Here is a 55,117-nt window from a genome sequence, read left to right as displayed (position 1 = left end):
GCGGTGTAGTTCGCGAACGATTCGACGTCGACCCAATCGGCGAGTTCGGCTTCGAAGGTCGCCTCATCGGCCGAGTCGAGCCATTCCAGGAAGTCGATGATCGGCTGCACGTCCGCCGATCCCTCCATGGTGACCAGCTTGAAGTCGTCCTCGTACTCGCTGGGATCCTGGCCCTGGTAAGCGAACTGACCACCGGCCCGGCCCTTGTAGAGCACCCCTTCGCTCGCGCCGTACTCTTCGTCGGCCCAGGTCACATCCATGGCGTCCACGACTCGGCGCGTCACCGTCTCCGAGCCGTTCACCGAGACCTTCGAGTAGGTCCAGTCGTAGCTCGGCTCGCCACTGGCCTCGACCAGCTCCAGCGAAACGGCCTCGGTCAGGGTCGAGCCGCCCATGCCCGAGTCGACTCGCAGCGTGATCTGCTGATTGCCCTGGTAGACCTGGCCATCGACGAATTTGGAGAAGTCGACCAGCCACGGGAGCGTCTCCGGTTCGTCGAAGGTCAGCGAACTGCCCATGCCGCCCATCCCGCCCTCGCCTCCGCCGGGCATTTCCATCCCCTCGGGCATCTCCATGCCTTCAGGCATTTCCATCCCCTCGGGCATCTCCATGTTCTCAGGCATCTCCTGGCCGCCCACGTTGATGTTTCCCCCGAGGCTCGCCAGGGTCGAGTTGCCCTTGAGACGGATGCCGACGTCGGTGATGGTCACGCCGTCGATGGTGATGTCGGCCTTGACCCATTCCTTCTCGCCGGAGTCCTGGAACGTCTCGATCATCTTCTGGTAGTCGTCCTCGTTGTACTCGAGGCTGATCTCGTGCGCCACGGTCGTGTCGAACAGGTCCACGGTGCCTTCGACGTCATTGGTGATGACGAACCCCTCGTTCGCATCCGAGGTCACGACCGCACTGACGCGGATCGTGCCGACCGCCAGCACCAGGACCGCGATCAGGCCGATCGACCCGACGATGAGCTTCCAGTAGTGCCGGACGCTCACCGGAATCCGGTGTCGCAGTGCTTTGGCGCTCATGGCTACAGGTCCGTCTGGTCGTAACCGGTCAGCACCGTCACCTGCTGCCCCTGCGTGATGTCGCGCAGATCGCCGAGCAGGCCGGACGGGTTCTTGCCCTTCTTGAGGCGGACGGTGTACGTCATCTCCGTCAAGGCACCGCCTCTGATCGTCTCGATGCTCACCTGTTCGTACTCGTCGGTGTGGCGGATGAGGACGTCGTCGATGTCGCCGGCCATGTCCTCATGGGCGGGGACTTGGACCTTGACGACTTGGCGTTGGACGTTGTGGGCGAACCAGTTGAAGCGGTGCATGATGAGCAGGACCAGGCAGATGACGGCGGTGGCGATGACGGCCAGGAGATAGAACCGGGTGCCGCAGGCCATGCCCACGCCCATCACCAGGAAGATGTACCCGACGTCGCGGGTCTCCTTGAGCGCGTTGCGGAACCGGATGATCGACAGGGCGCCGACGAGCGCGAACGCCCGCGCCACGTTCGAGCCGACGATCAGCATGATCATCGCGATGATCATGCCCATGATGATGAGCGTCTGCACGTACGACTGGCTGTACGAGACGTTGCGGTGGGTCCGGCGGTACACCAGGGAGATCACGCAGCTGAGCACGAACGAGAGCGTCAGCGAGATCGCGATGTCGGCGACGCTGAACTCTCCGGAGAGATCGGTGAAATCGGTCAGGAAATCCATCTAGACGACTGCTTTCCGCAGATAGTGGGCGAAGCCCGGTCGGTTACTTGACAACGGAGGGCACCGACGTCGAGGTGCCCTCCCGCTTGGAGTGGACGGAGAAGTCCTCTTCGACGGGAACGTGGAACACCGAGCGCGGCGCCTGCCCGAAGGCCTCGATGCTCTGGCAGTACTTCGAGACCCGGACGACGTTCATGCCCAGACGGGCCGCCATGTCGGTGACCCAGTACGGGACCCGCTCGTTGGCCTTCACCTCCACGATCGCTTTGGCCGGCGGGATGATGAGGCGGTTCTCGACCTCGGCGCCGAGGTGGAAGTCGCGGTCGCGGCCGCGCACCCGGTGGTCGATGGTCACCCGCAGGCCGAGGTCGGCGTCCGAGCCGAGGTAGGCCTCCCGGTTGTAGGCGGTGATCGCGGTCGGACGCAGTCCGTGGCCTTCGATGAGGCCCAGGACTTCCTCCAGGAACGGCCGCTGCTCTGGTTCGTGGTCGATGAGCACGGCCTCGTCGCACAGCTTGCGGGCCAGCAGGTACGGCACCTTGATGCGTCGTTTCTGCGTGACCCGGTTGACCCGCTGCTTGATCTCGATGTAGACCGGGGTCTCATCGGTCAGCTCATGCCGCTCACCGTAATTGCGGATGCGCAGCTTGCGCCGGAAGTGCAGCCCCTCGATCTTCTCCCAGTAGTAGCGCAGGGACTTCGAGTCGTAGTACAGGCTGCACACCGGATACCCGCCCTGGATGGTGAACGGGTCCGCGGTCATTCGCGACCGCAGTTCATCACGCAGGACGGGCACCTGGTCGTACGAGAGGAGGTACTTGATCTCGAACCGGTTGAACGAGTGCAGCGCGCTGGCGGTGCGGCGCAGGTGCGCGGCATCTCCTCCGCTGAGTTGGCTCATCAACGCTCCTTGAATTGTTGGGAACGTCGATAAGTCAAGCCGGTGAACTTACTCGTGAACTCAGGGTGAACTCAAAGTTGCCTCAAAGAAACACCCATATAGGAATAACCGTATGGAAGGGGTGACCTTACGTGCGTAAAGGACCCGCTAGTCGACGATCTCGGTCACGCCCTCCGCGGCGACCGTGCCCTCTTCCTCTGCCTGACCGGTGACGGTGACCTGGTCGCCCTCGGCGAGATCGGACAGGTCCGCGGCCGAGGCCGTGCGCACCTCCGTGTCCTCGGTGGTCTCCACGATGACGGTGGCGCCGTCCTCCGTTTCGATGTAGACGGTCGTGTCGTCGACCATGACGACCGTCCCACTCGTCTCCTCGGCGGCGACCGCACCGGCTTCGTCGGGGAGCTGGGCCCCGTCCGGAAGCGCGCCGAAGCCGCCGCCCGGCTCGAATCCGGTCTCGACGACGCCCCACTGCTGCTGGGCCGCAATGCCACCGACGAATCCTCCGGAGATGAGGACGGCGGCGAGGAGCCATTTGGTGGCCTTGTTGGTGCGGGGACGGCGCTGCACCGCGAGCGCCTCGTGCAGGTCGTCGGCCATCGGCGGCAGGTCCGCGAGGACCAGCTCTTCCTTGGTGACCATGGTGGACTCCTTGACTACTCGTAACGAAGGGCGTCGATGGGGCGCAGTTTCGCCGCGCGGGAGGCGGGATAGCCGCCGAAGAACAGGCCGATGGCCATGGAGACGCCGAGTGCGAGCGCGACGGTGCCCGGCACGATCACGGTCTCGTAGCCTGCGATGGTGAACGCCGAGCAGGCGTAGGCGACGGCGACGCCTAGGCCGCCTCCGAGCAAGCTCAGCGCGGTGGCTTCGGCGAGGAACTGGGTCAGGATCACGCGCCGCGGCGCGCCGAGGGCCTTGCGGATGCCGATCTCGCGGGTCCGCTCGGTCACCGAGACCATCATGATGTTGGTGATGCCGATGCCGCCCACCAGGAGGCTGATGGCGGCGACCGCACCGAGCAGGACCGTGAAGGTCTCGGCGGTGTCGGCCTGCGTCTCCAGCAGTTCGGCGGCGTTGGTGATCTGGAACGGCGCGCTCTGGCCGGCTTCGACGTGCAGCAGGCCGTCCAGAACCGCGCTCACCTCCGATTCGGCGGCGTCGACGGTGTCGGAACTCGTGGACTGGACGAGGATCTGGGAGAGCGCCCCGTAGCCGGTGAGGGTCCGCTGCACCGCGGTCAGCGGCGCCACCGCGATGTCGTTGGCGTCGGTGAACCCCGTCGAGGAGCTCTGTTCTTCGAGGACGCCGACGACGGTGTACATCGAGCCGCCGAGACTGATCTGCTCGCCGATCGGGTCGGCGCCGCCGAACAGCTCCTCGGCCACGGTGGAGCCGATGACGACGACGCGGCTGCCCGCTTCGACGTCCGCCGCGGCCAGTCCGGTGCCCTCGGCGAGGGTGTGGTTGGCGGCGGTCAGGTAGTCCTCGTCGGAGCCGACGACCGAGCCGATGTCGTACTCGCTGCCGTCCCACACGGCGGTGGCCGTCGTGCCGGCGACCGGAGAGACGCCGGCGACGTTCGGGATGAGCTCGGAGTCCTCCAGGTCCGCGGCGATCGCGGCGGTGAGGTCGGTGAACCGAGTCCGGGTGCCCTGGCCGAACGACGCCGAGACGGTGAGCGTGTTGGTGCCCAGCGACTCGATGCTCTCCTCGACCTCCTGCTGGGAGCTGGTTCCCACGCCGACGAGGAGGATCACGGACGCCACGCCGATCAGGACGCCGAGGACGGTCAGCGAGGACCGCAGCCGGTTGGCGACCACGCCTCGGACGGCGAAGCGCAGGATCTCGACCAGGTTCATGCCCCCACCCCTTCCACGAATCGGCCCTTGAGGACGGTGTCCTCGACGATGTCGCCGTCGCGCAGGCGGATCAGCCGCCCGGCGCGGGCGGCCACCTCGTCCTCGTGGGTGATGAGGACGATCGTCCGGCCCGCCGCGTGCAGCAGGTCGAGCAGGTCGAGGACGTCGGCGGTGGAGCGGCTGTCGAGGTTGCCGGTCGGCTCGTCGGCCAGCAGCAGCGACGGCGAGGTGACGAGCGCCCGCGCCACCGCGACGCGCTGCTGCTGGCCGCCGGAGAGCTGGTTGGGCTGGTGGTCGGCCCGGTCCTCCAACCCGACTTGGGCCAGCGCCAAGGCGACGCGCCTGCGCCGTTCGGCCTTCGGGATCTTGGCGTACACCAAGGGGAGCTCGACATTGGCCGCGGCGGTGGTGCGCGGGATGAGGTTGAACGACTGGAAGACGAATCCGATGCGGCGGTTGCGCACCAGCGACTGCGAGTCCTCGTCGAGCGTGCCGGCGTCGACGCCGTCGAGGAGGTAGGAGCCGGAGGTGGGCGAGTCGAGCAGTCCCAGGATGTTCATCAGGGTCGACTTGCCCGAGCCGGAGGCGCCCATGACGGCGACGTACTCGCCCCGTTCGACGTTGAGCGTGACGCCCCGCAGGGCGTGGACCAGGGTTTCGCCGTGGCCGTAGCGCTTGGTCACCTGGTCGAGGGCGATGACCGCGCTCATGAGCCGCCGCCGGGCATGCCGCCTGCGCCGCCGCCGGGGAAGCCGCCCCCGCCGCCACCGGGGAAGCCGCCGCCGGGTATCTCGAATCCGCCCTCTTCGGCTCCGGAGGAGTCGGCGCTCATCACGACCGTGTCGCCTTCGGACAGTCCGGAGGCGATCTCGATGGAGGTGTCGCCTTCGAGTCCGAAGGTCACGGTCGTCTCGGTCTGGGTGCCGTCTTCGCCGACGAGGGTGACGGTGCCCTGGTCGCCTTGGCGTTCGACGGCCGCGGTCGGCAGGTAGAGGGCTTCGGCGGCCTCTTCGACCACGATGCTGACGGACACCGTCTGGCCGAGCCGGACCTGCTCGGGCAGTTCGACGAGGGTGAGCGTCGCGTCGTAGGTGGCGACGTTCTCCGAGGATTCGGCGGTCGGTGCGATGGCGGCGAGTTCGGCTTCGGCGCTCGCGTCGATGGCGTTCCAGGTGACCGTCGCGCTCTGTCCGACGAGGACCGATGCGGCGTCGCCCTCGGCGACTGCCGCGGTGACCTGCAGGTTGCCGAGGTCGGCGATCTGGATGAACCCTGTCGTGGACGAGGAGTCGGTCCCGGTCGATTCCTGGCTCTGGCCGCCGGTACCGCCGGACGACTGGCCGATGGTGCCGTTGACGGCGATCACGGTGCCGGCGGCCGGGGCGGTCAGGACCGTGTCGGCCACGGCGTCCTCGGCTTCCTCTACCGCGGCTTCGGCTTCGTCCACGGCGTCTTCGGCCGTCTCGGTCTCGGCGTCGGTCTCGGCCCGGTCGAGGCTGTCCTCGGCGGCGTCGAGATTGTCCTCGGCCAGGTCGAGTTCGCGCCGGGCGTCGGTGGCGTCGACAGTGGCCAGTTGCTGGCCCTTCTCGACCAGGTCGCCGACGGCGACGTCGATCTTGGTGACGGTGCCGGATGCGGCGAAGTCGGCGGTCACCGTGGAGGCCGCGGTGACCGTGCCGTCCGCCGAGACGGTGCGGGTGACGGTGCCGGTCTGGACAGTGGCGGTGGCGGTCGCGTCGGCGGCGGCCTCGGAGGGCTCGCCGCCTCGGATGAGCAGGTACGCGCCGCCTGCGCCGGCGGCCAGCAGCAGCGCGAGGCCGCTGTTGACCAGTAGAGAGGGTGATGGCTTTCGCATGGACCGGATGCTGTCGGTCGCAACTCGACACCGCTCCCGAGTCGGCTCAAAGACGGCTTGGAGAAGGGTTAACTTCTCGGGCAGCAGGACCCGGAAGGTCGCGCCGCCGCCGGGGGTGGCGCACAGGCGCACGCAACCGCCGTGGTTGGCGACGATGGCGGCGACGATCGACAGGCCCAGGCCGGTGCCGCCCTCATCGGCGGCAGCGGTGCGGGCGCGGCTCGGATCGAGGCGGAAGAGCCGTTCGAAGACCGATTCGGCGTGTTCGGCGCCGATGCCGGGGCCGGTGTCGGCGACCTCGACCACTGCGTACGGCGGAGCCGGCACCTCCCCCACCTGCGCGAGGCACGGCGGTCCGACGGTGCGGCTCCAACCGAGGCGGACGGCGATTCGGGCGTCGGGCGGGGTGTGCCGCAACGCGTTCGCGACGAGGTTGGTGACCACCTGGCGCAGGCGCGGCTCGTCGCCGACGATGCCGACGTCGTCCAAGAGTCCTTCGGAGACGCCGCTGAGCGGCTCCAGGGAGACGAAGCGGTGCCGCTCGCGCAGATGCGCGTCGCCGATGACGTCGGCGCAGATGCCCAGGAGGTCGACCGGGCCGCGTTGGGAGGGGCGCTGTTCGTCGATGGCGGCCAGGAGCATGAGGTCGTCGAGCAGGAGCCGCATCCGCTGGGACTCGCCTTCGATGCGGCCGATGGCCTCGTCGAGGACCGGTCCGGGCGGGGCGCCGCCGCGCCGGTAGAGCTGGGCGAAGCCGGTGATGGAGGTGAGCGGGGTGCGCAGCTCGTGGGAGGCGTCGGCGAGGAACCGGCGCAGGCGCTCCTCGGAGGCGGCGCTGTCGTCAAGGGCCGCTTGGATACGCGTGAGCATCGTGTTCAGTGCCCGGCCGAGGCGACCGGTCTCGGTGTGCGGGTCGGTGTCGGTGACGCGTTCGTCGAGGCGGCGTTCGGCGATCCGCGCGGCGGTGGCCTCCATGCGGTCGAGCGGGCGCAGGCCGATGCCGACCACCCACAGGGCGCTCAGCGCGAGCAGCGCGAGCACGCTGAGGCTGACGGCACCGCCGATGAGGCGCAGGCTCTCGGTGGCCGCCGCGACGTGCTCGGCCGACAGGGCCAGGACGGTGTAGTCGCCGTCGTCGCCGGCTTGGACCAGGACGCGCCAGGAGTTCCCGTCGGTGTCCTCGACGGTGTAGGGCGTCGCTCCGGCGGCGCGCGCCGCGAGGTCGCCGAGGCCGGTCAGCGCGGGGAGGTCGGCTTCCTCGTCGCCGACGACGCTGACGAGTTCGCCGTCGGCGCTGTAGACGTAGAGGCGCGGCACTTCCGGCATGCCGGCGTTCGGGTCGCGGTCCCTCGCGTCATCGGGCAGGTCGCTGGAGGGGACGCGCTGCCCGGCGGCCTCGGCGGCGCCGTGCAGCTGGTCGTCGATGCGGTCGGTCAAGACGTCTTCCAGCAGCGCCGTCGCCGACACGATCGCGATGCACAGCGCCAGCGCGCACAAGGCGACGGCGGTGACGGCCATGCGGGTGCGCACGGTCCAGTGCCGCCATCGGCGCATCGCCGGCTTCACTGTCCGGCCTCGGGGGGCCGGAGCGCTGGTGCGGTCGTGGGGATCACCGGCCGATCACGACCGTGTCCCCCTCGGCGAGTCCGGAGAGAATCTCCACGCCGGAGTCCCCGTACAGGCCGGTGGTGACCGTCTCGGTCCGCGTCGTGCCGTCGGCGGCGAGGACGGTCACCTGTGCGGTGTCGCCGTCGGCCGATTCCAGTGCCGAGACCGGCACGGAGAGGGCGTCGTCGACGCTGGCGAGCACGATGTCGACGGTGGCACTCGAACCGGACCGCACGGATTCGGGCGGGTCGGCCACGCCGATCGAGACGGCGTAGGTGACGAAGTCCTCGGTGGCGGTGCCGGTCAAGGCGATGGAGCCGATCTCGGCGTCGATCGCGTCCTCGGAGTCGGCGAGGGCGACGGTGACCGCCTGGCCGACGCTGAGCGCGGCCGTGTCCGCTTCGGGGAAGTCGGCCACGACGGAGACCGCCGACAGGCTGCCCAGTTCGATGAGGACGGTCCCGGCCGACAGCGAGGTGCCCTCGCCGGCCGAGACCGACAGGACGGTGGCGTCGGCGGGGGCGGTCAGGACGGTGGCGTCGAGGGTGTCCTGTGCCGCGGCGAGGTCGGCCTCGGCCTGGTTGACCCGTTGCTGTGCGGTGAGGATCGCGTCGGTGCCGGTGCTCTGGCATCCGGTCTGGGCCGGCTGGGTCGCGCCGCCCTGCCCGGCGGTGCCGGTTCCCGCGGTCGGGGTCGACGCCGACTCGCATTCGTCGGCGTCGTCTTCTGCGCCGGCCAGATCGTCTTCGGCCTCTTCGAGTGCCGTCTCGGCTTCGTCGACCAGTTCGGCGGCGTCGGCGTCGTCGGCCTTGGCGAGTATGTCGCCCTTGGCGACCTGGTCTCCCGCGGCGACGTTGACGGCGGTGATCTCGGCGTCGGTCGTGAAGCCGAGCGACCACTGCCGGGAGGGCGTGACGGTGCCGGTGGCCGAGGCGGTCAGCGACACCGTGCCGCGTTCGACCACTGCGGTCTCCGGTCCGGTGCCGTCCGAGTCCTGTCGGGTGAGGAGGTGGTAGGAGGTCGCGCCGACCGCGGCGATCGTTACGACGGCGAGGGTGCTGAGGACCAGTCTGGTACGTGAGGGCCGTGCTGAGGACAATCCCATGTTCGGCATCGTCGGTCCCGTTACTCGGCACGGGATCAAACGGGCCTCAAAGTGGACTCGGAATCCGCCTCCGAGCCGATCTTGAGCGGGCTTCGAGCCGGCCCCGAGGTCGATGGCGAAGGGTTCGGCCCTATGCGCACCATTCCCTCCTGGCCGCGGCATCTGCTGCGCGCGGCCGTACTCGCGGCCGCCGGCCTCGCCCTGACCGCCTGCGGCTCCGGCTCCGGCTCCGGCTCCGGCGACGACTCCGAATCGAATCCCGACGAGAGCGCCTCGTCCGGCGCCGACATGCTCAGCGGCTACGTCTCCTGTATCGAGGAGCAGGGCATCGAGCTGCCCGAGGACTGGGCGCAGGGCTTCGGCGGCGGGATGCCGGGCGAGATGCCCTCGGACATGTCCGGTGGGATGCCGAGCGAGATGCCGACGGACATGCCCACGGACATGCCGACCGGCATGCCTTCGGGCGGGTTCGGCGGTGGGTTCGAGACCCCGGAGGGCGTCAGCGACGAGGACTGGCAGGCCGCGCAGGAGGCCTGTTCGAGCGAGCTGCCGATGGGCGGCGGCGCCCCCGGCGGGGAGGCCCCGGGCTCGGACGGGTCCGACGATCTCGCCGCCTACCGCGACTGCCTCGCCGAGCGCGACGTGGTGCTGGGCGACGACGTGTCGCAGCTCGACGAGAGCGACCCCGACGTCGCGGCCGCGATGGAGGAGTGCGCGGCCCTCGCACCCGAAGCCGGCACCGAATCCTGATCCCTCCCATGACGGGCGGGCCTGCGCGCGCAGGCCCGCCCGTCTTCCCGTCGCCACTCGACCCGCAGGCCGTCGCCGGTGCCGAAGGCGCACCGGTAGTCGGCGGGCAGGGCCTCGAAACGCCTTGGGGCGGTGCTGCAGATGCAGCACCGCCCCAAGGCGTTCGGTCGAAGGGTCGGCTCATTCGTGCTCTTCGCCAGGAGCGTGGGTGTGGTCCTCCGTCGGTTCGGTCGCTTCTGTTTCGGGATCGGCGGTCGACTCCGAGTCGGCCGGGGACTCCATGTCCATGTTCTCGTCGGAGCCGTGCTCGTGGTCGTGGCCGTCGTCTTCTTCCCCGGTCGACTCGGCATCATGGGAGTGGCTGTGCTCCAGCGCGGCTGATGCTCCAGGAACGGCCAGCGCGCCGAGCGCGACGAAGGCGAGCACGACGACCGCTCGATACCCTCCGGCAGATAGCACGCCGTGGCGCTCGCGCGGGAGCAGCGACCAGGCCAGTCCGACGACGACGGCGACTTCCATCGCGGCGGCGATCAAGTCCGCCGCTCCGAACGATTCGGGAACGCCGGCATGGGGGCCGAACGGCACGCCCCACACGCGGCTGACCGCCCACACCCCGAGGAATCCGACGTTGGCCAGCAGCCCGGTCACCCGGATGAGGGCGTTCCCCAACGGGAGGGCCAGCAGTCCCCAGAGCAGTTGGAAGGCCGCCGTGGCAGCGAAGAAGGCTCCGGCCAGAAGCCACTCCTCCCAGTGTGTCGGGGTGGCGAAGACATGCACGACACCGGCGGCCAGGCTGGCGATCGCGGCCACTTGGCGCGCGAGCTTGGCCTCGGTCCGCAGGCGTGCGTTGTCGCGCGGGTCTCCGGAATCCGGGGCCTCGTCGAGGAAGGACGTTCGGGAGGAGGGCGGAATCCGGTCAGCGCGGCCGTCGGAGCCGGCGGCGGCACGGTTGGGGAGCAGCGAGAAGACCTGCGTGTCCCAGTCGTCGTCCGATCCGCGCCCGTCCGACTTGCGGTCGGCCGTGGCGGTGTTGCCGCGCCGTTGGTCCGGGTAGGGGTCGGTCCAGGCCCCGGCCGGGTTTCCGCGCGGCCGCTCGTCCGCGATCACGCTCGCGGCGTGGCCTGCGCGCGGCAGGGGCCGCTGGGGCGTCGCGGCCGAGTAGTAGCCGGCGGTCGGGGCGCTGTCCGATGCCGAGGCGGGGCGGCCGGATCCCGATCGGCGTTCGACTCCTTCACTGTTGAAGCGCTGGGAATGGCGCCGAGAAGGGTAGGGGTCGTCGGGCCCAGGGGACGGTTCGGGTCGGTGGGGGCGTGCGGTCTGCGCGCGCCGGTTCGACGGCGCCTGGGGACGGCCGTCTTGGGGATAGGTCATTGATGGTCCCTCGCTTCAGGTCAGTCGGCAGTGCACGGCACTGCCGGAGGGTCGGAGGAGATGCGGGTCGCCCGGCGAGGGCGTCCGCTCCTAGACCCTGTTGACCTGGAGTTCGGATACGGGATCGGTGGGAGATCGATCCCTGACGTCGACCGCGTCGGTGGCCGCTGCGGCCGAATCCGCGCAATCGGGAAGCGCGGCTTCGGTTTCGGCGGCGGTCGGGAAGTCAGCGCTGGCGTCGGGGAGCATAGCGAGCCCGCATGCGTGCGCGCCGTGATCGTGTGATGGCGTGTCCGCGTGGTCCTGCTCGACGTCATGGTCGTGCGAGGAGATCGCAAGCAGATCACTTTGCGGGCCGAGCAGGTGACTCAACGTGAGTATTGCGGCGATTCCCACCAGCCAAACCGCGAATCGCTTGCGGTCCAACACTGAGTGGACACCTCGCATTGCCGACGGGAACCGGCCGCGAAGGCAAGCAGCGCTCGCAGCCTCCGCGACTGTAACACGGGCCACTGCGACGTCCCCGGCTCGAGGATTCGGGGCGAGGGAGCTACGACTGCTCCGGGAGCGCCGCGGTCTCACGAGACCAGATCCCTATGGGCCGGATGGATTCCAGTGTCATGCGGAGCTTGTGCCCGTCGAGCGGACCGCGGCTGAACAGCACTCCGTCGACGAGGAGACCGGGCGCGGACACGATGGCGTGTTCGATCGCGAGTTCGCGGCCCTCGTCGCCGGCGAGGTCGATCTCGGTGACGCTGAGCGTGAACTCGGCCGAGAGGCGGTGCAGGATTTCCTTGGCCCGATCGCAATGGCCGCAATGCGGTTCGGTGAGCAGGATTATCTCGGTCACCGGTCGTTCCGCCCCGGTGCCGTCGTCGACCCGCACTTGAACATCGCACCCCTATCCGGCAGAACCTCAATTACTATGAAGGATAGTAGATGGGTTCGGAGGATGCCAGTCCGTCGCGCGGACGTCCCGGAACTAGCAGCAGGCCATGCCGACTGCGGTGAGAACGGGGAGGGCCACGACCAGGATCGGGGCCGCCACCGCCGCGGCGTTGCCGCCGAGGATCGTGCCCACCCCCGCGGGACCGGGTGCGGGAGGAGCATGGAGCAGCCGCTCAACACGGGCGACGGTGTCTCCGCCGCTGGCGGCGAGCGCTTCGACCGGCGTCTGCGCGGCCGCGACGCTGAGCAGGCTGCGGGCGAGGATGCGACGGCTGCCGCGGCGTGCGGCGGCGTCGTCGGCGGCGAGCTCGACGAGGTGGCCGATGCGCTCGGGGAGCCGCCTGAACAGCGGCACCCAGCCGAAGGCGCGGTTGGCGGACTGGGCCAAGGCGACCAGCAGGTGGTGGCGGCCGGCGAGGTGGGCGCGTTCGTGCGCCAGGACCGCTTCGAGCTGGGGACGGTCGAGTAGTTGCAGCGCACCGGAAGTGATGGCGACCAGGCCGCCCTCGCCGGGAATGCAGTAGGCGGCGGGCTGCGGGTTTTCGACCACGACCGCACCGAGACCGCGATCCCTGCGTACACCGCGGAGTTCGCGTCGCAGCCGGGATCGCTCTGCGGCGGCGGTCCGCGACACCGCGATCAAAGCGCATGCCAGTCGGAGCGGGACCGCCCACGTCAGTGCGGCGGCGAGCAACGCGAGAACCGTGCCGCCGATCGCTCCGTGGTGCTCCCGCAATGCCGTGACGCAGCCCAGAAACGCCCCTGGGTCTCCGGTGAAGATCTCCGTCGGCATCACGATCGCCGCACCGGCGAGTATCAGACTCAAGATGAAGGAGGCGGCGAGGGCGAACCACGTGGCGATCGCCAGTCTCGGCGAGGCCACGGCCCACCGGGCCCGGTCCACTATGCGCGGTCCGGCCAGACCCAGCAGTCCGGCGTACCCGAGCAGCATCAGGGCCGTGGTCATCGAGGCTCCTCAGCGGTGTCCATGAGTTCGCGCAGGCGAGCCAACTCCTCGGGGCTGATCTTGCCGATGAAGCGAAGCAGGGTCGCCCCGCGGTCGGTGGAGGATTCGAGAACCGCGGCCATGGCCTCGGCGTCGAACTCCTCGCGCGTCTGCGCGGGTCGGTACGCCCAGGCGCGGCCGGCGCGCTCGCGGGTGACGTTGCCCTTGCGGTGGAGGTTGTCGAGGACCGTCATGACGGTCGTATAGGCCGGCTCCGGGTCGCGGTCGAGCGCCCCGAGCACTTCGCGGACGGTGAGCGGTCCTGACGCGGACCACAGCACGTCCATGATCGCGGCCTCTAGCTCGCCCAACCTGCGCATCGGCATCCTCCTTCTCCGCATGAACCCTATCGCCCGCGATTGGATGCTCTCTACTATTTATGATAGTAGAAAGTGATGCCGCAGAGGATCCCGGGCAGATCGCCGCATCGGCGCACAGCAAGCACCACGGCAACACCATCCGAAAGGCCATTCACCATGCGTGCGTTCACACGCCGTTCCATGCTTCGCGGCGGCGCCGTCGCGCTGCCCTTCGCCGCCCTCGCCGCCTGCACCGACGAGAAGCCGAAGCCCACGTTCGTCGAACCCGGCTCCGACCGGGTCGCCGAGGCTGAGGCCGCCCGCAGCCCGGGCGCTCTCAGGGAGTTTCAGATCAATGCCGTCGCGTCCGAGGTCGACCTCGGCGGACTGGTCGTCCCCACCTGGTCCTACGGCGGTCAGATCCCCGGCGCCCCGATCCGCGTCGCCAAGGGCGAGCAGGTCAAGGCGACCCTCGTCAACGAGCTGCCCGAGGCGACCACGGTGCACTGGCACGGACTCCAGCTTCGCTGCGACGCCGACGGCGTCCCCGACGTCACCCAGGCCCCGATCGCCCCTGGCCAGTCGTTCACGTATCAGTTCACCGCCCCCGACGCGGGCACCTACTGGTTCCACCCGCACACCGGCACGCAACTCGACCGGGGCCTGTACGCTCCGCTCATCGTCGAAGACCCCGACGAGACCGCCGACTGGGATCTGGAGTGGACGGTCGTCCTCGACGACTGGATGGACGGCGTCACCGGCACGCCCGACGAGGTCCTGGACCAGCTGAAAGCGGGCATGGGCTCGATGGACCACGGCGGCATGGACATGGGGCTGATGACCGACGGCCATATGCTCATGGGCGCCCGGTCCGACATCCTCGGCGACGACTCCGGAGACGTCTACTACCCGCACCACCTCGTCAACGGCCGCCTCCCGGCCGACCCTGAAGTGTTCGAGGCGGACCCCGGTGCGCGCGTGCGCCTCCGCTTCATCAACGCCGGCGGGGACACCGCCTACCGGGCGGCCCTGTCCGGCCACCGCCTCACCGTCACCCACACCGACGGCTTTCCTTGCGTCCCAGTGGAGGCCGATGCGATCCTGATCGGCATGGGCGAGCGCTACGACGTTGTCGTCACTTTGGAAGACGGCGTGTTCGCCCTCGTCGCCGAAGCCGAGGGAAAGCAGATGCGGGGCCGGGCGCTGGTGCGCACCGGCACCGGCGAAGCCCCCGCGGCCGATTTCGCGCCCGCCGAACTGAGCGGTCACGTGCTCACCTACGACGAGCTGGCTCCCGCCGAAAGTGTCGCGTTGGAGACACGCGAGCCCGACCGAACGATCGACCTCGAACTCACCGGTTCGATGGACGAGTACGACTGGGCCTTCAACGGCACGCCGCACGACTTGGACAACCCGTATGCCATCGAAGAGGACGAGCGGGTGCGGCTGCGGTTCGTCAACGACGGCCACATGTGGCATCCGATGCACCTGCACGGGCACACGTTCGCGCTCGCCGGCACCGGTCTGCGCAAGGACACCGCGATCGTCCTTCCGGGTCAGACCCTGGAGGTCGACTTCGACGCGGTCAACCCGGGCCGGTGGATGGTCCACTGCCACAACCTCTACCACGGCGAGGCGGGCATGATGGCCGTCATCGGCTACCGGGACTGACGACGCCGGCGGGGCCGGGCGACGTTGTCGTCGCCCGGCCCCGCCGGTCTGGTGATGCAGGCTCAGGCCGCGGTGGTCACCTCGACCTTCGTCCGGCGCACCGTCACCGCGGCCACCACGGCCGCGGCCAGCGCGACGACGGCCGCTGCGATGAAGGCGGTCGAGAAGCCCTCGGTCAGTGCCGGTGCGTCGCCGACCTCACCGGCGCCGTTGGCGACGGCGATCGCGGTGACGACGGCGAGGCCGAGGGCCGAGCCGATCTGGTAGCCGGTGTTGACGATGCCGGAGGCGAGGCCGCCTTCTTCGGGCCGGGCGCTGGAGATCGCCATCTGGAGCGAGGGAATGAACGCCAGCGCCATGCCCAGGGCCGCGAGGAGCGACGCGGGCAGCACGTCGACCGCGAACGTCCCCTCAGGACGGATGAACGAGAGCCAGAAGAGGCCGCCCGCGAGCAGCACCAGTCCCGAGACGATCATGGCCTTCGAACCGAAGCGGGCCATGAGTCTCGGCGCGAGCGCCACCATGCCGATCATGATGAGCACCGTCATCGGCAGCAGCGCCGCCCCCGAGGGGAACGCCGAGTAGCCGAGGACCTGCTGGAGGTAGAGGTTCAGGAAGAACCACATCGGGATCCAAGCCGCTCCGAGGAGGAGCTGCGCCAGGTTGGCGGCGCCGAGGTTCGGGGCGCGGAAGATCCCGAGCGGCATCAGCGGGCTGCGACGCCTCGCCTGCAGCGCAACGAAGGCGACGAGCAGCACCGCCGCGATCAGCAGCGTGCCCCAAGTGCCCGGAGCCGACCAGCCGACTTCGGGCGCTCGCACGATGGCGAAGACCGCGGCGGCCAGGCCGAGGGTCGCGGTGAGCGCGCCGAGGAGGTCGATCGAGCCGCGCTGGGCGCGGCCGCCGGGCAGCAGCGCCGGGGCGGCGGCGAGGGCGAGGACGGCGACGGGGATGTTGATGTAGAACACCCATGGCCACGAGGCGTACTCGGTGATGAGGCCGCCGAGGAACACTCCGGCGGTGCCGCCGGCGGGAGCCGCGGCACCGTAGAACGCGAACGCCTTGGTCAGCTCCTTCGGGTTGGCGCCGAACAGCATCATGAGCAGTGTCAGGGCTGAGGGCGCGATGAGCGCGGCACCCGCGCCCTGGATGCCGCGCCCGGCCAGTTCGGCGGCGACGTCGGGCGCGATGCCGGCGACGAGCGATCCGACCGCGAGGATGAGCCAGCCGAGGCTGAACATCCGGCGGGCGCCGAAGAGGTCGGAGAGCCTGCCGCCCAACAGGAGCAGGCCGCCGAGGACGACGACGTAGGCGTTGAAGACCCACGACAGGTTCTCCTGGGTGAAGCCGAGGTCTTCCTGCATCTTCGGCAGGGCGACGCCGATGATCGAGGTGTCCATGATGACCATGAACTGGGCCAGGGCGATGAGCGCGAGGGCGATCCAGCGCCGCGAGGCCGGTGGTGTCGATGTGGACGACATGTCCTTCTCCTATACCGGTAGGGGGTATGCCAGGGAGGCACTACTCCATTGGGGCGCGGGGCTACCGGAAGTCCGGGAGCCGGGCGTGTGCGTATTTCTAACATACCCCCAGGGGGTATATCAACAGTGGTTTCGAGCGACCCCGCTCACGTCCTCGGTGTCCCAACCCGCTTCGGCGAGGACATCGGCGGCGCACTCGGCAGCGGTCAGGTCGTCCACGATGACGCACACCTTCCCCTGGTCGGCCGCGATGTCCACGGCCAGGACGCCCACCATGGACATGAGCTCCTCACGAAGGCCCGCAAGGCAATGGCCGCAGGTCCCGGCGCTCAGGCCCGACACGCGGAAAGCGACGAGGCTGTAGTCGACAGTGATCAACGCATCCCCTTCGATGGTTCGCCCGGCGACCTCTATACCCCTCGCGGGTATCGTCGCGGACGGTCGAAGCAAGCCTGTCCCCCACGGGCGCACCACGGCCACGAATCCGGATGTCCAGTCCCCGCCATGGCCGGAACCGGACATCGAACCGAAGAGGAGCACCATGGCCGATCCCCTCGATCCGCCGGCTGATGAGCCGGAAGTCCAGGCCGTATACGCCCGCATGCGCGAGCACGGCGAGACGTTCACCGAGGCCGCCGAAGCGATCGGCTTGGCGCACACCGACATTCCCCGCGTCCGTCGCCGACTCGCCGAATTGGGCCTCCTGGACGGCACCGCCGAGATCGCCGTGGACGCGGCCGCCGCACTCACCCGCCTTCTCGGCGACGGCCGCGACCGGCTCGCAGCAGTCCTTGCCGCCCTGGTGGAGCGGCAGAACGACGCCCTCGCGCTCGCCAGCGACTACGTCCGCCTCGCGGACAAGGGCCGCAACGGCGCCGTGGAGGTCCTGGCGAAGGACGACACCTTTCGACCCCGCATGGAATCACTGCTGGACCACGCATCCGCTTCCAGCCGAAGGGAACTGGTGGCGATGCACCCGCACGCGGTGTGGGACGAGCGGTTCCTCGAGGACGGCCTCAGGCGCACCGTGCAGCAGACCGAACGCGGACTCTCGGTGCGGACCCTGTACGCGCAGCAGACCTTGCGGCAGCCGTCGCTGCGCGAGTACATCAGGCGGAAGACGGCGGCGGGCATGCTCATCAAGGCCGCGCCGATCACGCCGATCCGCATGCTCGTCTACGACCGGGAGCTCGCCATCGTGGACGCCCCGCGCGACGAGGAGATCGGCGCGATCGTCATCCGCGACCGCCTCCTCGCCGAACCCCTCGTCGACTTCTTCGAGTACTGCTGGATCACCGCTTCCGATCTCGACGAGGTGCTGGGCAGCACTGACGGCTCCGGCCTGACGGAACAGCAGACCGCGGTCCTGCGGCTGCTCGCCTCCGGCGCCAAGGACGAGGCGATCGCCCGCAGCCTCGGCGTCTCAGTGCGAACGGTGACCAGGATCGTCGCCGAATTGACCAGCGAGCTCGGCGCGACCAGCCGCTTCCAGGCGGGAGTGCTGGCCGCCCGCCTGGGCTGGCTCGACTAGCGCGCGAATGGGATTGAACTGGAGGTTCAGGAGTCGGCGAGGTAGTCGGTGACTGTCGTGCGGTCGACGCGGGCCAGAGCGTCGAAGGCGTCGAAGACCGGGACGTCGGTGTAGTAGTCCTCCATGAGGATGCGGGTGTAGTTCTCGGCTTCGTCGATCGCGGTCCTGGCGGCGCGCAGGTCGGCGATCGTGGTGGCTGCGCGGCCGGTGAAAGCCCCCTCGACGGCCGTGTCGGGTGCGACGGGGACGGGCATGTCCGCGAACCGGAAGCCGTTGGGCTGCTCGGGGTCGAGGCTGCCGCGGACGGTGCGGCCGCCGCCGCTGGTGGCGGCGATGGCGACGTAATCGGGGCCGAGGGCGTCCGCGAGGTGGTATCCGGCGGGGAGACGTCCGGAGGGACCGGGGCCGAGCGCCGGCGTCCGGCGAATGTGGACGTTGTGCAGGCCGAGGACGATGCGGGACTCCGGCCCGTGTCCGTCCAGCAGCCGCACCACGGTTTCGGCGATCGAAGCGTCCATCGCCGTCGCACCGATCGGCAGGCCGTACCCGGTCAGATCCCGCGTGAAATGGTCGAGGTGCCAGGCGCGCCTCAGAGCGGCCGTCGCGTGGGCGTGTCCGCCTTCGTCCCCCGTGGCGCCCATGCTCTCCATGCGAGCCAGGAGCCGGCTCATGATCGCGGTCAGCGCATCGCGCTCGCCCTCACTCATTGCCGCGTAACCGGTGAGGGTCCGCGGGACCGAGGCGATGTCGGCATAGGACGAAGCCAGGTTCACCGCCTGTCGCAGCAGCGGCAGTGCGTCCGGGTCGAAGCGCTCGGCGTAGCGTTCGACCTCGGCCAGCTCCCCCGCAAAGGAGGCGCCGCCGGTGCCAGGCAGGAGCCCGGCGAAGCGAACCGGGCGAGCGGCGGTCCGGTTTCGGCGACGCATCCATGCGAGCGTCGCGTGCATCTCGGCGCAGTGGGCGAGTTGGGTGCCGGACGTCCGGGCCACCTCCGTCACGCTGCCGGGGCCGCCGCGGATCCAGGCGTCGATCGCGCGCGACTCGCCCGCCGGGGCCTCGAAGGCGTAGACGGTGAAGCCGCAGCGCTCGACCAGGAACCGCAGCATCCGGTGCCGCAGCCGGTAGAACTCGCCGACATGGTGGGCGCTCTCGCCGATCGCGACGACGCGGGCATCGCCGACCAACTCCCCCAGCGGCTCCAGGTCGTCAAGCGGCGCATCGGGTTCCAGCGAGTCGATGGTGAAGGCATGGCGGTCGATCCAGTCGGCCAGCGACCGGTTCTCGGTCCCAGACCCGGTCATCGCGACACCGCCGAGTGGTCGGCGATCCAGTCGCGGGCGAGGGCCCGGACCGGCATGCCTCGCTCCCGCAGCGCCGCCACCAGTGGCCGTCCGACGGCGCCGGTGGCACCGGTAATGAGGATCATGTCGCTCCTGCCTTCGCGAAGTTTCGTCTCCAGGCCAGCCTTTCACCTTGGGAGCCTTGGCGCATCGCACCGGCGGCGGCATTCGGGCCTACACCCGGGGGTGCAGTGGCGGCGCGTTTCGGTTCGGCGGGAGCAGGCCGGGAAGCGTCGGGCAGAACAAGAACCTGAACACGCATGTTTGAGTTTCACGAGATCCGCGCTAGCCTGAAACTCGTACATCATTGTTCAAGTTAAGGAGCGACCGTGTCCGCGACACACCACCCCGACACCGCGAGCGAGGCGCCGCCCCTGCCGCGGCGCTGGCTCATGCTGGCCCTGCTGTGCACCGCGCAGGCCATGCTCATCATCGACATCACCGTCGTCAACATCGCGCTGCCGACGATCGGCGGGGAGCTCCGCCTCGACCGGGAGGCGCTCACCTGGATCGTCACCGGCTACACCCTGGTCTTCGGCGGCCTCATGCTGTTCGGCGGCCGCCTCGCCGACCTCTTCGGGCGCCGCCGCATGCTCCTGATCGGACTCGCGCTGTTCACCGCGGCCTCCCTCGCCGCCGGCCTGGCCCAGACCGGCCCGGTCCTGCTCGGCGGACGGCTCGCGCAGGGCCTCGGCGCAGCCCTCATGGCGCCCGCGATCCTCTCCACCGTCACCACCGCCTTCCATGGCGCCGAACGACACCGGGCGCTGGGGCTGCTGTCGGCGATTGCAGGGGGCGGCGCGGCGCTCGGCGTCCTCGTCGGCGGAGTGCTCACCGCCGGGCCCGGCTGGCAGTGGATCTTCTACATCAACGTCCCCATCGGCGCCGTGATCCTGGCGCTCCTCCCCGCCACCCTGCCTCCGGATGCCAAAGGCGTGCAACGCGAACGGCTCGACGTCCCGGGGGCGCTGATCGTCACCGCCGCCACCGCCTCGCTCATCTTCGGCCTGGTCCGGGCAGGCGACGACGGGTGGACCTCGGCCGCGACGCTCGGTGCGCTCGCCGCCGCGGTCGTGCTCTACGCGGCCTTCGCCCTCGTCGAGCGGCGCACCGCCGCACCGCTCATGCGCGTGGCGCTCCTGGCCCGCCGCACCGTCGTCACCGGCGCGTTCCTGATGCTCATGGCGACCGCGCTGCTGATCTCGTTCTTCTTCCTCGGGTCGCTGTACCTCCAGGACTTCGCCGAGTACTCCGCGCTGCGCACCGGTCTGCTCTTCCTGCCCGTCGCGGTCGCCACCACGATCGGCGCGCAGCTGGCGGCGCACCTGATCGGGAAGACCGGCCCGCGGCCGATCGCCGTGGCCGGAATGGTGCTCGCCGCCGCCGCATCGGCCTGGCTCGCGATGCTGAAGGACGACAGCCGGGCCGGCACGGTCGTAGCGGGGCTCGCATTGGGCGCGTTCGCCCTCGGCACCCTGTTCATCACCGCCAACGCCACCGCGCTGTCGCGCGTGGACCCGGACGAAGCCGGGGTGGCCTCGGGGATGGTCACCACCTTCCACGAGCTCGGCGGTTCGGTCGGCGTCGCCGTGATGTCGACGGTCGCGGCCGCGAGCATTGGCGCGAACGTCCCGACTCTCTCGGGGTTCACCGACGCGTTCCTCGTCTGCGCCGTCGCCTCCGGCGCCGCCGCACTCGTCGCGCTGCTCCTCGTCCCCGCTGGGAAGGTCGAGACGAGCGGCGGTCCCCACGGCCACTAGGGCCTGTCCTGCGAATCAGGGAGCGGCGATATCCGAGTCCGTTTGTTCGCTCGCAAGGCGGAAGGCCCTCCGAACACCGGTGCTGTATTCGGAGGGCCGACAACGCAGCGAGCGGGCGAACGGGCCGGATAGCGACCGGTCTGATTCGCAGGACAGGCCCTAGCTACCCTTCAGGCATGGCCGACGGCAAGACCGCCGCGTCGGCACGGCGGCCCAGCGGGCAGCGCCGTGCCGACGCGCAGCGCAACATCGACAAGATCCTCACCGCGGGACTCAAGCTCTACAGCTCCCGGCCGGGCGTGAGCGTCGCCGAGGTCGCCGAAGCCGCCGGCGTCGGGCGCGTGACCCTCTACGGCCACTTCCCCTCCCGCACCGAACTCGCCAAGGCCCTCATGGACCGGGCCTTCGAGGAGACCGAGGCGGTCTGGCAGGCGGTCGACACGTCGGGGCCGGCCGATGAAGCGCTCGACCGGGTCCTGCGCGAGCAGTGGCATCTGATGGAGCGCAACCGGAACCTGCGCGACAACGTCGTCGGGGACGTCTCGCCGCAGTGGCTGCGGCAGCGCCACGACCCCATCCTCCGGCGCATCGAAGCGCTCATCACCCGCGGCCGGGACGAAGGCGCCTTTCGCACCGACCTGCCGCTGTCGTGGCTGGTGACGTCCCTGTACAGCCTCGTCCACGCCGCCTCCGACGAGATCTCCGCGGGCCGCCTCACCACCGAGCAGGCACCCGAGATCCTCTCGGCCAGCCTCCGCTCGCTGTACCGGCGATGAGCGCTCCAGGTTGCCCACCTCTCACCCGCACCGTTTAGAAACAGCACGTTGCGCTGGGAAGACGGTCAATGCGAGCCCCGCTCGCGAGGTACTACTACCAACGATAGTAGTTTGTGGGGGTATTCGGTCACCGCCACTCAGCCCGAAGGAGCACTCTGCTCATGAAGCCGTCGTCTGCTCGTCGCAAGTGGACTTCTGTCGCCATGATCGGCGGCCTCCTCGTCTCCGCGGTGGGCTCGGCCCCCGCCTGGGCCGAGCGCGACACCGAAGAGATCAACGACGAGATCGAACAGACCGACCAGGATCTCACCGCCGCCGTCGAGGAGTACAACCAACTGGCGCAGGAAGCGCAGGACAACCGCGACATGATCGCGCAGACCCAGGAGTCCTTGGAAGCGGCCGAGGCGGACTTGGGCGCGCTGCGCGAGCAGCTCGCCGACTACATCACCGCGACCTACGTGGACCAGGGGATCGGCGATGCCGCGCTGCTGCTCGACTCGGGCTCCCCTGAGGCGTTCGTCGAACGCCTCGACCGGCTCAACTCGGCGAACCTCTACAACTTCGCCGCTGTGGACGAGCTGCGGGCCGCCTCCGAGGAGTACACGGCACAGCTCGACCTCCTCGAGGACCTCCAGACCGACCTCGACGAGCAGGAAGAGGAACTGGAGCGGCAGCAGGACGAGCTCAACGCGCGCATGGACGACCTCGAAGAGGAGTGGCAGGCCGCCGCGGGCGATGCGATCACCGACTACGACCTGCCCTACATGACCGACGACGAGTACGCCGTCGTCTCGTTCGCGCTCGACCAGGTCGGCAAGCAGTACGTGTGGGGCACCGCCGGGCCGGACACCTACGACTGCTCAGGACTCATCCTGCGCTCCTACGCGCAGATCGGCATCGACCTGCCGCACAACGCCGCCGCCCAGTACAACTCGACCGCCGGCATCAGCCGCGACGAGCTGCAACCGGGCGACCTGGTGTTCTACAACGACCTCTCCCACATGGGCATGTACATTGGCAACGGCCTGATCGTCCACGCCCCGAACTCCCGGACGGTGGTGAAGGTCGTCGAACTCGACCACGGCAACGTCTACTACGGCGCGACCACCGTCCTCCACTAGGAGACCCTCACGAGCCCCGAGCCGCAGGAAGGCTGACGCGTTGACCTGGTTGCAGGCGCTCTGGAAGGCCACGCTCATCGTGGTGGCCGTCGGAGTCGCGCTGATGCATTCGACCGGTCACGCCTGCACCGACGACATCTGCCACTCGGAGACCTCGGCGGTCGCCGCCTTCGACACGCACGCCGCGGCTGAGGACGGCGAGGGCGTCAATCACCACGGCCGCCCGTTCGGCTCGGACATGAATCCGATGCAGGTGTGCATGGCGATCCTCACCGGGCTCGCGCTGGCGGTGTCGCTGTGGGCGATCTGGCGGCTGGCGCGACTCGTCGCGAACGGCCTCTCGGCGATGCACGTCGGGTGCGCCATCAGGGACGCGCCGATCTCGCCGCCGCCCAGACGCAATATGTCCCACGTAGCACTCTCGGTGTTCCGCATATAGGCCGGACCGCTGGTCCACGGACCGTCCCGACCCTTATATGCGACAACACCTTCGACAAGAGAGTTCCCAGACCATGAGCAAGACCTTCACCGTGCGCCGCGCGCTGTCCGCCGGCATCGCCGCCTTCGCCGCGCTGTCCATCGCCGCCTGCTCCGACGGCGGAGATGAGGGCGGCCACGACATGGACTCCATGGAATCCGAGTCCACAGAGGCCGACTTCAACGACGCCGACGTCACCTTCCTCCAGATGATGATCCCCCACCACGAGCAGGCCGTCGACATGGCCGCACTCGCCCAAGAACACGCCACCGACGCCGAGGTCGTCGACCTCGCCGGCCAGATCGCCGCGGCGCAGCAGCCGGAGATCGACGAGATGACCGGTCTGCTCGAGGCGTGGGGCGAGCCGGCCGAGATGGAGGGCCACGAGGGCATGTCCATGGGCGGCATGGCCACCGAGGAGCAGATGACCGAACTCGGAGCCGCTCAGGGAGCCGATTTCGACAAGCTGTTCGTGGAGCTGATGATCGCCCACCACGAGGGCGCCGTCACCATGGCCGAAGAGCACCACGCCGAAGGCCAGAACGCCGACGCCTCTGCCATCGCCGACGCGGTCATCGAAACCCAGACCGCCGAGATCGCGACCCTGCAAGAGATCCAGGCACGTCTGTAACCGATCGGTCCGGGGCGCATGGACCACAGGGTCGACGTGCCCCGGACACCGATATCGCGACCGCGGCCTGCCAAGCAGGATCCGGCCGAGTCCACCGCCGGATAACCGGATTGATCCGTCCGCCCGTGCCTCCGGGCGGGGCGGGATCTCGCCGCTGCCGCGTTCGATCAAGGTGGTGCCGACGGTGATGCGCTGCGCCGGGGCGTCATCGCCGTCGAGCCGGGCGAACACGCGCGCCGCCGCGATGCGTCCGATGTCCTCGGGATGCTGGGCCATCACGGTCACGCCGGGTTCCATCAGGTCGGCCAGCGCCACGTCGTCGAAGCCGATGAGTGCCGTGTCGCGGTGGCGTCCGCGCTCGCGCAGCGCGCGGAGTGCGCCGATCGTGATGAGGTTCTGGGCGCTGAAGACCGCGGTGGGCGGCTCCGGTCCGTCGAGGAGGCGCAGCAGGGCGTCGCGGGCCAGTGCCTCGTCGTGGAGTCCTTCGAGGACTATCGCTTCGCTCGCGGGGATGCCGGCCTGCCCGATCGCTTCGAGGAACCCGCGGCGGCGCTCCCCGGCGGTCTGGATGTCGGGGCGGTCGCCGAGGTAGGCGAGTCGCCGGTGGCCGCGGGCCAGGAGGTGTCCGGTGGCCGCCGCCGCGCCGCCGGCGTTGTCGCTGACGACGGCGTCGCAGGCGATGCCGGTGGGGCGGCGGTCGACGAACACCACCGGGGTGCCGCGGCGCAGCTCGGGCTCCAGATAGGTCTGGTCCTCAGTAGAGGTGGTGAGGATGAGCCCGTCGACGCGGCGCCGGGTGAAGGCGGTGACGGCCTCCTGCTCCCGCTGGGGGTCGTCGTCGAGGCTGGAGGCGAACACGGCGACGCCGCGGGCGAGGGCCGCGTCCTCGACGGCGCGGTGGATGGCCCCGGCGAACGGGTTGTCGACGCTGCTGATGAGCAGGCCGAGGGTGCGGGTGCGGCGGTCGGCTCTGCGGAGGTTGCCCGCGTGCGGGTCGGGCTGGTAGTCGAGGGCTGCGGCCGCGCTCAGGACGCGCCGGAGCGTCGCCGGGGCCACGGCCGGCTCGCCGTTGACGACGCGCGAGACGGTCTTGATGCTCACTCCCGCGCGCTCCGCCACCTGGCGCATGGTGGTGTGAGAGCGCCCGCCGGGTCCCTGCTCCAGGTTTGACAACGATGTCACGACTTGATCTCCAATTTTCGCTTCAGGGTTGACTATAACGGGTCGCATGCTCTAAACCTGATGGTGACATCGTTGTCAAGAGGGCCGCGGCCCTCGCACCCCGGAGGAGATTCCCCGATGAATCGCACCCTGCGCGGCGGTTTCCGCCGCACCCTTCCGAGCCTCAGCGCGCTCGCCCTCGGCGCCGCCGTCGCCTTGAGCGGATGCGGATCCGACAGTTCCGACGGGGACACCGTCGGCGTCTCGCTCATCGTGAAGACCACCTCGAACCCGTTCTTCGTCGCGATGCAGGAGGGCGCCGAGGCCGCGGCCGAGGAGGCGGGCGTGGAGCTCTCGGTCTCGGCGGGCCAGAACGACGGCGACGAGGACACGCAGATCCAGGCGATCGAGAACGCCATCTCGCGCGGCGACGCCGGCATCCTCATCACCCCGAACGGGCCGGGCGTCGAAGACTCCCTGATCCGGGCGCGCGACGCCGGCCTCTACGTCATCGTGCTCGACACGCCCCCGGCGGACACGGAGGCGGCCGACATCACCTTCGCCACCGACAACTTCCTTGCGGGCCAGCGGATCGGCGAGTGGGCCGCCGCGCAGCTCGGCGGGGAGAAGGCCGTCATCGGCATGCTCGACATCTTCGACGACAAGATCGTCTCGGTCGACGTCGGACGCGACCAGGGCTTCCTCGACGGCATGGGCATCGACCTCGCCGACCCCGAGGTCATCGGCGACGAGGCGGCCACCGGGCAGTACTCGGGCGGCGAGTACGAGATCGTCGGCCACGAGGCCACCCAGGGGGCCGAGGACGGCGGCCGCACCGGCGCGGAGAACCTGCTCAGCGCCAACCCGGACATCAACGTCCTCTACACGATCAACGAGCCGTCCGCCTACGGCGCTTACGAGGCGTTCGACGCCGCCGGGGCCACCGACGACCTGATAGTCGTGTCGGTCGACGGCGGGTGCGCCGGCGTCGACGCGGTCTCCGAGGGCGTCATCGGCGCGACCAGCCAGCAGTACCCGGTGAAGATGGCCGAGCTCGGCGTCCAGGCCATCGCCGACCTGGTCGAGACCGGGGAGAAGCCCGAGAACTCCGAGGGCCTGGACTTCTACGACACCGGCGTCGAGCTGGTCACCGACCAGGCCCATGACGGGATCGATTCCATCACCGCCGCTGAGGCGAAGGAGCTGTGCTGGGGCTGACCCCGGCTTCGAAGTCCTCATCGGAAACAGGCCGGGCGGGCGCGTCAGCCCACCTCCCACGGGCGATGCGACCGCCCGGCCGCCCCACCCGCGAATTACGGAGTGCACGTGAGTCAGCAAACCCCATCGGAGGCTCCCGTCTCCGCGCCCGATCTGGCCGAGGAGTTCCTCGACCGAAGCTCCCCGCTCGACAGGGTCCGGGGCGTCCTGCACCGGCACCCGGCGATCAGCCCCGGCATCGTGCTGGTCATCAGTGTCATCGTCTTCGGCAGCCTCAACGACCGGTTCCTCGAACCGTCCAACCTCTCGCTCGTCACCCAGCAGGTGGCGGTCGTCGGCACCCTCGCCCTCGCCCAGACGCTCATCATCCTCACCGCCGGGATCGACCTGTCGGTCGGCGCCGTCATGGTGCTCAGCTCCATGGTCGTCGCCCAGGCCACGGTCAGCAACGGACTCCCGCCCGTCGCCGGCCTCGGGCTCGGTCTCGCCGTCGGACTCGCCTCCGGGGCGGCGAACGGATTCCTGGTCACGCGGCTGAAGCTGCCGCCGTTCATCGTCACGCTCGGCTCGCTGAACATCTTCCTCGCACTGACGCTGCTGTACTCGGGCGGCGCCACGGTGCGAGGCGGCGACATGCCGTCGCTGCTGACCCTGACCGGCGAGACGTTCACCCTCGGCGGCGTCAACATCACCATGGGCGTGGTCATGATGCTCGTCCTCTACGTCGCCGTCGCCCTCATCCTCCACGGCACCGCCTGGGGCCGCCATGTGTACGCGGTGGGCGACGACGCCGAGGCCGCGCGCCTGGCCGGCATTCGGGTGAACCGGGTGCTCGCGAGCGTCTACCTCGCCTCGGGCGCGATCCTGGCGGTCGCCGCATGGATCCAGATCGGACGGTCCAACGCCGCGTCGCCGAACATCGGCGTCGACCTGAACCTCGACTCCATCACCGCGGTCGTCATCGGCGGCACCAGCCTCTTCGGCGGCCGCGGCGCCGTCTGGGGCACGCTGCTCGGCGCGCTCATCGTCGGCGTGTTCCGCAACGGCCTCTCGCTGGCCGGACTGGACGTGCTCTGGCAGACCTTCGCGGTCGGCGTCCTCATCATCGCGGCCGTCTCGGTCGACCAGTGGATCAGAAAGGCGCGCAAGTGAACAGCAGCGACAGCACCCCGATCCTCCAAGCGCGCGGCCTGGTCAAGACCTTCGGGCGCGTCGTAGGCCTCGACGGCGTGGACCTGGAGCTCTACCCCGGGGAAGTCCTCGCCGTCATCGGGGACAACGGAGCCGGCAAGTCCACTTTGATCAAATGCCTCACCGGCGCCGAGATCCCCGACGAGGGCGAGATCCGGCTCGACGGCAAGCGGATGCACTTCAAGGGCCCGCAGGACGCCCGCACCCACGGCATCGAGACGGTGTACCAGAACCTGGCCCTCTCACCGGCACTCGACATCGCCGCGAACCTGTTCCTGGGCCGCGAGGAGCGCAAGCCGGGCCCGCTGGGAACGCTGCTGCGCGTCGTCGACAAGAAGGGCATGCGGCAGCGGGCACGGGCCGAGCTGCACGCACTCGGCATCACCACGCTCCAGGACGTGACCGTCCCGGTCGAGAACCTCTCAGGGGGCCAGCGCCAAGCAGTGGCGGTCGCGCGGGCCGCCGCCTTCGGCTCCAAAGTGGTCGTCCTGGACGAGCCCACCGCGGCACTGGGCGTGCGGGAGTCGAACCAGGTGCTCGAGCTCATCCGCAACCTCCGCGACCGGGGCGTCCCGGTCATCCTCATCTCGCACGACATGCCGCACGTGTTCAAGGTGGCCGACCGCATCCACATCCAACGGCTCGGCAGGCGGGCCGCGACGATCACCCCCGAGTCCCACTCGATGACCGACGCGGTCGCGATCATGACCGGAGCGCGGGAGACGTCGGGGTGACGTCGGCGTCGGCCTGAGCCGGCCGATTTAGGCGCTCGCCGCACGGGCGACGAGCGCTGCTCCCCCGAGACTCGGGCCGTGCCATTCACACCGCGGCATCGAGTCCGGGCGGGCGGCGCCATATCAGGGCGGCGGCGGCGCCGAGCGCGACCAGCCAGGCCAGGCCGAGCAGGAGCGAGCCCGTCTCGTCGAAGCCGGCGGTCAGGCCGCCGTCGAGCAGCACTCGATCCGCGCCGTATCCGGGGAGCGCCCGGGCCCATCCCGGTGGTGCCGCGCGGAGCATCGGGCTCTGGCCGATGCCGACGTCAAGAAACGGCACGAGGAAGGCGATGAACACGCCGCCGACCCGACCGAAGACCGGGCCGATGCAGACGCCGAGCAGGCCGTAGGTGAGGCCCAGCAAGATGCTGCCGCCCGCGTAGACCGGCCACAGCCGGGCGTCGAAGACGGTCGCGGTGACCAGGAGCGAAACGCCGGTGACCAGCAGCACCGCGAAGGCGATCACCGCCAGGCGGGCCGCGAAGAGCGGGCTCGCGCGGAATCCGGCCTGGACGAGCCGCTGGTCGCCGGAGCGGGAGTCGAGCACCACGAACAGCCCGGCGAGGGCCGACAGGGAGGCGATCGCGATCGGGGCCATGGTGCCGGCGTGGACGTCCGGCAGCCAGAAGGACAGGTCGACTTCGACGCCGTCGTCCACGAGCGTCATGGAGGTGAACGCCTCTGGAGTGGCGGCTTCGGCCAGCAGGATGAACACGCCCGGGACGATGACCAGCAGCGCCCACAGCACCGGATTGCGCCGGTAGTCCCGCAGCCCCATACGCGTGCCGGTCGTGAACTGGGCCCAACGGGAGCCGGTGCGGACGTGCGGGACGCGGCGGCGCGCGAGGCGGGTCGCCGTGACGATCACGGTCCACCCGAGGGCGAGCGCTCCGATGGTCCAGGTCAGCGCCCAGCCCAGGTCGCCGATGCGGCCCCCGTGGCGGGACGGCAGGTCGACCATCCACAGTGTCACGAAATGCGTGGGGAGCCAGCGGGTCGCCAACCGGTCCGGCGAGGCGACGGCGGGGCCGAAGAACACATCGACGATCCAGACGAACAGGATCAGGACCGTGCCGTTCACGGGGTCGGGCACGAGCGCGCCGACGAGCGCCCCGATGGCCATGTAGATCGCGGCGAACATCAACGTTCCGGCGAGGACCCGCGATGTGGGTTCGGCCGCGCCGCGGATCTGCAACGCCGCCAAGGCGACCGCCGAGACCAGGAGCGCCAGGGCGGCACCGGTGCCCAGGCGGGCGGCCACCAACCGGTTCGGGGGCAGGCCGGCCAGCACGAGTCGGCGGTCGACGGCCCGGGCCGAACTGGTCTGGAAGTACATCGCGACGGCGGCCATGAACGCTGCGGCCCAACCCGCGGTGGCCGTCTGCACTTCCAGCCCGCCCGGCCCGCCGAGCAGCAGCGCGGCGTCGGCCATCGATCCGGCGGCCGCCACCACGAACACGGCGGGGACGAGCACCAGCAGTACGAGGTTGACCGGGTTGCGGGCATAGTCGGCCAGGAATCGGCGCACGAGCAGCAAGGTCGTCATCGCGGCACCGCCAGCCCGTCCCGCAGGTCGACGATGCGGTCGAAGCGCTCCTCGTCGGCGACGAAGTGGCTGATGATCAGCACGGCGCCGCCGTCGGCGCGGCGCCTGGCGACCAGGTCCCAGAACTTCACGTACGTGTCCCAGTCGAACCCGGCGTAGGGCTCGTCGAGCAGCAGCACTTCGGGGTCGGCCAGCAGCGCCAGCCCGAGGTTCAGCTTCGCCAGCGTGCCTCCGGAGAGCTGATCGGCGCGGGTGGTCGCATACCGCTCGAAACCCAGCTCCGCGTAGAGGCCGCGGCGGGCGCGCCGCTCGGCGTCGACCGGCATTCGGTAGGCGCGGCCGAACAACTCGAAATGCTCGTCGCAGGTGAGCCGTTCGTACACGACGGGCACCTGGGGGCAGTAGCCCGACCGTCCTGCGACCGACACCGTGCCCGCGTCGGCGGCCAGGGCGCCCACCAGGATCTTCATCAGTGTCGACTTGCCCGAGCCGTTCTCGCCGACCAGGCCCACCACCTCGCCGGCCCGCACGGTGAGGTCGGCGCCGCGCAGCACCGGCAGTCTGCGCCGCAGCGGCCAGATCCCGCGCCGGTACGCCTTCTCGATCCCCGACGCCTCCAGGACCGGCGCGGCCGCTGCCGCGCCGTCGCCGTCCCGCCCTCGGTCGGCGGTGTCAGCGGGCGGCGGTGTCGTGTTCACGGCTGCTCCCCGGTGCAGTCACCGCTTTCCTGCCGGTCGAAGACGAGCTCCGCCGCAGCGCCCTGCCTCACTCGGATGGTCTCGGGTTGGTGGCCGCCGAGTACCCGCACCTCGACGCGCTGGATCCCGTCGACCGGTTGCGCAGAGTGGGAACGGCGGATGCCGAAGAAATAACAGGTCAGTGCCGCGATCACGCCTACGGCGGTTATCGCGACGATGATCTCGGGGACAGCCATGAGTGGCTCCGATCGAGTAGCGGCTCAGGTCCCAATCTCATTGTGGGGTACCCGCCGCCGGCACGGGCCGAATCCGCGGTCGCCCCTGCCTCCTTGCCCGACCTGGAGCCGGCGGACTCCTGCATATCCGGGTCGAGCCCGGGACGAGCATCTACAGTCCATTTCAAGGCCGTCGCCGCTGTCGGCCGTCTGCTGTCGAGAGGACGGTGGCTCGAGTGAGTCTGACCCACCATGAGTTCTGGACGCTGGTTCACGGCATGGTGTTCGGCGCGGTCTTCCTGCTGGGATTCGCGGGCGGCCTGGAAGGCCTGTGGAGCCTGCGCCCGCACCTCATGACGGCCGAGGGCATCCGCGGGCGGGCGCTCCGCTTGAAGATCGGCACGACCGCGATGGCCGTCGCCGCCTGGGGCACCGTCCTGACCGGCACTTGGATCGTCTATCCCTGGTATCGCGAGGACGTTCCCGACAGTCCGCGGTCGGTCCTGCTGGCCGACCCGGCGCGAGAGCAATGGCACCACTTCGGGATGGAGTGGAAGGAGCACATCGCGTGGATGAGCCCCATTCTGGCCACTGTGGTGGCCTTCATCGTGCTCTACTACGGCGCGGGCCTCATCCTGCATGAGCGCCTTCGCAGGACCACGCTCGTCCTGTTCGTGCTGGCGTTCGTCCTGGCCGCGGTCGCCGGGATCCTCGGCGCATTGATCACCAAGACCGCCCCGCTGGTTTAGGAGTGAGGAAGCATGACAACGAATCCGAACACCGGCGAGACCACTCCTGAACTCGGCGACTACGTCGACAAACCCGAAGGGCCCATCGCGGCGGCGATCCTCGCCGCGGGCATCGGCTCCTTCGCCCTGGGCGTCCTGACCACGCTGGCGGAGGCCAACGAACGCATCAAGGAATTCCTCAACTTCTACGACCCGGTCGGGCCCCTCTCGGGCAAGACCGTCGGAGCCGTCGTCATCTGGCTCATCGCCTGGGTCATCCTGCACCTGGCCTACCGGAACAAGGCGGTCGAGTCGCGCCGGGAACTCGCCATATCGCTCGTCCTGATCGGCCTCGGCCTGCTGGGGACGTTCCCGATCTTCTTCCAGGCCTTCGCCCCACCCGAATGAGCCGGCATCAGATGGCACGATGAGGACGATCGGGGGAGGTTCCAGTGGATACGCCTGACGCGGGAGGGCCTCCGGAACGCATCGTGGTGGGCTTCGACGGCTCTCCGTCGTCGAAGGCGGCGCTGCGGTGGGCGCTCAAGCAGGCCAAGGCGACTGGTGCGGAAGTCGAGGCGGTCCACGCCTGGCAGTATCCGCTCAGTTTCGGAACGCCGGTGGCGCTCTTGCCCGGGGAGGACATCGCCGCTGAAGCGGGGACCGCGCTGGCCACCGCCATCGGGGATGCCGCCCCCGGCGACTCCGGTGTCACGGTCCGACACCGAGTCGTGCTGGGCGATCCTGCGAGCGTCCTTCTCGGCCAAGCCGAGAACGCGGACCTCCTGGTGGTCGGCAACCGCGGCTACGGCGGGTTCGCCAGATCACTGCTCGGGTCGGTCAGCCAGCACTGCATTCACCACGCGGCCTGCCCCGTCGTCGTCGTGCGCGACGAGAATTGAGCCCCGGCAAGTCCCCCTGCACCGAGCGGGTGTCGGCCTGCCCGCTCCCTCGATCCCGGTTCCCGTACCGCCGCTCCGCGGCGGTAACCGGGCCAGGTAGCCGCCGTCGACGTACAGTTCGGAACCGGTGATGAAGGAGGCGTCGTCGCCGGCGAGGAACGCGACGCACGCCGCGACCTCCTCGGGTCTCCCCAAGCGGCCCATCGGGGTGAGCGCGATCATCCCCGATTCGAACTCGGTCCCTTTGGCGGCCTCCAGCATCGGGGTGTCGATGAAGCCGGGGTGCACCGAGTTGACGCGCACGCCTTCCGTCGCCCAGTGCAGCGCGGCGTTCTTGGTGAGGATCCGGACGGCGCCCTTGGCGGCGTGATAGGCCGGTGAAGTGCCGAACCCTCCCGAAGCGCCGAAAATCGAGCTGATGTTGATGATCGAGCCGTGACCGGAGGCCTTCAACGCCGCCGCCGCGGTCTTCATACCGAGGAACACACCGGTCTGATCGACCGCGATCGTCCGCTCCCAGTCGTCCCGGGACGTGTCCTCGATCGTGGCGAGGTCGCCGATGCCGGCGTTGTTGACCAGCACGTCGAGACGGCCGAACTCAGCGGAGGCCTCGCCGACCACGGTCTGCCAGGAGGCCTCGTCGGCGACATCATGGCGCAGGTAGACGGCCCGCGCCCCTTGGCCGCGGATCTGCTCGGCGACCGCTCGGCCGGGCTCTTCTTGGACGTCCGTCACGACCACCGCCGCGCCTTCGGCGGCCAGGCGCATGGCCGTCGCCCGCCCGATGCCGCTCGCGGCACCGGTCACCAGCGCGACCCTTCCCTCAAGCCTGCCCATCGCTCCCCCATCGGTTGCGTACCTGTCCGTCCAGGGTCTCCTGCCCGGAGGCGCGTGGCCTCGAGAACTCCCGAATCCGCACGCGGACCCGGACGGGTACCTCGCCGCTACCGCCGCGGAGGACCGCAGCCCGGGTTAGGGTGCGAAAAAAGGAGGAGCCATGTCCGATCGCGCTCGAGGCCAAGGGGTAATCGTCGTCGGGGTGGACGGTTCGCCCTCATCGCGGCGGGCGTTCGACTGGGCGTTGCGGCAGGCCGACGCCACCGGCATGAAGATCGCGGCGGTGCTGGCCTGGCGGGCGCCGACCGGTTACGGGACCGGCGCCTGGGTGGCGCAGGGCGTGGACTGGGCAGAGGAGGCGCGGATCCAGCTGGAGTCGATCGTGGCGCCCGCTTCTGCGGAGTGGCCGCAGGTGCCGGTCGAGCAGCGGTTTCTCGAAGGACACCCGGCCGCGGTCCTCCTTGAACAGGCGCAAGGCGCCGATCTCCTCGTCGTGGGCAGCCGGGGCCACGGCGGGTTCGCGGGTGCGCTGCTCGGTTCGGTGAGCAATCACTGCGTCCACCACGCGACCTGCCCGGTGGTCGTCGTCCACGACAGGGTGTGAGCGGCGGGCGGGGCCCGGCGTCGTCCGTCACCGATGGAGTGCCGACTCGTATCAGAGGAGGCTGAAGGCGTTCTCCTCTTCCTGGGCGTTGTGGAGTCGCATGATCGCGTGCAGGCCGTAGAGGCCGGCGCGCAGTTCGGTGAGTTCGTCGGGTTCGGGCACGTCCCCGATGTCATCGAAGCAGCGCCTGAGGCGGCGCACCCGGTGTTCGATCTCGGCGTGGGTGCGGCTGAAGGCGCCTGTCGGGTCGGGTCCGCCGAGGGCACGGGCGATGATGGGCAGGAGCTGCTCCTCCTCGGCTCGTTCGTGCGGCAGCAGTTCGAGTTCGAGCCGATCGAGCAGGTCCCGCAGCCGCTCCATGTCGGGCGCGGAGTCCGACAGGGCATCGGCGACGGAGCGGACCTGCTCGATCAGCGGAGCGAGCGTGGTGTGCTGGGCGTACAGCCGCTGGGCGGCGGCGAGGTCCGCGTCTGCGAGGACGACGGTGTGGATCCGGCCGGGCAGGAGGACCGTCAGTGCCATGGCGATGGCGGCGACGTCGATGCCCTCCTGGAGGATCGCGCCGACCGTGGGCGTCAGGAGCCCGACTGCGGCGAGTGCCATCGCGACGGCGGAGAGGGCCATGCCGGTTCCGGCGGCGCGGCGGGCGATGCGGCGGCTGCGGTGGGCGATGAAGATCGCGTCGGCGAGGCCGTCGATACGGTCGGTGGTGAGCACGACGTCGGCGGCTTCGGCTGAGGCGGTCGCGCCGCGCGCGGCGAGCGCCACTCCGACGCCGGCGGCGGCCAGTGCAGGCGCGTCGTTGATGCCGTCGCCGACCATGATCGTCGCCGCGGCGGCCTGCTCGTCCCGGACTATGGCGAGTTTCTCGGCGGGGTCGCGGTCGGCGTAGACGGCGTCGGTCCCCACGATCCGCCCGACCGACTCGGCGATGTCGGCGCGGTCGCCGGTGATGAGGACGGTCCGCTGGATGCCCGCGTTCCGCAGCGCACGCAACATGCGCGGCGCGTCGGGGCGCAGCGGGTCGGTGAGGAGGAAGACGCCCGCCTGCCGTCCGTCGACGGCGGCGAAGACCGTCAGCGACCCGTCGATGGCGGCTCGGCGCCGGGCGCGGCGGGCCCAGGCGGGGGGTGGGCTTTCGAGGATCCAGGCCGCCTTGCCGAGCCGTACCTCGTGTCCGTCCACGGTGCCCAGCAGGCCGTAGCCGGGCTGCTCCTCGACCCCGGACGCGGGTGCGAGGGTGAGGCCGCGGTCGCGGGCGGCGGTGACGATGGCGGCCGCCAGGACGTGCGCCGACGTCTGGTCCAGGGAGGCGGACAGGCGGAGGAGCTCGTCGGCGTCCGCGTCGCCCGCGGTGATGATCTCGCTGATGGTGGGGCGCCCGCGGGTGAGGGTGCCCGTCTTGTCGAACAGGAGCACCCGTCCGGCGGCGAGTTGTTCGAGGGCGGCCCCGCCCTTGATGATGACGCCGTGCCGCGAGGCGCGCGACAGGCCGGACATGATCGCGATGGGAGCGGCCAGCAGCAGGGGGCAGGGGGTCGCGACCACCAGCACGGCGACGGCGCGGACCGGGTCGCCGGAGAGTGCCCACGCGAGGCCGGACACCGCGAGGGTCAGCGGCACGAATGCCAGGGCGAAACGGTCGGCGAGCCGCACGAAGGGCGCGGTGGACGCCTGGGCCTGCTCGACCAGTCGCAGTACGCCCGTGTACGCGGATCGGGCGGCGGTCTCGGTCGCCGTCATCCGTGCGGGTCGCCCGGCGTTGACGACTCCGCTGCGGACGTCGTCGCCGGCGGGACGCTCGACGGGCATCGGCTCACCGGACAGCGCGGACTCGTCGAACGAGGTGGACTCGAGGAGGCGGCCGTCAACGGGGACGATCTCGCCCGCGCCCACCAGGAGGCGGTCACCGATCGCGACTTCTGCGACCGGGATTTCGTGAACGCCGTCAGGGTCCTCGCGGCGAGCGATCCGCGGTGCCCGGGCCGCGAGCGCGCTGAGCTCCCGTTTCGCGCGCGCTGAGGCCCGCGCTTCGAGGACGCCGCCCGTGAACAGCATGACCGCGATGATCGCCCCGGCGAGCGGCTCCTTGACCAGCAGCGCACCGACGAGGGCCAACCAGGCGATCACGTCCACCGATGGCCGGCGGTGGCGCAGCGATACCGCGATGGTGACCGTGGAGTAGGCCAGACCGAGGACGGTCACGGCGATCCACACCCCTGCCGCGAACACCTCGTTGCCGGCGAGCGCGAACGCCACGCCCACCAGCAGCAGCACGGTTGCCGCGGTGAACAGGAGGACGTCGCGGCCGGCCCGCGAAAAGCCGGGAGCAGGCTGGGCCTTCGAGGATTTCATGAGCCAGTCGCCTCCCCTCGACTCCATGGTCCCACCCGGGTGCTCCCGCTCCAGGCCCGAACGCGCTAACCCGGTCACGTGCCTGCCGACGGTCGGTGCGGTCGCCGGCGCTCAGAACTCGGTTACGGCGGTGCCTCCGCCCGACGCGAACCTATGCTGAACGAGTAGTCGTCATGAGGAGGCGAGATATGCCACCGCACTGCGATTCGCTGGACGGCCCGGTCGCGACCGCTGCTCGGCGCGCTCTCGAAGCATCGAATGTCGACTTGGTCCTCCCGTTCGTCCCCGAGTCCGCCGAACCGGAGGTCCGGGCGGCCTTTCTCAAGACCGCGCGTGCTCGCGGGGCGGGTCCTGAAGCACGCGAAGTCGCCGATCGGTACTTCCTCGAAACGGTGGTACGCCTTCACCGGGCGGGTGAGGGCGCGCCGTATACGGGCCTCAAACCCGCGGGGCTGGACATCGGTCCGGCGATCCCATTGGCGGAGAACGCCGTTGAGTCCGGATCGGCCGACGACCTCTACTCGTTCCTCTCGGAGGAGTTGCACGCGCAGCTCGACGACCGGCTCCGCCGCGTCGGGGAGCTGCGAGCCGAGGCGGACTCGTCGGTCTCCGCGGCGCGAATGCACGTCGAGGCGATGCTCGACTTCGAGGTGTTCGCCCATCGGCTGCACAAGGCGATGCTGAGCACCCACCACTGAGCGGCGGCCTGCGAAGGACGAGGGGCTCGGCACCGTCAGCGGCCCGAATCCGCCGGCCGAGCCATAGCCCGCCTGAGGCGAGCAGCGGCTTGTTCGGGCGGCACGGGGTTGACCGCCATCCCGGTGCCCAGTTCGAATCCGGCGGCCACGGTGAGACGCGGCAGCACTTCGATGTGCCACGAGAAGTACGCGGTGCACTCCTCTCCGCTGGGGGCGCTCAGGATCAGGTAGTTGTACGGGACGTCGCCGAGCAGCCCGCGAACCGCCGCCAGCAGGCGTCGGAGCATCCGGGCGGTCTCGGCGAGCGTCTCGTCTGCGACGTCCGCGAACGACGCCTCGGCCTCACGCGGCACCACCCGCATTTCGTATGGAGCGGTGGACGCGAAGGGGGCGAACGCGACCACGTGATCGGAGGCGGCGATGACGCGCGTACCGTCGCTGATCTCGGCGGCGGTGACGTCGGTATGGAGGCGGCTGCCGCGATCGTCGTAGTAGGCGCGGGCGATGTCGAACCGCTGCCGGTATTTCGGCGGCACGACCGGGACGGCGATGATCTGCGAGTGCGGGTGTCGCAGCGAGGTCCCCGAGGTCTGCCCGTGGTTGCGAAACGGCAGGACCAGTCCGGGCCGGATGGCGCGGAGCGCGCGCGACCGGGCGCGGTACGCCGCGAACACGTTGGTTGCGGCGGCCTCGTCGAGGTCGGGCAGGTCCAGGTCATGGCGCGGCGTCTCGATGACGACCTCGTGAGCGCCGAAGGCGTCGGCCGAGATGAACGGTCCGTCCATGCGGCGCCGGGCCGGGCCCGGCCCGGCGGACAGGACCGGGTAGCGGTTGGGCACCACTCGAACGTCCCAGGTCCCGTCGGCGCCGGTCAGGCGCCACAGTTCCTCCGGAGTGCGGTCCTCGTTGCCGGGGCAGAACGGGCATTCCGGTTCGGTGACCGCGGGCCGGGTCGGCGCGGTGGTCGGCTCCGGTACCTGCCGCGGACGGCGAGCGCGTCCTGGGGCGATGACGACCCATTCGCGGGTGAGAGGGTCCTGGCGCAGCTCCGGCGTCGCCTCCTCCGATCCCGGTTCGACCGCCCAAGGCCGCCTCATGGCGCCCCTCGGCTCGCCGTGCGCAGAAAGAGCTCAGGGTTCTGCGCGAATTCCCGGGCGCAGGAGGCCGAGCAGAACCGGTACCGCTTCCCGGCGTGGCTGAGCTGATGGTCGGCGTCGGGGTGGAGCCGCATGCCGCACACCGGGTCGCGGTCCTCACCGGTGATCCCTGCCGCCGTCAGCGTCCGCGGCGGGGCGGGGTGCTGTTCGAGCAGGTCGGCGTAGAGCCGGAGCTCGTCGCCGATGAGACGGGGCAGCAGGAACCGACGCCTGACCAGCTCGCGGCCGGCGTGAGCGAGGCGGCGACCCGCGGCGGGGTCTCTCAGCAGTTCCAGGACGCGCTCGGCGCACTCCTCGACGCTGTCGACCAGGTAGCCGCCGACGCCGTCGGCGAGCTGCAGCGGAATGCCGCCCGCCCGGCCCGCGACGACCGGCGTGCCCTTCCACAGCGCCTCGGAGACCACCAGCCCGAATCCTTCGCGCAGCGATTTCTGGATCGCCACGTCGGCATGGCGCTGGAAGGCGTTGACCTCGATGTTGCCCACCCCGGTGAGGTTGGTGAACAGGTAGATGTCGGGATCGTCGCCCGCGTCCGAGCTGATCTCGTGGTACACCTGCCAGCCCTCGGGGTCGTCGAGCGCCATCGACCCGACCAGCGCCAGCTGTACCTCGGGCATGCGCCGCTTGACGATCCGATAGGCCGCGATCACACCGAGCGGGTCCTTCCAGTGGTCGAACCTGGACACCTGGAGCAGCAGCGGCCGGGTGACGTCCACCCCGATCCAGTCCAGCACCTCGGTCGCGACCCCTTCGTCGAGGTCCATGTTCTTGGGGCTGAGCGGGTCTATCGCGGGAGGGATGATCTCCACACGGGCGGGCGGGGCGTCCGGCGGAGCGAACGAACCGAGGGTGTAGACCGCCGCGTCGTACTCACTCAGCAACGGCACCAGTCTGGCGAGCACCGCCGGGTCGGGTGCCGAGCTGTCGATGTGGCAGCGCCAGATCCAGATCGCGTCGCGGCGGCCCACCAAGTGCCGCAGCATCAGCGGTTGCGGGTCGTGCACGACCACGATGTCGTAGGACTCCTCGACGTGGGCGGCCGCCAGGACGGAGGTCTGCTCGTAGATGTCCCACTCGGCCGGTGTCACGCCGCGCGTGCCGCCTTGGAGTGCATTGTGGATCGCCTTGGTCACCGCGAAGAACTCGTTGGAGCCGGGGATGGTCTTCCATCTGGCGACGATGCCGAGGTCGCGCAGCAGCGGCACCTCTGACCGCAGGATCTCGGCCACGCCTCCCCCGTACGCGGTCGCGTTCAGATGCAGCACCCGCAGCCCCTGCAGCGTGGACGCCAGCCTGCGCAGCTCCTCCACCGCCGCGTCTCCCGCGGCGGCCCGGTACTTGTCCAGGTTGTCGCGGCCCACTGCAACGTTCTGGAGCATTCCCCTCGCCTCCGTCGGCCGTCCGCGGAGCACGCATGCCGCGAAAGCTCCGCACCTTTGATTCTGACCCCCGTCGGTGGTCCGGGAGAAGGATTGGCCGGCCGGGCCCCTGCGCGGGTCGGGATTCGCGCATTGGGAAGTCCTGCTCAACGACCTGCGGCACCCTTAGGGCAACAGGGAGGTTCTCGTGGAAGCATCAGACGTGGAACGCCGCCACGGGCGGATCGTGGTGGGCGTCGACGGCTCCCCGTCGTCGATGCTGGCGCTGCGATGGGCCCTGAGCCAGGCGCACGCGACCGGGGCAGAGGTGGAAGCGGTCCACGCCTGGCAGATTCCGACCAGTTTCGGAGCGCCGGTGGCGCTGCTGCCCGGTGAGGATCTCGCCGCTGAAGCGAAGACGGCCCTGGCCACCGCAATCGAGAGAGTCGGAGCCGACGACCGGGAAGTCGCAGTGCGAAGCCATGTCGATCGCGGCGATCCCGCCACCGTGCTGCTCGAGAGGGCAAAGGGCGCCGACATGCTGGTGGTCGGGAATCGGGGCTACGGCGGTTTCGTCCGTTCACTCCTCGGCTCGGTCAGCGATCACTGCGTCCACCACGCCACCTGCCCGGTCGTCGTCGTACGCGGCGAGGAATGACTCCGGCTAGCTGACGCCGAACGGCGCGGCTGGGATCGGAACGGGGGCGGCCGTCGAAGCATGGTGCTCAGCCGGTCTTGCCGGCTCCCGGTCGCGTTCCCCGGCGCGAGCCGAGTAGCGGCACCTGCGCCCGACTTCAGTCCAGGAGAGGAGAACCGATGTCCCATCTTGAGAACGGACGCGGTGTCATCGTCGTCGGCGTGGACGGCTCGAAATCGTCACGGCTGGCGCTGGAATGGGCACTGCGGCAGGCCGAGGTCACCCGCGCGAAGGTCATCGCGGTCCAAGCCTGGGTGGCGCCGATCGACTACGCGACCGGTGGACTGCTGATCCCCGAGGAGCAGTGGATCGCGAACGCGAGGGCGTCACTGGAGTCGATCGTCTCCCACGCCTCCGCCGAGCGGCCGCTGGTGCCGATCGAGCAACGAGTCGTCGCAGGGCACCCCGCCACGGTGCTGGTGAACCAGGCCGAAGGCGCCGACCTTCTCGTCGTGGGCAACCGCGGCCACGGCGCATTCGCGGGGGCACTGCTCGGTTCGGTGAGCCGGCATGTCGTCCATCGCGCTCCCTGCCCGGTCGTCGTCGTCCCTGACTGGAAATGAAGGTTTCGCCGAGCGGCGGTGCGCATCGCCCGGCGACTGCGACAAAGGGTTCGAGCAGGCCGGTCACCCGTTGCCTCAAGGGCGGTCGGCTACTCCTCGGCCCGGATCACCACCACCGGGCAGGAGGCGTGCTGGACGCAATGCTGGGTGACCGAACCGAGCAGCGCGCCCGTCAACCCGCCGTGGCCACGATTGCCCATGACCAGCAAGTCCGCTGCCTTGGCCGCTTCGATGAGGACGTCCGACGCGTGCCCGTGGACGATCTTGTGCGTCACCTCCACCGGACCGCGCCCGGTGGTGGCCTCACCGATGGCCTCGGACAGTTTCACCGCGGCCCACTCCGCCGGATCGTCGTCGGGGTACACCGGGACCTTCGGACCCCAACCCTTCGATCCCTCCCACGCGCAGACCGCCTGGATCGCCGCACCGGTCAACTCGCCCTGGTCCAACGCCCAACGCAGGGCCCGGACCGAGGCCGGTGACCCGTCGACGCCCACCACGATGCGTCCGTGGCGCGCTCCTCGTGACATCGCCGCTCCCCCTTCGGCCAGACCTCGGTCCCAGTCTTCCTCCAATGCCACCGAAAGGGGTTGAAACAGCGTTTCGTTCGAGTGGCGACGGCGAAGAAATTCGCCTGACAGACTGAGAACGAAGGCCGACCTGCCCTCGCACGCGGCACACCTGGCCAGGTCTTTGACAAGGCGGTCAGCGCGCGGCAGCGGTTCTCGGAGCGGGGAGGGTCGCGCACCGACCGAGCAGTCCGAAGGGAATACCGGACATGACACTCATCTGGTTCATCATCTGGTTCATCGCCAACCTCGTGGGCACGCGCGAGCCACTGCTCTTCGACCCGGTCAACGCCTGGACCGGCACACTGATCCTGGCCATCGCCCTCGACCTGGGCGCCGCGCACGCCACCAACACCTCCAAGCGACGAGGGTGACCATCGACCGCCCTGGTGGCCGTGGGATGCCGCCTCGAGCGTCATCACGGCCGCGGCGCCGAGCGAGGCGTTGACCGGCCCCAGGTAGATCCCGTCGGACACGGTCGCGTAGCGCGCAGTTGGCGGGCCGTGCCGCACTGTTCGATCGAGGGCGGTGTCCGATCCGGAACGCCGCCCGCTGCGAACCCCATGCGAGAATCACTCGGTGCATATCGGCCAACCGCTGATCCGAGGGCTTCGCGCCCTGGTGTTCGCGGTGGCCTGCGTGGCCGTCACGGCCGCACTGCACTTCATCGCCAGCGGGTCGCTGATCTGCTTCGAGACGTTCGCGATCGCCGTCGCAGTCCTGACGCCACTGGCGTACTGCCTCGGCGGCAGGCAGCGCGGCATGGGCGTGCTCACGGCCGCGACCGCGCTCGCGCAAACGGGCATGCACCTCTGGTTCACTGCCGCCCCTGAGCATGCGCATCACGCAGTGCCCAGCCCCGGGATGATCCTCGCGCACGCGCTCGCGATGTGCGTCACGGCCCTGTGGCTGGCCCGTGGCGACGCCGCGCTGGCGGTATTCCTCGACCTGCTCATCCTCGCGTTCGGACCGGGCCTGTGGCTGCGCCTGCTCAAGGCGGAGGGTCCGGTCCTGCCGCCGCGCCGTTTTGCGGGCGCTCCTGAGGTTGTGCGTCCGCAGCTGGCGTTCCTCGCTGCGGCCCTGCCTCGACGCGGCCCACCGGCGGCAGTCTTCTCCCGCTAACCCGCTTCCCGACGGTGGCTCCCGCCCCGTCGGCGTGTCCGCGCCGCGGATGAGCGGTGACCTCCTCGCTCGTCTCCCACCCTGGTCGCGCCCTACGCGCCGACTCGGCCCGGCGGCGACGACGATTCAGTGCTGCCTGCGGCCCGGTTCGCGCCGGAGACGCGGCGGCTCGGCGGTCCCTTGTGCCCGCCCCCACAACGACTTCACGAATGCGGTCAGCCGCATCGAAAGGAACACCTGGCAATGGCAACCTCTTCACGAAAGCCAGCCGCCGCCGCACTGCGCAAGCAGCAGGAAGCGCAAGCGCGCCGCAAGCGCATCGTCTTCGGCACCGCGATCGGTGCGTCCGTCCTGCTCATCGGCGGTCTGCTCGGTTTCGGCATCTGGATGAACCGCGACGTCGACTACGACGTCAACGAACCGGCCGCGGCCACCACCGACACCTACGCCGTCGAGATCGGCGACGGCCCGGTCACGATCGACCTGTACATCGACTACATGTGCCCGGCCTGCAAGCAGTTCGAGGACGCCTACGCCGCCGATCTGCAGCGTTGGGTCGACGAGGGATCGGTGACGATCAACTACCACCCCATCGCCATCCTCAACCGCATGAGTCAGGGGACCGAGTACTCGACCCGTGCGGGCGCTGCGGCCGTGTGCGCCGCCGACGCGGGCGAGCAGGATTTCCTCGACTACACGCTCGCGCTGTATGCCGCCCAACCGGCTGAGAACACTCGGGGCCTCGACGACGACGAGCTGGTGCGCATCGGCACGGATGAGGCGGGACTCGACGCCGAGTGGGAGACGTGCGTCGCTGACGAGACGTATCGCGGCTGGATCGAGGAGGGCACCACCTCGGCGTCGAGCGAGCAGGGCGTGAGCGGCACGCCGACGGCGATGGTCGACGGCCGGCTCGTCGACTCCGCGACGTTCGCGGAATCGGTCGAGGCTGCGATCACCGCGGCGAGCTTATTCGCGGATCTCGAAACGTCCGCGACCGATAGGCCGCGGACCGGGCGCGGCCGTGGTTGGGTCGGCCGCGCCCTTACCCCGTCTCACGATCCCCTTTGCTTCCCCCGATGCCGCCGTTGCGGTCATGCCTGTTCACGGAACCGGCAACAGCTCGGCGGATCACCACCTCTTCCCGAAAGGAACTCCCCCGTGACATTCACGAGATCATGGCAGGCCGCCGGTCGTCGGCGGCGCGTCATAGCAGCGTTCGGCGCCACGGCCCTGGCTGCCACCAGCCTCACCGTCTTCGCCTATACGGCTACCGCGGACCCGGCGCTCCCCGCGTCACCGACCTCCTTCAAGGACGGTCGCTCTATCGTCCAGTTCGTCGACGAGCCTGTCGCCGTGTACGACGGCAGCGTGGCCGGACTCGAAGCCACCACCCCGGACGACGGCGAACGCATCGCCTTCGATTCGGATGCGGTGCAGGACTATCGCGCGCATCTCGGGAGCCCTCCTCGACCGCACCGTCGTGTCCATCGGCTCATGATCCCAAGGTCTGGCCTCCGATGCCCTTCCGCTGGGAGGGCATCGGAGGCCAGACCGCACTGAGACAGCCGTCATGTCATGTCCCGGTTCATCTTCCGTGTTCGAGGTGGCGGTGGAGGTACCGGCCGGTGAGGCTGCCGGGGTCGGCGCGGAGGTTCTCGGGGGTGCCGGTGGCGACGATGGTGCCGCCTTCGGTGCCGCCGCCGGGTCCCATGTCGACTATGTAGTCGGCGTTGGCGATCAGGTCGAGGTCGTGTTCGATGACGATGACGGTGGCGCCGTTGTCGACCAGGCGCTGGAGGACCCCGAGAAGGGTGCGCACGTCGAGCGGGTGCAGGCCGATCGAGGGTTCGTCGAAGACGAACAGTGTCTCGCTCTGGTCGCGGCCGAGTTCGGAGGCGAGCTTAAGGCGCTGCGCCTCGCCGCCGGAGAGCGCGGGCGTGGCCTCGCCGAGGGTGAGGTAGCCCAGGCCGAGATCGACCAGCGTCTGGAGCTTGGTCCTGACCCGGCGCAGGTCGCCGACCAGCTCGAGTGCCTGCGAAGCGGTGCGGGTGAGCAGCCCGGGCAGGGTGGTCCCGTCGCGTTCGTACCGCTCGGCGACGGGTGCGTAGCGCGAGCCTTTGCATTCGGGGCACACGATGTCGACGTCGGGCAGGAACTGCACGTCGAGCGAGACCTCCCCGGTCCCTTCGCAGCGCGGGCAGCGCAGCGACCCCGTGTTGTATGAGAAGTCGCCCGCGCTCAGGCCATCGGCCTTCGCTGCGGCGGTGGCGGCCCAGGCGCGGCGCAGGTCGTCGAGGATGCCGCTGTAGGTGGCGACAGTGGATCGGACGTTGGCGCCGATCGGGGTGCTGTCGACGGCATCGACGCGCTTGATCGGTCCGGCGTCGAGGCCCGCGATGTGCTCGGGCAGTGGGGACTTCGCGATCCGTGCTTTGAGGCCCGGGATGAGGCTCTCCAGGACGAGGGTGGTCTTGCCCGAGCCGGAGACGCCGGTGACGGCGATGAGGCGCCCAGCAGGGAGGTCCAGGTCGAGCGCGCGCACAGTGTGCAGCGGCCGTGTGGACAAGTGCAGGCGCCCGGCGTCGAACATGGATTCGCCGTCGGCGCGAGAGCGGACCTCTGCGCTTTCGCGTCCGGCGATGAACGGCCCGATCAGCGAGTCGGGGTAGTCGGCCATCCGGGCCGCGTCGCCGGTCGCCAGGACCTTGCCGCCCTGGCTGCCCGAACCGGGGCCGATCTCGATGAACCAGTCGGCTTCGCGCAGGATCTGGACGTCGTGGTCCACCAGGACCACGGAGTTGCCGTCGGCGAGGAGGTCGCGCATGACGACGATCAGGCCGTCCACGTTGGAGGGATGCAGCCCGATGGACGGCTCGTCGAGGACGTACAGGACCCCGGTGGTCTCGTTGCGGACCGCGCGCGTGAGCTGGACCCGTTGCCGCTCACCGGTGGAGAGCGTCGAGCTGGCCCGGTCGAGGCTGAGGTAGGACAGGCCGAGTCCGGTGAGCCGCCCGGCGATCTCGAGCAGCTGCGCACTGATCTCGCGGCCCATCCGATGCATGTCGGGCGGCAGCGAGTCGACGACTTTCGGCACCCAGGCGGTGAGCTCGCCGAGGGTCTTCGCGGTCGCCTCGGCGAGATCGACTCCATCCACAGTGGTGGATCTGGCGGCTTCGCTCAGCCGGGTGCCGCCGCAGTCGGGGCAGGTCTGGACGCTCAAGAACCGGTTCACCCGACTGAGGCCCTTCTCGCTGCCGGCGTTGCGCACCGCCTCCTCGACGGCGCGGCGGGCGTTGCGGTAGGTGAAGTTGAGATCGAAGAGCTTGCCGTTCTTCGACGGCACGCGGATCTGCCGCTTGACCTCGGGTCCGTGCATGACCGTGTCGCGCTCGGCGGCGCTCAGTTCGACGTACGGGACGTCGGTGCGGACCCCGAGTTCGGCCGCCACCTGCGGCATGACCGTCAGGCCGAACATCGACCACGGCGCGACCGCGCCTTCGTCGATGGTCTTCGACGCATCGGGGACGAGCGCCGCCTCGTCGACCTCGCGCACCACACCGGTGCCATCGCAGCGCGGGCACGCGCCGTCGGAGTTGAACGCGAACGTCTCGGCCCCAGGCGGATAGAACGCCGCGCCGCACTCGGGGCACGTCAGGTCCATGTTGAGCGCGACGTCGATCGTCGGCTCCTGCCGGTGGCCGTTCGGGCACAGGTGCGCGCCGAGGCGCGAGTACATCAGCCGCAGGTAGTTGAGCAGCTCGGTCGAGGTGCCGAAGGTGCTGCGCACCGAAGGAACACCGGGGCGCTGCCGCAGCGCCAGCGCGGCCGGGACGTGCTGGACGCCGTCGACGTCGGCCCGCGGTGCCTGCGCGAGCCTCCTGCGGGTGTATGTCGACAGCGCTTCGAGGTACCGGCGCAAGCCTTCGGCGTAGAGCACGCCGAGCGCGAGGGAGGACTTGCCCGAGCCGGAGACCCCGGCGATCGCGACGAGCTTGCGCAGCGGGATGTCGACGTCGATGTCCCGCAGGTTGTGCACTCGCGCGCCACGGACCTGGATCCGCATGGGCGGCTCGTTTGCGCTGGTCTCGGCCATCTCGCTGCTCTCCTCGTTCGGGCGCCCGCTTCGGAGAAGCTCTGCGCCTCCCCATGAGAAGTATTCCACAGAAGTATATTCCTTGGAATGCATTTAAGCTAAGCTCACACCGCCGGGCCGCATCCGCGGCTCGGCGAACACGAGAGAGAGGAAGGCGTCATGGGCGGTCCCGCCATGGGCTCGGTCGGCTGGTTCGAATTCGGCACCGACCAACCTGACAAGATCAAGGAGTTCTACGGGGAGCTGTTCGGCTGGCAGTTCAAGCTCAACACCGACCTGCCCGGGGTGAACTACCACGAGATCACCACCGCGCCAGGGCAGCCCTCTTCGGGCGGCGTCTTCGAGTCGGGCGGCCGCTTCCCCGACTACGCGGTCTTCTACATCCTGGTCCCGGACGTGGGCGCCGCGGTCGCCAAGGCGACATCGCTCGGCGCCGAGGTGACCATGGAACCGGTCACCGACGCGTCCGGCATCACCTTCGGCCGCCTGCGCGACACCGCCGGCAACCACTTCGGCGTCTTCTCCCCGCCTTCGCAGTAGAGCAGACGAACGGCCCCGCACACCGACCGGCGTGCGGGGCCGCCGCACGTTCAAGCGTCGCACTGCCGCCCCGGAACGGCGCGGACGGCGCCTCGGTCACCGGACGGCGCGCGCCCGGCCTCCCTGAGCGCGGTCAGCGTTTCGAGCGTCTGGTCGAGCTCCCGCTCGGATACGACCGATCCGATCCGGGAGGCGAGCTCGCGGTCGAAGACCGCGGCGGCCCGCTCCAGGCCCGCACGCCCCTCGTCGGTGAGCTCGATGAGTGAGGAACGGCGGTCGACGGGATTGGGCCTGCGGCGGCAGTATCCGCCCGCTTCGAGCTTGTCGACGACTTTGCTGGTGCCGCCGACCGAGATCGAGAACGCCGCGGCGATGTCCTGCACCCGCGCGGCGGGAAGGCGCTCCAACAGGTCCATGATCTCGAACCAGGTGAGCGGCAGTCCGCACTCCTCCTGCAGCCGGGCGTCCAAGGCCTCCCACAGCTCGACCTGGTAGTAGACCAGCTCATGGAAGAACGACTTCAGATCAGGCACGATATCGCTTCCCAGGAATTATCTTCAAGGACAGCTACATCCTACCCGCGGGGGAACGCGACAGGTCAGACCTCGCTCAGCCCTGCGCCGCCTGTTCGATTCGCATCGGAAGCCGCAGGTGCAGTTGGCATGCGGGTGGCCCGATAGACTCGATGGCGCGGCACCCGGCCGCACACGGTGGCCGCTGAGGTCATGGGCACCACTGGGAGCGACCGACGAACAAGCGAGTTGTGGAGGCATGGTGAAGCGCGGCAAGATCACCATGAACGATGTCGCCCAGCTCGCCGGCGTGTCGACGATGACGGTCTCCAACGTCATCAACGACCGCGTCAAGGTCAGCCCCGACGCCAGGGAGCGTGTGCTCGCGGCGATCCGCGAATCCGGCTATCAGATCAACGCGGCGGCACGAAGTCTCAGGTCCGGTCGCAGCGGGGTCATCGGGCTCGCAGTCCCCCAGGTCAGCAACGCCTACTTCGGGATGTTCGCCGAGCTGGTCATCGCGGAGGCGCGCCGCCACGGCTACCACGTCGCCATCGAGCAGACCGGCGCCGTCGCGGTGGGCGAGGCCGCCGCCGTCGCCCAGTCCCGCCGGCTCCAGCTCGACGGCCTCATCCTCTCGCTCGCCACGGCCGATGCCCAATCGGCCCTGCTGCCGATGACCGACCAGGGGATTCCGATCGTGGCGCTCGGAGAACCGGACCCGGCGGGCAGGTTCGACCATGTCACCGTGCCCAACGAGGCCGGCACCGCGGCGGCCACCGAGCACCTGGTCGACCAGGGCTGCCGGCGCATCGCGGTCGTCACCGGCGGGAACCTCGACCGGCTCACCATGTTCACCCGGCGCTACAACGGCTACCGGACGGCACTGGAGGACCGCGGCATCCGGCCCGACCCGAAGTTGCGGTTCGCCGTCGACACCCTCTCGCGGGAGGGCGCCCGCAGCACCGGGCATCGGATCGCCGACTCCGGCCTCGGCGTCGACGGTGTGGTGGTGTTCAACGACATGGTCGCCATGGGTGTCATCCGAGGTCTGAAAGACCGCGGTGTCAATGTCCCGGACGACATGCGCGTCATCGGTTTCGACGATGTCGCCGAGTCCGCGTTCTTCATTCCCTCGCTGTCGACCGTCAGTCCCGACCACCGGTGGAAGGCCGCCAAGGCGGTCGATCTCATCCTTTCCCGCATCGACGACCCGCTGGCCCCTCCCCGTGAATACACCGCCCCGTTCACGATCGTCCGGCGCGAGTCCACCGCCTGAACGCCCTCGTGCACGCCTGGCGGCCCGCCGTCGGCGGGCCGCCAGGGTCTCCGATCAGAGCCCGGCGCACTGACCGGTCTTCGGACCCCGGACATCGTTGTCCCATCCGGCCGGGGCCGGGTCGTTGCCGGTGCACGAGAGCGGGCCGCCGATCTCGTTTCCGGCGATGACGTTCCAACCGGTCGAGTCGGTGACGGTCACCGGTCCGTCCACTGTATTCGGAGCGCAGTCCAGCGCAGGGGCGCCGATGGTGACCGACCAGCCACCGGTCAGGGTCACCGGGCCGGACACGTCGGTGCCGCACAGCATCACCACACCCGCATCGGTTGCCGAAACGGGGCCCTCGAGCTGCGCGCCGTCGGCGATGAGTCCGGCGCCCTCGGCCACGTTCACCGGGCCGAACACGCGGGCGCCGTCGGTCAGGCAGGTGGTGCCCGAGCCGATCGACAGCGGCCCGTATCGCGCACCGCTCACCACCGCGTCGCAGGTGGGCGCGGTGTACTCGTCGACCACGTCCACGACCGCTGTGACCTGGCCGTACTCGGTGGTGCCGGAGACGGTGAGCTCGCCCGCGGCGTCGGTCGCGTCGGTCGGCACGTGCTCCCACTCGACCGGGACGGGCGCCGTCGAACCGTCGGCAGTGGTCAGGACCTTCACGGTGTCCGGCAGCGCGGGTGTTCCGCCGATCGGAACGGCGGCGAAGACGGTGTCCTCGAGGACGTGCACGGCGCGGCTCTGGTTGTAGACGTCGATGGAGGCGTTGGGCTCGGAGGTGTTCGCCATGCCCGGCACCGATCGGAACATCGACTGCCAACCGGCCGGCTCCCACACGAGCGCCCCGGCGCCCTGGTCGTCCACGACGTCGTTGACCATCTGGAACACGTGCTGGATCGCGTCGGCCTGGCCCTGGACGGTCCTGGGGAAGGTCGAGTTGGGCTGCGTGCCGCCGCCGGTCGCCGGGTACGAGGTCTCGGCGATCTCCAGCTTGTACTGCGGGTATGTGGTGGCGAGGGTGTGGAGGTTCGCCTCCATCTGCGCGAGGCTGCCGTGGTGCTCGGGGTAGTAGGAGAGCGCGAGCACGTCGAAGTCCTGGCCCTTGGCGTTGAGGCGGGTCGTCAGCTGGTCCCAGTACTCTCCCGCCTTGCCCATCCCGCTGATCCGCCCGACCACCGAGTGCAGCTCCACTTCAGACTCCGGTGAGGCGTCGCGGACGGCCGCGATGCCGGCGGCCAGGAGCGTCGTGAACCGGTCCCAGGAGTCCAGGTACAGCCGGCGTTCGGCCGGGTCCTGGGAGTGCCGGTACTGCCACAGGATGCCGCCGCCGGGCTGCGACTGGTAGATCGCGGCCTGGTCGCGGAAGTACGGCGGGTTCGCGCCCGCGTGCACCGCCTCGGTGGGCGGCGCCCCGACCGCTTCGCTGCCCCACATGAACCCGTTGGCGATCTCGTTGCCGACCGCCACCTTGTCGGGCACGGTCCCTTGCGCGACAAGCTGTTCCACATAGTCGTGGGTGTAGTCGTAGACCGCCGCGGTGAGCTCTGGGAACTCCAGCTCGGCCCAGGCCCGCGGTTTGGGCTGCTTGCCCGGGTCGGCCCATGAGTCGGCGTAGTGGAAGTCGACGCCGAGCCCGAGGCCGCGCTCTTCGACCCGTTTCGCCGAGGTCAGGGTCCGTTCAGGCCCTTGGTAGGGCACGGCGTTCGGATCGCCGGTGGACTCGTTCCGGGGTTCGTTGAAGACCCGCAGCCGCGTGTACTCCAGGCCCCGATCCCGCATGACGTCCAGCAGGAGCGGACCCGCGCCGCGGTCCTCGGCCTGCGGGTGCACCCAGTACCGGCGGCCGCTGGGATCGTCCATCCAGGACAAGTCCGCACCGAGTACGACATCGTCCCGGAGGTAGTTGAAGACCATCAGCTCGCTGACGCCGACCGCCGCTCCGGGCGAGGTTCCGGTGACGGCGACGCGCACGAACCGGGTGCCGGGCTGCGTGAACAGGTCCACGCCGCCCGCGCCCGGCGTCGAATGGGCCGACCGGTCCGCGATGGCCTCCCAGGACGCCCCGTCCGGGGAGGCCTCGACGATGTACTGGTAGACGGCGCCGGGATCGGGGAAGACGACGCGTACCTTGCGGAGGTTGTCGTAGGCGCCTCCCAGATCGAGTTGCAGCCACTGCTCCGTGCCGGATGATGTTGCGAGCCAGGCGGTCTCGGGGTCCTGGTCGATTGCGAGACCGGCCGTGTCGGCGCCGCTGGCGGCGGTCGCCTCCACCCACGGCTTCGCGGCGAGGTTGCTTTCGATGGGCTGGATGTCCGCCTCTCCGTAGAGAGCCGCGGCCGGAGCGGCCGGCCCGAGGGCGCCCACCAGCGCCCCGGCGAGTATCAGTGCCGCCGACGCGCCGGCGGTTCCGCGGTGCGGAGGTCTCATGAAGGGGTCCCTTCGGGGGTCAGCGGAACAGGCCGGCGGGCACGATGCCCTGGCGGCGCATCTCGTTGCGGACGAGCTGCGCGAACTGGTCGGCGCCGTACTCGGAGGTGTGGGTGTTGTCGCTCGCCTCGTTGGTGAGGAACAGGGCCTTGGAGCGCTCCGGGCCGAGCTGCTCGACCATCTGCTTGGTGAGCGCGGTCAAGTCGACGAGTCGCACGCCCTGCTGCTGGGCGAGGGTCCGCATCTCGCGGGGCAGGTCGGCGCCGACCCCGTTGACGTGCAGGGCGGTGCCGTTGTTGAGCGTTCCGTCGCTGTTGAACGAGCGGCGGACGATCGGTGTGACGAGGACCGGGACGCCGCCCTGGGCTTCGACGCCGTCGATGAGCCGGGTGAGGTTCGAGCGGAAGGTCGCGGCGCTGGTCTGCTTGTCGTTGTGCCCGAACTGGATGAGCACGACGTCGCCGGGGCGGATGAGCGGGCGCATGGTCGGGAAGAGCCGCGAGTCGGACAGGAACGAGCCGGAGCTGTCGCCCGAGTCGGCGTAGTTCGCGACCGACAGGCCCTGGTCGAAGTACTGCGGGAGCTGCTGGCCCCACCCGGTGTACGGGCGGGTGGACTGGTCGCAGACGGTGGAGTCCCCGGCGAGGAACAGCTGCGGCTGGCGTGCGGGCGTGACGGTCACGCTGCTCACGCGCGGCGCGGAACCGCCGAAGTACAGGTCGAGGCCCTGGCTGCCGGTGGAGCCGGTCGGCTGTCCTTCGGGGTTGCGCACGTTGACGGTGAAGCTCTCGGTCACCTGCTGCCCGGCGGCGGTGACCGTGGCGCCCAGCATGGTGCGGCGCGTCTCCGCGGTGACCACAGTGGAACCGGCCTGCGCGCCGCCGAGGACCACCGTGACGTCGTAGGTCCCCGGAGCCACGTTGTAGCGGCAGGTGACCGGCGACGAGCCGGTGCAGCCGTCGAGGCCGCCGCCCGGGCCGCCCTCGTCATCGACGGGGGTGAGCTGGAACTGCTGGTTGGTGCCGCCGTTGGCGGTGTACTGGCTGATGCGCGTGCCCGGAGTCGTCGAGCGCTCCCAGACGTCGAGCGCCTTGCCGGACAGGCGGCTGATGAACGTCGCGTAGCCGCCGCTCTCCTGCACCTGCCACTGCTGGTTGGTCGAGTTCTGGTCGGTGTACTGCGCGATCGTCGCGCCGTCGGCGAGGCTCTTCCCCCACACGTCGAGCACCTGGCCCGAGTGCCGGGCCTGGATCCGGTAGTAGCCGCCGCCGGAGTCGACGAACCGGAACTGCTGGCTCGGCGCATCGGTGCGGGCGTTCTGGACCAGGCGGGCGCCGGTCGCGGTGGACGCGTTCTCGATCTCGAACACGAGCCCTGAGGACCGCGACGTGATCACGTACCAGGCCGAGGTGTCGGGCGCGGCGGAAGCACCCGCCGGGGTGAGGACCAGGAAGGTGAGGACCGCTGCCGCGGCCGCCAGGACGGCGGCCGGCTTGCGCAGCCAACGAACGGTGGAAGACCGCATGACCGCTCCAATCTCGAGGAGGAAATGAACAGGTGTCGGAGGACTACTTCACGTGCCCGGCGATGGGGAGCGGGAGCGCCTTCGCGCCCTCGGAGACGATGCGGGCCATCTGGTTCGCGCCGTACTCCTGGAAGTGGGTGTTGTCGGCGACGCCGTTGGGGAAGGCCGGGTACTGGCCCGCGGCGAGGTGGAGGAAGACGCGTTTGGCCGCTTCGGGACCGATGCCGTTGAGGTAGGCGCGCGAGCGCGCCGAGAGGTCGATCGTCGCCACGCCGGTCTCGTTGACGAGTTCGTAGACCTTGTTCACGTAGTCGGGGAAGGAGACCCGGAAGTTGCCGCTGGAGTCGTAGTCGCGCCGCGAGACCGGGGTGAGCAGCACCGGGGTGGCGCCGCGCGCGGTCGCACCGGCCATGTAGTGGTCCCGCAGGTACATCTTGTAGTCCGCGGGCGAGGTGTAGCGCTCGGGCCGCGAGACCGTGGCGTCATTGTGTCCGAACTGGACGAAGAGGTAGTCGCCGGGCCGGATCGCGTTGAGGATCGTGGTCAGGCGGCCCTCGTTGATGAACGAGCGCGAGGAGCGCCCGCCGATGGCGTGGTTCGCCACCGTGGTGTTCGCGTCGAAGTATCCCGCGAGCTTCTGGCCCCAGCCCATCTGCGGGTAGTAGCCGGAGTTGTAGGTCTGCGCGGTGGAGTCGGAGGCGATGAAGATCGTCGGCGTCCCGTCGCCGGGCGGCGCGTCCACCGGCAGGGCCCGCCATTGCTGGTTGGTGCCGCCGTTCGAGGTGTACTGGGAAACGCGGTCTCCGGCCGTGGTGGACTTCGCCCACACGTCGAGCGCCTTGCCCGAGAGGCGGTTGACGAAGCGCAGGTAGGTGCCGTCGTCGAGGATCTGCCACTGCTGGTCCGTGCTGCCGTCGTCGGCCCATTGGACGACGTAGGCGCCGTCGGCCCGGTTGGAGTCGCGCAGGTCCAGGACCAGGTTCGAGTGGCGCGCCTGGATCTTGAAGTAGCCGCCGCCGATGTCGACGAAGCGGAACTGCTGATTGGTCGCGTTGGTGCGGTTCCACTGCACCAACGCCCCGCCGTTCGCAGTGGACTTTCCTTCGATGTCGAGGAACAGCCCGGAGTGGCGGCTTTGGATGAAGTACCAGGTGTCCGCCTCGAACGCCGCCTGAGCGGCACTTGGGGCGACCAGCCCGCCGGCCGCGGCGGCCGCCCCGGCGACGAGGCCGGCCAGCGATCGGCGGGAGAACCGGGCCTCGAACGGGCCGCCGGTTGCAGATGTGCGCATTCTTGCTCCAGATGTGAGAGGGAGTGGGCTGCGGCGACTACGCGGCAGCCAGGCTTTGTCCTGTCGCCCAGTTCAGGACGTCGATCTGCTTGCCGCCGTAACGGGGGGCGAAGATCGAGACGGTGCCGTCGAGGAGCCGGGCGTGGTCGAGGAGCGGGTCCGAGTAGTACTCCGCATTGGAGGTGTAGCGGGTGGTCCAGTCGGTCCAGCCCGGGGCCTTCGACGCGGTGTGGACGCTCAGCCGCCTGGTCGAGGAGTTCCCGGCGGCGATGTACAGGTTGTCGCCGGCATCGACGCCGATGTCGGCGCGGGTCATGACGCCCGCGTACGAGAGCACCTGCCGGTTCCAGGCCTTGGTGGGCTTGTCGCGCCAGTAGTGGACGAGCACCGACTTCCGCCGTGCACTGTCGAAGTTGCTGTCGCTGGAGGCCGAAGGGGCCATGTGGGAGGCGAGCACGTGGACGTTGCCGGCGCTGTCGACCACCTGCGACTCCTGGTTCATCAGACCCCGGTTCTGCCCGATGCCCACGACCCGCAGCCCGGCGGCGTCGGCGACGAGCGGGTTCGAACCGGTGGTCGCCACCACGTAACCGTTGTTGTCGCGCCAGGTCCGGCCCTGGTCCTTGCTGTAGGCGTAGTAGATGTCGTGGTTCGTGCTCGCGTTCGGGGTCTCGCGCACCGTCCATGTGGCGTGCAGCAGGTCGCTGGCGTCGAGCCCGGTGTCGTCGTACTCGATGCCGAAGAGGTACGCGTTGTTGTCGGCGCGCGTGCCGTTGAGGAACTGCCCCAGGTACTTCCAGACACCGTCCCGGTATTCGAAGAGCACCAGGTCGCCCGCGCCGCTGGCGCCCGTGCG

Annotated in this window: 53 protein-coding genes and 2 pseudogenes (1 of these 55 only partly in view); 23 read left to right on the top strand and 32 right to left on the bottom strand. The window is 69.8% G+C overall.

All coding sequences use genetic code 11. From position 1 onward, the window contains the following. The 8 genes from ACFO8M_RS25320 to ACFO8M_RS25285 form a co-directional block, all read right to left on the bottom strand. Positions 1–1,028, bottom strand: partial view of a CotH kinase family protein gene (locus ACFO8M_RS25320; RefSeq protein ID WP_387980669.1) — the 5' portion only. 541 nt of this gene lie to the left of the window's left edge; only the first 1,028 of its 1,569 coding nucleotides appear in the window; its start codon is at positions 1,026–1,028; its stop codon lies beyond the left edge, outside the window. Positions 1,029–1,030: 2 nt separating this feature from the next. Beyond that, positions 1,031–1,714 carry a DUF4956 domain-containing protein gene (locus tag ACFO8M_RS25315; protein ID WP_387980667.1) on the bottom strand — a complete coding sequence of 228 codons (684 nt, stop codon included), beginning with the start codon at positions 1,712–1,714 and terminating at the stop codon, positions 1,031–1,033. Between the two features lie 43 nt (positions 1,715–1,757). Then, positions 1,758–2,615: a polyphosphate polymerase domain-containing protein gene (locus ACFO8M_RS25310; protein ID WP_387980665.1), complete on the bottom strand. Its 858-nt coding sequence runs from the start codon at positions 2,613–2,615 to the stop codon at positions 1,758–1,760. Between the two features lie 147 nt (positions 2,616–2,762). Next, a complete protein-coding gene (locus ACFO8M_RS25305; RefSeq protein WP_387980663.1) occupies positions 2,763–3,254 on the bottom strand; it encodes a hypothetical protein in 492 nt (163 codons plus the stop codon). Between the two features lie 14 nt (positions 3,255–3,268). Continuing rightward, the gene (locus ACFO8M_RS25300) at positions 3,269–4,474 is read right to left on the bottom strand and encodes an ABC transporter permease (protein ID WP_387980661.1); all 1,206 of its coding nucleotides are present in this window, start codon (positions 4,472–4,474) and stop codon (positions 3,269–3,271) included. Then, a complete protein-coding gene (locus ACFO8M_RS25295) occupies positions 4,471–5,184 on the bottom strand; it encodes an ABC transporter ATP-binding protein (protein WP_387980659.1) in 714 nt (237 codons plus the stop codon). Before ACFO8M_RS25295 ends, ACFO8M_RS25300 begins: the two co-directional genes overlap by 4 nt. Beyond that, positions 5,181–7,883 (bottom strand): ATP-binding protein, encoded by a 2,703-nt coding sequence (locus ACFO8M_RS25290; RefSeq protein ID WP_387980657.1) that lies wholly within the window; start codon positions 7,881–7,883, stop codon positions 5,181–5,183. Before ACFO8M_RS25290 ends, ACFO8M_RS25295 begins: the two co-directional genes overlap by 4 nt. A gap of 55 nt (positions 7,884–7,938) precedes the next feature. Continuing rightward, positions 7,939–9,042, bottom strand: a complete 1,104-nt coding sequence (locus ACFO8M_RS25285) for an efflux RND transporter periplasmic adaptor subunit (protein ID WP_387980655.1) — start codon at positions 9,040–9,042, stop codon at positions 7,939–7,941. 132 nt (positions 9,043–9,174) lie between these two features. Between ACFO8M_RS25285 and ACFO8M_RS25280 the strand changes: the two genes are divergently transcribed. Next, positions 9,175–9,792 (top strand): hypothetical protein, encoded by a 618-nt coding sequence (locus ACFO8M_RS25280; protein WP_387980654.1) that lies wholly within the window; start codon positions 9,175–9,177, stop codon positions 9,790–9,792. A 180-nt stretch (positions 9,793–9,972) separates the two neighbouring features. On the opposite strand, the gene ACFO8M_RS25275 is transcribed toward ACFO8M_RS25280, so the two are convergent. The 5 genes from ACFO8M_RS25275 to ACFO8M_RS25255 all read right to left on the bottom strand — a co-directional run bounded on the left by ACFO8M_RS25275 (position 9,973) and on the right by ACFO8M_RS25255 (position 13,437). Beyond that, positions 9,973–11,163, bottom strand: coding sequence for a hypothetical protein (locus ACFO8M_RS25275; protein ID WP_387980653.1), 1,191 nt, complete (start codon positions 11,161–11,163; stop codon positions 9,973–9,975). A gap of 90 nt (positions 11,164–11,253) precedes the next feature. Beyond that, positions 11,254–11,592 carry a hypothetical protein gene (locus ACFO8M_RS25270; RefSeq protein ID WP_387980651.1) on the bottom strand — a complete coding sequence of 113 codons (339 nt, stop codon included), beginning with the start codon at positions 11,590–11,592 and terminating at the stop codon, positions 11,254–11,256. A gap of 121 nt (positions 11,593–11,713) precedes the next feature. Then, positions 11,714–12,013, bottom strand: coding sequence for a glutaredoxin family protein (locus tag ACFO8M_RS25265; protein WP_387980649.1), 300 nt, complete (start codon positions 12,011–12,013; stop codon positions 11,714–11,716). A 132-nt stretch (positions 12,014–12,145) separates the two neighbouring features. Next, entirely contained in the window at positions 12,146–13,078 is a 933-nt protein-coding gene (locus ACFO8M_RS25260) for a M56 family metallopeptidase (protein ID WP_387980647.1), read from the bottom strand. Beyond that, positions 13,075–13,437 carry a BlaI/MecI/CopY family transcriptional regulator gene (locus ACFO8M_RS25255; protein WP_387980645.1) on the bottom strand — a complete coding sequence of 121 codons (363 nt, stop codon included), beginning with the start codon at positions 13,435–13,437 and terminating at the stop codon, positions 13,075–13,077. The genes ACFO8M_RS25260 and ACFO8M_RS25255 overlap by 4 nt, the downstream gene beginning before the upstream one ends. 156 nt (positions 13,438–13,593) lie before the next feature. Here ACFO8M_RS25255 and ACFO8M_RS25250 point away from each other — a divergent pair, with 156 nt between their 5' ends. Further along, positions 13,594–15,087 (top strand): multicopper oxidase family protein, encoded by a 1,494-nt coding sequence (locus ACFO8M_RS25250; protein WP_387980644.1) that lies wholly within the window; start codon positions 13,594–13,596, stop codon positions 15,085–15,087. A 62-nt stretch (positions 15,088–15,149) separates the two neighbouring features. Here ACFO8M_RS25250 and ACFO8M_RS25245 read toward each other — a convergent pair whose 3' ends face one another. Together ACFO8M_RS25245 and ACFO8M_RS25240 are read right to left on the bottom strand one after the other, a co-directional pair. Continuing rightward, positions 15,150–16,568, bottom strand: coding sequence for an MFS transporter (locus ACFO8M_RS25245; RefSeq protein ID WP_387980642.1), 1,419 nt, complete (start codon positions 16,566–16,568; stop codon positions 15,150–15,152). 120 nt (positions 16,569–16,688) lie between these two features. Continuing rightward, positions 16,689–16,946, bottom strand: coding sequence for a heavy-metal-associated domain-containing protein (locus ACFO8M_RS25240; protein WP_387980640.1), 258 nt, complete (start codon positions 16,944–16,946; stop codon positions 16,689–16,691). 163 nt (positions 16,947–17,109) lie between these two features. Between ACFO8M_RS25240 and ACFO8M_RS25235 the strand changes: the two genes are divergently transcribed. Further along, positions 17,110–18,099 (top strand): helix-turn-helix transcriptional regulator, encoded by a 990-nt coding sequence (locus tag ACFO8M_RS25235; RefSeq protein ID WP_387980639.1) that lies wholly within the window; start codon positions 17,110–17,112, stop codon positions 18,097–18,099. Between the two features lie 26 nt (positions 18,100–18,125). Here the strand turns inward: ACFO8M_RS25235 and ACFO8M_RS25230 are convergent, their stop codons facing one another. Both ACFO8M_RS25230 and ACFO8M_RS25225 read right to left on the bottom strand, forming a co-directional pair. After that, on the bottom strand, positions 18,126–19,400 hold the full coding sequence (locus tag ACFO8M_RS25230) for an erythromycin esterase family protein (RefSeq protein ID WP_387980637.1): 1,275 nt from the start codon (positions 19,398–19,400) through the stop codon (positions 18,126–18,128). 17 nt (positions 19,401–19,417) lie between these two features. After that, positions 19,418–19,525, bottom strand: a pseudogene (locus ACFO8M_RS25225) (NmrA family NAD(P)-binding protein); the annotation flags it as partial. Between the two features lie 306 nt (positions 19,526–19,831). On the opposite strand from ACFO8M_RS25225, the gene ACFO8M_RS25220 reads away from it, so the two are divergent. The 5 genes from ACFO8M_RS25220 (at position 19,832) to ACFO8M_RS25200 (ending at position 24,205) form a co-directional block, all read left to right on the top strand. Then, positions 19,832–21,199 carry an MFS transporter gene (locus tag ACFO8M_RS25220; protein ID WP_387980816.1) on the top strand — a complete coding sequence of 456 codons (1,368 nt, stop codon included), beginning with the start codon at positions 19,832–19,834 and terminating at the stop codon, positions 21,197–21,199. 176 nt (positions 21,200–21,375) lie between these two features. Beyond that, positions 21,376–21,975 (top strand): TetR/AcrR family transcriptional regulator, encoded by a 600-nt coding sequence (locus ACFO8M_RS25215; protein WP_387980635.1) that lies wholly within the window; start codon positions 21,376–21,378, stop codon positions 21,973–21,975. A gap of 161 nt (positions 21,976–22,136) precedes the next feature. Next, positions 22,137–23,096 carry a C40 family peptidase gene (locus tag ACFO8M_RS25210; RefSeq protein WP_387980633.1) on the top strand — a complete coding sequence of 320 codons (960 nt, stop codon included), beginning with the start codon at positions 22,137–22,139 and terminating at the stop codon, positions 23,094–23,096. Between the two features lie 40 nt (positions 23,097–23,136). Further along, the gene (locus ACFO8M_RS25205; RefSeq protein ID WP_387980632.1) at positions 23,137–23,535 is read left to right on the top strand and encodes a hypothetical protein; all 399 of its coding nucleotides are present in this window, start codon (positions 23,137–23,139) and stop codon (positions 23,533–23,535) included. Positions 23,536–23,608: 73 nt separating this feature from the next. Then, a complete protein-coding gene (locus ACFO8M_RS25200) occupies positions 23,609–24,205 on the top strand; it encodes a DUF305 domain-containing protein (RefSeq protein WP_387980630.1) in 597 nt (198 codons plus the stop codon). 213 nt (positions 24,206–24,418) lie between these two features. On the opposite strand, the pseudogene ACFO8M_RS25195 reads toward ACFO8M_RS25200, so the two are convergent. Continuing rightward, positions 24,419–25,333, bottom strand: a pseudogene (locus ACFO8M_RS25195) (LacI family DNA-binding transcriptional regulator); the annotation flags it as partial. A gap of 171 nt (positions 25,334–25,504) precedes the next feature. Here ACFO8M_RS25195 and ACFO8M_RS25190 point away from each other — a divergent pair. The 3 genes from ACFO8M_RS25190 (at position 25,505) to ACFO8M_RS25180 (ending at position 28,509) form a co-directional block, all read left to right on the top strand. Next, a complete protein-coding gene (locus ACFO8M_RS25190) occupies positions 25,505–26,584 on the top strand; it encodes a substrate-binding domain-containing protein (RefSeq protein ID WP_387980628.1) in 1,080 nt (359 codons plus the stop codon). 108 nt (positions 26,585–26,692) lie between these two features. Then, the gene (locus ACFO8M_RS25185; protein ID WP_387980626.1) at positions 26,693–27,736 is read left to right on the top strand and encodes an ABC transporter permease; all 1,044 of its coding nucleotides are present in this window, start codon (positions 26,693–26,695) and stop codon (positions 27,734–27,736) included. After that, the gene (locus ACFO8M_RS25180) at positions 27,733–28,509 is read left to right on the top strand and encodes an ATP-binding cassette domain-containing protein (RefSeq protein WP_387980624.1); all 777 of its coding nucleotides are present in this window, start codon (positions 27,733–27,735) and stop codon (positions 28,507–28,509) included. The genes ACFO8M_RS25185 and ACFO8M_RS25180 overlap by 4 nt, the downstream gene beginning before the upstream one ends. A gap of 85 nt (positions 28,510–28,594) precedes the next feature. Here the strand turns inward: ACFO8M_RS25180 and ACFO8M_RS25175 are convergent, their stop codons facing one another. The 3 genes from ACFO8M_RS25175 to ACFO8M_RS25165 form a co-directional block, all read right to left on the bottom strand. Further along, positions 28,595–30,094: an ABC transporter permease gene (locus ACFO8M_RS25175; protein WP_387980622.1), complete on the bottom strand. Its 1,500-nt coding sequence runs from the start codon at positions 30,092–30,094 to the stop codon at positions 28,595–28,597. Then, a complete protein-coding gene (locus tag ACFO8M_RS25170; protein WP_387980815.1) occupies positions 30,091–30,714 on the bottom strand; it encodes an ATP-binding cassette domain-containing protein in 624 nt (207 codons plus the stop codon). The genes ACFO8M_RS25175 and ACFO8M_RS25170 overlap by 4 nt, the downstream gene beginning before the upstream one ends. Positions 30,715–30,788: 74 nt before the next feature. Beyond that, positions 30,789–31,028: a hypothetical protein gene (locus ACFO8M_RS25165; RefSeq protein WP_387980621.1), complete on the bottom strand. Its 240-nt coding sequence runs from the start codon at positions 31,026–31,028 to the stop codon at positions 30,789–30,791. A 215-nt stretch (positions 31,029–31,243) separates the two neighbouring features. On the opposite strand from ACFO8M_RS25165, the gene ACFO8M_RS25160 reads away from it, so the two are divergent. From ACFO8M_RS25160 to ACFO8M_RS25150, 3 genes are read left to right on the top strand one after another with little or no spacing between them, the layout of a single operon-like run. Continuing rightward, on the top strand, positions 31,244–31,756 hold the full coding sequence (locus tag ACFO8M_RS25160; RefSeq protein WP_387980619.1) for a hypothetical protein: 513 nt from the start codon (positions 31,244–31,246) through the stop codon (positions 31,754–31,756). 12 nt (positions 31,757–31,768) lie between these two features. Next, positions 31,769–32,143 carry a hypothetical protein gene (locus ACFO8M_RS25155; protein WP_387980618.1) on the top strand — a complete coding sequence of 125 codons (375 nt, stop codon included), beginning with the start codon at positions 31,769–31,771 and terminating at the stop codon, positions 32,141–32,143. A 44-nt stretch (positions 32,144–32,187) separates the two neighbouring features. Then, the gene (locus tag ACFO8M_RS25150) at positions 32,188–32,637 is read left to right on the top strand and encodes a universal stress protein (protein WP_387980616.1); all 450 of its coding nucleotides are present in this window, start codon (positions 32,188–32,190) and stop codon (positions 32,635–32,637) included. Here the strand turns inward: ACFO8M_RS25150 and ACFO8M_RS25145 are convergent. After that, complete coding sequence (locus ACFO8M_RS25145) at positions 32,560–33,474, bottom strand: SDR family NAD(P)-dependent oxidoreductase (protein ID WP_387980614.1); 915 nt, start codon at positions 33,472–33,474, stop codon at positions 32,560–32,562. The genes ACFO8M_RS25150 and ACFO8M_RS25145 overlap by 78 nt on opposite strands. A gap of 160 nt (positions 33,475–33,634) precedes the next feature. Here ACFO8M_RS25145 and ACFO8M_RS25140 point away from each other — a divergent pair, with 160 nt between their 5' ends. Then, complete coding sequence (locus ACFO8M_RS25140) at positions 33,635–34,078, top strand: universal stress protein (protein ID WP_387980612.1); 444 nt, start codon at positions 33,635–33,637, stop codon at positions 34,076–34,078. Between the two features lie 51 nt (positions 34,079–34,129). Here ACFO8M_RS25140 and ACFO8M_RS25135 read toward each other — a convergent pair whose 3' ends face one another. Beyond that, positions 34,130–36,433 (bottom strand): heavy metal translocating P-type ATPase, encoded by a 2,304-nt coding sequence (locus tag ACFO8M_RS25135; RefSeq protein WP_387980610.1) that lies wholly within the window; start codon positions 36,431–36,433, stop codon positions 34,130–34,132. A 173-nt stretch (positions 36,434–36,606) separates the two neighbouring features. Here ACFO8M_RS25135 and ACFO8M_RS25130 point away from each other — a divergent pair, with 173 nt between their 5' ends. Then, positions 36,607–37,131 (top strand): DUF6448 family protein, encoded by a 525-nt coding sequence (locus ACFO8M_RS25130; protein WP_387980608.1) that lies wholly within the window; start codon positions 36,607–36,609, stop codon positions 37,129–37,131. Positions 37,132–37,166: 35 nt separating this feature from the next. Here the strand turns inward: ACFO8M_RS25130 and galT are convergent, their stop codons facing one another. Further along, the gene (gene galT / locus ACFO8M_RS25125) at positions 37,167–38,228 is read right to left on the bottom strand and encodes a galactose-1-phosphate uridylyltransferase (protein WP_387980607.1); all 1,062 of its coding nucleotides are present in this window, start codon (positions 38,226–38,228) and stop codon (positions 37,167–37,169) included. Next, positions 38,225–39,667, bottom strand: coding sequence for a glycosyltransferase (locus ACFO8M_RS25120; RefSeq protein WP_387980605.1), 1,443 nt, complete (start codon positions 39,665–39,667; stop codon positions 38,225–38,227). The genes galT and ACFO8M_RS25120 overlap by 4 nt, the downstream gene beginning before the upstream one ends. 202 nt (positions 39,668–39,869) lie before the next feature. Here ACFO8M_RS25120 and ACFO8M_RS25115 point away from each other — a divergent pair, with 202 nt between their 5' ends. Continuing rightward, positions 39,870–40,304 carry a universal stress protein gene (locus ACFO8M_RS25115; protein WP_387980604.1) on the top strand — a complete coding sequence of 145 codons (435 nt, stop codon included), beginning with the start codon at positions 39,870–39,872 and terminating at the stop codon, positions 40,302–40,304. Positions 40,305–40,462: 158 nt separating this feature from the next. Next, positions 40,463–40,906 carry a universal stress protein gene (locus ACFO8M_RS25110; RefSeq protein WP_387980602.1) on the top strand — a complete coding sequence of 148 codons (444 nt, stop codon included), beginning with the start codon at positions 40,463–40,465 and terminating at the stop codon, positions 40,904–40,906. An 89-nt stretch (positions 40,907–40,995) separates the two neighbouring features. On the opposite strand, the gene ACFO8M_RS25105 is transcribed toward ACFO8M_RS25110, so the two are convergent. Then, a complete protein-coding gene (locus tag ACFO8M_RS25105) occupies positions 40,996–41,436 on the bottom strand; it encodes a universal stress protein (protein ID WP_387980600.1) in 441 nt (146 codons plus the stop codon). A 248-nt stretch (positions 41,437–41,684) separates the two neighbouring features. Here ACFO8M_RS25105 and ACFO8M_RS25100 point away from each other — a divergent pair, with 248 nt between their 5' ends. The 3 genes from ACFO8M_RS25100 (at position 41,685) to ACFO8M_RS25090 (ending at position 44,160) form a co-directional block, all read left to right on the top strand. After that, positions 41,685–41,849 carry a hypothetical protein gene (locus ACFO8M_RS25100; RefSeq protein WP_387980598.1) on the top strand — a complete coding sequence of 55 codons (165 nt, stop codon included), beginning with the start codon at positions 41,685–41,687 and terminating at the stop codon, positions 41,847–41,849. 205 nt (positions 41,850–42,054) lie between these two features. Beyond that, positions 42,055–42,597: a hypothetical protein gene (locus ACFO8M_RS25095; protein WP_387980596.1), complete on the top strand. Its 543-nt coding sequence runs from the start codon at positions 42,055–42,057 to the stop codon at positions 42,595–42,597. A gap of 243 nt (positions 42,598–42,840) precedes the next feature. After that, a complete protein-coding gene (locus tag ACFO8M_RS25090; protein WP_387980594.1) occupies positions 42,841–44,160 on the top strand; it encodes a DsbA family protein in 1,320 nt (439 codons plus the stop codon). A 25-nt stretch (positions 44,161–44,185) separates the two neighbouring features. Here the strand turns inward: ACFO8M_RS25090 and ACFO8M_RS25085 are convergent, their stop codons facing one another. After that, complete coding sequence (locus ACFO8M_RS25085; RefSeq protein WP_387980592.1) at positions 44,186–46,693, bottom strand: excinuclease ABC subunit UvrA; 2,508 nt, start codon at positions 46,691–46,693, stop codon at positions 44,186–44,188. 159 nt (positions 46,694–46,852) lie between these two features. On the opposite strand from ACFO8M_RS25085, the gene ACFO8M_RS25080 reads away from it, so the two are divergent. Further along, positions 46,853–47,233 carry a VOC family protein gene (locus tag ACFO8M_RS25080; protein WP_387980590.1) on the top strand — a complete coding sequence of 127 codons (381 nt, stop codon included), beginning with the start codon at positions 46,853–46,855 and terminating at the stop codon, positions 47,231–47,233. A 50-nt stretch (positions 47,234–47,283) separates the two neighbouring features. On the opposite strand, the gene ACFO8M_RS25075 is transcribed toward ACFO8M_RS25080, so the two are convergent. Continuing rightward, complete coding sequence (locus ACFO8M_RS25075; RefSeq protein WP_387980588.1) at positions 47,284–47,766, bottom strand: MarR family winged helix-turn-helix transcriptional regulator; 483 nt, start codon at positions 47,764–47,766, stop codon at positions 47,284–47,286. 241 nt (positions 47,767–48,007) lie between these two features. Between ACFO8M_RS25075 and ACFO8M_RS25070 the strand changes: the two genes are divergently transcribed. After that, complete coding sequence (locus ACFO8M_RS25070; RefSeq protein WP_387980587.1) at positions 48,008–49,024, top strand: LacI family DNA-binding transcriptional regulator; 1,017 nt, start codon at positions 48,008–48,010, stop codon at positions 49,022–49,024. 54 nt (positions 49,025–49,078) lie between these two features. Here the strand turns inward: ACFO8M_RS25070 and ACFO8M_RS25065 are convergent, their stop codons facing one another. The 4 genes from ACFO8M_RS25065 to ACFO8M_RS25050 form a co-directional block, all read right to left on the bottom strand. Continuing rightward, positions 49,079–51,445, bottom strand: coding sequence for a glycosyl hydrolase 53 family protein (locus tag ACFO8M_RS25065; protein ID WP_387980585.1), 2,367 nt, complete (start codon positions 51,443–51,445; stop codon positions 49,079–49,081). Between the two features lie 19 nt (positions 51,446–51,464). Then, on the bottom strand, positions 51,465–52,970 hold the full coding sequence (locus ACFO8M_RS25060; protein WP_387980583.1) for an RICIN domain-containing protein: 1,506 nt from the start codon (positions 52,968–52,970) through the stop codon (positions 51,465–51,467). Between the two features lie 43 nt (positions 52,971–53,013). Continuing rightward, positions 53,014–54,261: an RICIN domain-containing protein gene (locus tag ACFO8M_RS25055; protein WP_387980581.1), complete on the bottom strand. Its 1,248-nt coding sequence runs from the start codon at positions 54,259–54,261 to the stop codon at positions 53,014–53,016. Positions 54,262–54,298: 37 nt separating this feature from the next. Then, the coding region (locus ACFO8M_RS25050) for a BNR-4 repeat-containing protein (RefSeq protein WP_387980579.1) at positions 54,299–55,117 on the bottom strand (819 nt) is incomplete at its 5' end.

The sequence above is a fragment of the Glycomyces rhizosphaerae genome (genome assembly GCF_042647865.1).
Classification (GTDB): domain Bacteria; phylum Actinomycetota; class Actinomycetes; order Mycobacteriales; family Micromonosporaceae; genus Glycomyces; species Glycomyces rhizosphaerae.
The sequence above is the reverse complement of the archived record's forward strand: the minus strand, read 5'-3'. Positions and strand labels throughout refer to the sequence as shown.

What these genes read in the sequence shown, in the direction of transcription:
- ACFO8M_RS25315 (WP_387980667.1), bottom strand. Translation starts at nt 1,714, where the DNA reads ATGGATTTCCTGACCGATTTCACCGATCTCTCCGGAGAGTTCAGCGTC.
- ACFO8M_RS25310 (WP_387980665.1), bottom strand. Translation starts at nt 2,615, where the DNA reads ATGAGCCAACTCAGCGGAGGAGATGCCGCGCACCTGCGCCGCACCGCC.
- ACFO8M_RS25305 (WP_387980663.1), bottom strand. Translation starts at nt 3,254, where the DNA reads ATGGTCACCAAGGAAGAGCTGGTCCTCGCGGACCTGCCGCCGATGGCC.
- ACFO8M_RS25300 (WP_387980661.1), bottom strand. Translation starts at nt 4,474, where the DNA reads ATGAACCTGGTCGAGATCCTGCGCTTCGCCGTCCGAGGCGTGGTCGCC.
- ACFO8M_RS25295 (WP_387980659.1), bottom strand. Translation starts at nt 5,184, where the DNA reads ATGAGCGCGGTCATCGCCCTCGACCAGGTGACCAAGCGCTACGGCCAC.
- ACFO8M_RS25290 (WP_387980657.1), bottom strand. Translation starts at nt 7,883, where the DNA reads ATGCGCCGATGGCGGCACTGGACCGTGCGCACCCGCATGGCCGTCACC.
- ACFO8M_RS25285 (WP_387980655.1), bottom strand. Translation starts at nt 9,042, where the DNA reads ATGGGATTGTCCTCAGCACGGCCCTCACGTACCAGACTGGTCCTCAGC.
- ACFO8M_RS25280 (WP_387980654.1), top strand. Translation starts at nt 9,175, where the DNA reads ATGCGCACCATTCCCTCCTGGCCGCGGCATCTGCTGCGCGCGGCCGTA.
- ACFO8M_RS25275 (WP_387980653.1), bottom strand. Translation starts at nt 11,163, where the DNA reads ATGACCTATCCCCAAGACGGCCGTCCCCAGGCGCCGTCGAACCGGCGC.
- ACFO8M_RS25260 (WP_387980647.1), bottom strand. Translation starts at nt 13,078, where the DNA reads ATGACCACGGCCCTGATGCTGCTCGGGTACGCCGGACTGCTGGGTCTG.
- ACFO8M_RS25255 (WP_387980645.1), bottom strand. Translation starts at nt 13,437, where the DNA reads ATGCGCAGGTTGGGCGAGCTAGAGGCCGCGATCATGGACGTGCTGTGG.
- ACFO8M_RS25250 (WP_387980644.1), top strand. Translation starts at nt 13,594, where the DNA reads ATGCGTGCGTTCACACGCCGTTCCATGCTTCGCGGCGGCGCCGTCGCG.
- ACFO8M_RS25245 (WP_387980642.1), bottom strand. Translation starts at nt 16,568, where the DNA reads ATGTCGTCCACATCGACACCACCGGCCTCGCGGCGCTGGATCGCCCTC.
- ACFO8M_RS25235 (WP_387980639.1), top strand. Translation starts at nt 17,110, where the DNA reads ATGGCCGATCCCCTCGATCCGCCGGCTGATGAGCCGGAAGTCCAGGCC.
- ACFO8M_RS25230 (WP_387980637.1), bottom strand. Translation starts at nt 19,400, where the DNA reads ATGACCGGGTCTGGGACCGAGAACCGGTCGCTGGCCGACTGGATCGAC.
- ACFO8M_RS25220 (WP_387980816.1), top strand. Translation starts at nt 19,832, where the DNA reads ATGCTGGCCCTGCTGTGCACCGCGCAGGCCATGCTCATCATCGACATC.
- ACFO8M_RS25215 (WP_387980635.1), top strand. Translation starts at nt 21,376, where the DNA reads ATGGCCGACGGCAAGACCGCCGCGTCGGCACGGCGGCCCAGCGGGCAG.
- ACFO8M_RS25210 (WP_387980633.1), top strand. Translation starts at nt 22,137, where the DNA reads ATGAAGCCGTCGTCTGCTCGTCGCAAGTGGACTTCTGTCGCCATGATC.
- ACFO8M_RS25200 (WP_387980630.1), top strand. Translation starts at nt 23,609, where the DNA reads ATGAGCAAGACCTTCACCGTGCGCCGCGCGCTGTCCGCCGGCATCGCC.
- ACFO8M_RS25190 (WP_387980628.1), top strand. Translation starts at nt 25,505, where the DNA reads ATGAATCGCACCCTGCGCGGCGGTTTCCGCCGCACCCTTCCGAGCCTC.
- ACFO8M_RS25175 (WP_387980622.1), bottom strand. Translation starts at nt 30,094, where the DNA reads ATGACGACCTTGCTGCTCGTGCGCCGATTCCTGGCCGACTATGCCCGC.
- ACFO8M_RS25165 (WP_387980621.1), bottom strand. Translation starts at nt 31,028, where the DNA reads ATGGCTGTCCCCGAGATCATCGTCGCGATAACCGCCGTAGGCGTGATC.
- ACFO8M_RS25155 (WP_387980618.1), top strand. Translation starts at nt 31,769, where the DNA reads ATGACAACGAATCCGAACACCGGCGAGACCACTCCTGAACTCGGCGAC.
- ACFO8M_RS25145 (WP_387980614.1), bottom strand. Translation starts at nt 33,474, where the DNA reads ATGGGCAGGCTTGAGGGAAGGGTCGCGCTGGTGACCGGTGCCGCGAGC.
- ACFO8M_RS25140 (WP_387980612.1), top strand. Translation starts at nt 33,635, where the DNA reads ATGTCCGATCGCGCTCGAGGCCAAGGGGTAATCGTCGTCGGGGTGGAC.
- ACFO8M_RS25135 (WP_387980610.1), bottom strand. Translation starts at nt 36,433, where the DNA reads ATGAAATCCTCGAAGGCCCAGCCTGCTCCCGGCTTTTCGCGGGCCGGC.
- ACFO8M_RS25130 (WP_387980608.1), top strand. Translation starts at nt 36,607, where the DNA reads ATGAGGAGGCGAGATATGCCACCGCACTGCGATTCGCTGGACGGCCCG.
- galT (WP_387980607.1), bottom strand. Translation starts at nt 38,228, where the DNA reads ATGAGGCGGCCTTGGGCGGTCGAACCGGGATCGGAGGAGGCGACGCCG.
- ACFO8M_RS25120 (WP_387980605.1), bottom strand. Translation starts at nt 39,667, where the DNA reads ATGCTCCAGAACGTTGCAGTGGGCCGCGACAACCTGGACAAGTACCGG.
- ACFO8M_RS25110 (WP_387980602.1), top strand. Translation starts at nt 40,463, where the DNA reads ATGTCCCATCTTGAGAACGGACGCGGTGTCATCGTCGTCGGCGTGGAC.
- ACFO8M_RS25105 (WP_387980600.1), bottom strand. Translation starts at nt 41,436, where the DNA reads ATGTCACGAGGAGCGCGCCACGGACGCATCGTGGTGGGCGTCGACGGG.
- ACFO8M_RS25100 (WP_387980598.1), top strand. Translation starts at nt 41,685, where the DNA reads ATGACACTCATCTGGTTCATCATCTGGTTCATCGCCAACCTCGTGGGC.
- ACFO8M_RS25090 (WP_387980594.1), top strand. Translation starts at nt 42,841, where the DNA reads ATGGCAACCTCTTCACGAAAGCCAGCCGCCGCCGCACTGCGCAAGCAG.
- ACFO8M_RS25085 (WP_387980592.1), bottom strand. Translation starts at nt 46,693, where the DNA reads ATGGCCGAGACCAGCGCAAACGAGCCGCCCATGCGGATCCAGGTCCGT.
- ACFO8M_RS25080 (WP_387980590.1), top strand. Translation starts at nt 46,853, where the DNA reads ATGGGCGGTCCCGCCATGGGCTCGGTCGGCTGGTTCGAATTCGGCACC.
- ACFO8M_RS25065 (WP_387980585.1), bottom strand. Translation starts at nt 51,445, where the DNA reads ATGAGACCTCCGCACCGCGGAACCGCCGGCGCGTCGGCGGCACTGATA.
- ACFO8M_RS25060 (WP_387980583.1), bottom strand. Translation starts at nt 52,970, where the DNA reads ATGCGGTCTTCCACCGTTCGTTGGCTGCGCAAGCCGGCCGCCGTCCTG.
- ACFO8M_RS25055 (WP_387980581.1), bottom strand. Translation starts at nt 54,261, where the DNA reads ATGCGCACATCTGCAACCGGCGGCCCGTTCGAGGCCCGGTTCTCCCGC.